This is a genomic window from Anaeromyxobacter sp. Fw109-5 (assembly GCF_000017505.1).
Classification (GTDB): domain Bacteria; phylum Myxococcota; class Myxococcia; order Myxococcales; family Anaeromyxobacteraceae; genus Anaeromyxobacter.
Map to the genome: position 1 here is coordinate 2,824,538 of NC_009675.1, position 55,590 is coordinate 2,880,127.

General features: G+C 74.0%; 54 protein-coding genes (2 of these 54 only partly in view). 17 read left to right on the forward strand and 37 right to left on the reverse strand.

From position 1 onward, the window contains the following. A protein-coding gene (gene glp / locus ANAE109_RS12460; protein ID WP_012097222.1) for a gephyrin-like molybdotransferase Glp crosses the window boundary here: on the reverse strand, window positions 1–708 show its 5' portion. The gene continues 459 nt to the left of window position 1, outside the view; only the first 708 of its 1,167 coding nucleotides appear in the window; the start codon lies at window positions 706–708; the stop codon falls past the left edge of the window. 345 nt (window positions 709–1,053) lie between these two features. Between glp and ANAE109_RS12465 the strand changes: the two genes are divergently transcribed. From ANAE109_RS12465 to ANAE109_RS12500, 8 genes are all read left to right on the forward strand, one after another. Next, complete coding sequence (locus tag ANAE109_RS12465; protein ID WP_012097223.1) at window positions 1,054–1,710, forward strand: Crp/Fnr family transcriptional regulator; 657 nt, start codon at window positions 1,054–1,056, stop codon at window positions 1,708–1,710. 48 nt (window positions 1,711–1,758) lie between these two features. Beyond that, window positions 1,759–1,968 (forward strand): twin-arginine translocase TatA/TatE family subunit, encoded by a 210-nt coding sequence (gene tatA / locus ANAE109_RS12470; protein WP_012097224.1) that lies wholly within the window; start codon window positions 1,759–1,761, stop codon window positions 1,966–1,968. Between the two features lie 284 nt (window positions 1,969–2,252). Next, window positions 2,253–2,675, forward strand: a complete 423-nt coding sequence (locus ANAE109_RS12475) for a universal stress protein (protein WP_012097225.1) — start codon at window positions 2,253–2,255, stop codon at window positions 2,673–2,675. A gap of 153 nt (window positions 2,676–2,828) precedes the next feature. Beyond that, the gene (locus ANAE109_RS12480; RefSeq protein WP_041448315.1) at window positions 2,829–3,269 is read left to right on the forward strand and encodes a CBS domain-containing protein; all 441 of its coding nucleotides are present in this window, start codon (window positions 2,829–2,831) and stop codon (window positions 3,267–3,269) included. A gap of 107 nt (window positions 3,270–3,376) precedes the next feature. Further along, entirely contained in the window at window positions 3,377–4,516 is a 1,140-nt protein-coding gene (locus tag ANAE109_RS12485) for a sensor histidine kinase (protein WP_041449138.1), read from the forward strand. A 19-nt stretch (window positions 4,517–4,535) separates the two neighbouring features. Further along, window positions 4,536–5,252: a response regulator gene (locus tag ANAE109_RS12490; protein ID WP_012097228.1), complete on the forward strand. Its 717-nt coding sequence runs from the start codon at window positions 4,536–4,538 to the stop codon at window positions 5,250–5,252. Continuing rightward, window positions 5,249–6,376, forward strand: a complete 1,128-nt coding sequence (locus ANAE109_RS12495; RefSeq protein WP_012097229.1) for an ATP-binding protein — start codon at window positions 5,249–5,251, stop codon at window positions 6,374–6,376. Before ANAE109_RS12490 ends, ANAE109_RS12495 begins: the two co-directional genes overlap by 4 nt. Window positions 6,377–6,465: 89 nt before the next feature. Further along, on the forward strand, window positions 6,466–6,984 hold the full coding sequence (locus ANAE109_RS12500; RefSeq protein ID WP_012097230.1) for a PH domain-containing protein: 519 nt from the start codon (window positions 6,466–6,468) through the stop codon (window positions 6,982–6,984). Between the two features lie 32 nt (window positions 6,985–7,016). Here ANAE109_RS12500 and ANAE109_RS12505 read toward each other — a convergent pair whose 3' ends face one another. The 4 genes from ANAE109_RS12505 to ANAE109_RS12520 all read right to left on the reverse strand — a co-directional run bounded on the left by ANAE109_RS12505 (window position 7,017) and on the right by ANAE109_RS12520 (window position 10,493). Then, the gene (locus ANAE109_RS12505) at window positions 7,017–8,453 is read right to left on the reverse strand and encodes a sigma-54 dependent transcriptional regulator (protein WP_049768720.1); all 1,437 of its coding nucleotides are present in this window, start codon (window positions 8,451–8,453) and stop codon (window positions 7,017–7,019) included. Between the two features lie 132 nt (window positions 8,454–8,585). Then, entirely contained in the window at window positions 8,586–9,263 is a 678-nt protein-coding gene (locus ANAE109_RS12510) for a TatD family nuclease-associated radical SAM protein (protein WP_012097232.1), read from the reverse strand. 123 nt (window positions 9,264–9,386) lie between these two features. Next, complete coding sequence (locus tag ANAE109_RS12515; RefSeq protein WP_012097233.1) at window positions 9,387–9,695, reverse strand: TraR/DksA C4-type zinc finger protein; 309 nt, start codon at window positions 9,693–9,695, stop codon at window positions 9,387–9,389. 153 nt (window positions 9,696–9,848) lie between these two features. Beyond that, complete coding sequence (locus ANAE109_RS12520) at window positions 9,849–10,493, reverse strand: nicotinamidase (RefSeq protein ID WP_049768721.1); 645 nt, start codon at window positions 10,491–10,493, stop codon at window positions 9,849–9,851. Window positions 10,494–10,658: 165 nt separating this feature from the next. On the opposite strand from ANAE109_RS12520, the gene ANAE109_RS12525 reads away from it, so the two are divergent. Both ANAE109_RS12525 and ANAE109_RS12530 read left to right on the forward strand, forming a co-directional pair. Beyond that, window positions 10,659–12,263 (forward strand): HD domain-containing protein, encoded by a 1,605-nt coding sequence (locus ANAE109_RS12525; RefSeq protein WP_012097235.1) that lies wholly within the window; start codon window positions 10,659–10,661, stop codon window positions 12,261–12,263. 23 nt (window positions 12,264–12,286) lie between these two features. Beyond that, window positions 12,287–13,012, forward strand: coding sequence for an HAD family phosphatase (locus ANAE109_RS12530; RefSeq protein WP_012097236.1), 726 nt, complete (start codon window positions 12,287–12,289; stop codon window positions 13,010–13,012). A 16-nt stretch (window positions 13,013–13,028) separates the two neighbouring features. Here the strand turns inward: ANAE109_RS12530 and ANAE109_RS12535 are convergent, their stop codons facing one another. The 5 genes from ANAE109_RS12535 to ANAE109_RS12555 all read right to left on the reverse strand — a co-directional run bounded on the left by ANAE109_RS12535 (window position 13,029) and on the right by ANAE109_RS12555 (window position 20,135). Further along, complete coding sequence (locus ANAE109_RS12535; protein ID WP_012097237.1) at window positions 13,029–13,808, reverse strand: TatD family hydrolase; 780 nt, start codon at window positions 13,806–13,808, stop codon at window positions 13,029–13,031. Window positions 13,809–14,108: 300 nt separating this feature from the next. Further along, entirely contained in the window at window positions 14,109–16,193 is a 2,085-nt protein-coding gene (gene metG / locus ANAE109_RS12540) for a methionine--tRNA ligase (protein ID WP_012097238.1), read from the reverse strand. Beyond that, entirely contained in the window at window positions 16,190–17,566 is a 1,377-nt protein-coding gene (locus ANAE109_RS12545; RefSeq protein WP_012097239.1) for a DNA polymerase III subunit delta, read from the reverse strand. The genes metG and ANAE109_RS12545 overlap by 4 nt, the downstream gene beginning before the upstream one ends. Next, entirely contained in the window at window positions 17,553–18,596 is a 1,044-nt protein-coding gene (gene holB, locus ANAE109_RS12550) for a DNA polymerase III subunit delta' (RefSeq protein ID WP_012097240.1), read from the reverse strand. Before holB ends, ANAE109_RS12545 begins: the two co-directional genes overlap by 14 nt. A gap of 159 nt (window positions 18,597–18,755) precedes the next feature. Continuing rightward, window positions 18,756–20,135, reverse strand: coding sequence for an ATP-binding protein (locus tag ANAE109_RS12555; protein WP_012097241.1), 1,380 nt, complete (start codon window positions 20,133–20,135; stop codon window positions 18,756–18,758). A 135-nt stretch (window positions 20,136–20,270) separates the two neighbouring features. Here ANAE109_RS12555 and ANAE109_RS12560 point away from each other — a divergent pair, with 135 nt between their 5' ends. Further along, window positions 20,271–20,774: a DivIVA domain-containing protein gene (locus tag ANAE109_RS12560; protein WP_041448316.1), complete on the forward strand. Its 504-nt coding sequence runs from the start codon at window positions 20,271–20,273 to the stop codon at window positions 20,772–20,774. Between the two features lie 26 nt (window positions 20,775–20,800). Here the strand turns inward: ANAE109_RS12560 and ANAE109_RS12565 are convergent, their stop codons facing one another. The 20 genes from ANAE109_RS12565 to ANAE109_RS12660 all read right to left on the reverse strand — a co-directional run bounded on the left by ANAE109_RS12565 (window position 20,801) and on the right by ANAE109_RS12660 (window position 41,049). After that, window positions 20,801–21,478, reverse strand: a complete 678-nt coding sequence (locus ANAE109_RS12565; protein WP_012097243.1) for a carbonic anhydrase — start codon at window positions 21,476–21,478, stop codon at window positions 20,801–20,803. Window positions 21,479–21,605: 127 nt separating this feature from the next. After that, the gene (gene polA / locus ANAE109_RS12570; protein WP_012097244.1) at window positions 21,606–24,305 is read right to left on the reverse strand and encodes a DNA polymerase I; all 2,700 of its coding nucleotides are present in this window, start codon (window positions 24,303–24,305) and stop codon (window positions 21,606–21,608) included. 133 nt (window positions 24,306–24,438) lie between these two features. After that, complete coding sequence (locus ANAE109_RS12575; protein ID WP_012097245.1) at window positions 24,439–25,044, reverse strand: FHA domain-containing protein; 606 nt, start codon at window positions 25,042–25,044, stop codon at window positions 24,439–24,441. 49 nt (window positions 25,045–25,093) lie between these two features. Then, on the reverse strand, window positions 25,094–27,616 hold the full coding sequence (locus ANAE109_RS12580; RefSeq protein ID WP_012097246.1) for a hypothetical protein: 2,523 nt from the start codon (window positions 27,614–27,616) through the stop codon (window positions 25,094–25,096). Next, window positions 27,616–28,923: a YncE family protein gene (locus ANAE109_RS12585; RefSeq protein ID WP_143827961.1), complete on the reverse strand. Its 1,308-nt coding sequence runs from the start codon at window positions 28,921–28,923 to the stop codon at window positions 27,616–27,618. The genes ANAE109_RS12580 and ANAE109_RS12585 overlap by 1 nt, the downstream gene beginning before the upstream one ends. Before the next feature lie 59 nt (window positions 28,924–28,982). Further along, window positions 28,983–31,076 (reverse strand): glycine--tRNA ligase subunit beta, encoded by a 2,094-nt coding sequence (glyS, locus tag ANAE109_RS12590; RefSeq protein ID WP_012097248.1) that lies wholly within the window; start codon window positions 31,074–31,076, stop codon window positions 28,983–28,985. 36 nt (window positions 31,077–31,112) lie between these two features. After that, window positions 31,113–32,093 (reverse strand): glycine--tRNA ligase subunit alpha, encoded by a 981-nt coding sequence (locus tag ANAE109_RS12595; protein WP_012097249.1) that lies wholly within the window; start codon window positions 32,091–32,093, stop codon window positions 31,113–31,115. An 84-nt stretch (window positions 32,094–32,177) separates the two neighbouring features. Further along, window positions 32,178–33,128: a carbohydrate kinase family protein gene (locus ANAE109_RS12600; protein ID WP_012097250.1), complete on the reverse strand. Its 951-nt coding sequence runs from the start codon at window positions 33,126–33,128 to the stop codon at window positions 32,178–32,180. A 4-nt stretch (window positions 33,129–33,132) separates the two neighbouring features. Then, window positions 33,133–33,903 (reverse strand): DNA repair protein RecO, encoded by a 771-nt coding sequence (recO, locus tag ANAE109_RS12605; RefSeq protein ID WP_012097251.1) that lies wholly within the window; start codon window positions 33,901–33,903, stop codon window positions 33,133–33,135. Window positions 33,904–33,958: 55 nt separating this feature from the next. Further along, a complete protein-coding gene (locus tag ANAE109_RS23435; RefSeq protein ID WP_012097252.1) occupies window positions 33,959–34,387 on the reverse strand; it encodes a helix-turn-helix transcriptional regulator in 429 nt (142 codons plus the stop codon). A gap of 3 nt (window positions 34,388–34,390) precedes the next feature. Continuing rightward, window positions 34,391–35,149, reverse strand: coding sequence for a tetratricopeptide repeat protein (locus tag ANAE109_RS12615; protein ID WP_012097253.1), 759 nt, complete (start codon window positions 35,147–35,149; stop codon window positions 34,391–34,393). Next, window positions 35,149–35,631, reverse strand: a complete 483-nt coding sequence (locus ANAE109_RS12620) for a hypothetical protein (RefSeq protein WP_012097254.1) — start codon at window positions 35,629–35,631, stop codon at window positions 35,149–35,151. The genes ANAE109_RS12615 and ANAE109_RS12620 overlap by 1 nt, the downstream gene beginning before the upstream one ends. 12 nt (window positions 35,632–35,643) lie before the next feature. Beyond that, the gene (locus ANAE109_RS12625; RefSeq protein WP_012097255.1) at window positions 35,644–36,252 is read right to left on the reverse strand and encodes a hypothetical protein; all 609 of its coding nucleotides are present in this window, start codon (window positions 36,250–36,252) and stop codon (window positions 35,644–35,646) included. Window positions 36,253–36,350: 98 nt separating this feature from the next. Continuing rightward, the gene (locus tag ANAE109_RS12630; RefSeq protein WP_012097256.1) at window positions 36,351–36,983 is read right to left on the reverse strand and encodes a radical SAM protein; all 633 of its coding nucleotides are present in this window, start codon (window positions 36,981–36,983) and stop codon (window positions 36,351–36,353) included. A 32-nt stretch (window positions 36,984–37,015) separates the two neighbouring features. After that, the gene (locus ANAE109_RS12635; protein ID WP_012097257.1) at window positions 37,016–37,720 is read right to left on the reverse strand and encodes a lytic transglycosylase domain-containing protein; all 705 of its coding nucleotides are present in this window, start codon (window positions 37,718–37,720) and stop codon (window positions 37,016–37,018) included. Then, window positions 37,717–38,034 carry a phasin family protein gene (locus ANAE109_RS12640; RefSeq protein WP_012097258.1) on the reverse strand — a complete coding sequence of 106 codons (318 nt, stop codon included), beginning with the start codon at window positions 38,032–38,034 and terminating at the stop codon, window positions 37,717–37,719. The genes ANAE109_RS12635 and ANAE109_RS12640 overlap by 4 nt, the downstream gene beginning before the upstream one ends. Window positions 38,035–38,036: 2 nt before the next feature. Continuing rightward, window positions 38,037–38,498 carry a hypothetical protein gene (locus tag ANAE109_RS12645; protein WP_012097259.1) on the reverse strand — a complete coding sequence of 154 codons (462 nt, stop codon included), beginning with the start codon at window positions 38,496–38,498 and terminating at the stop codon, window positions 38,037–38,039. Window positions 38,499–38,688: 190 nt separating this feature from the next. Beyond that, entirely contained in the window at window positions 38,689–39,780 is a 1,092-nt protein-coding gene (locus ANAE109_RS12650) for a quinone-dependent dihydroorotate dehydrogenase (protein WP_012097260.1), read from the reverse strand. A 130-nt stretch (window positions 39,781–39,910) separates the two neighbouring features. Then, window positions 39,911–40,390 (reverse strand): ribosomal protein S18-alanine N-acetyltransferase, encoded by a 480-nt coding sequence (gene rimI, locus ANAE109_RS12655; protein WP_012097261.1) that lies wholly within the window; start codon window positions 40,388–40,390, stop codon window positions 39,911–39,913. Between the two features lie 2 nt (window positions 40,391–40,392). Beyond that, the gene (locus tag ANAE109_RS12660) at window positions 40,393–41,049 is read right to left on the reverse strand and encodes a hypothetical protein (RefSeq protein WP_234945140.1); all 657 of its coding nucleotides are present in this window, start codon (window positions 41,047–41,049) and stop codon (window positions 40,393–40,395) included. A 98-nt stretch (window positions 41,050–41,147) separates the two neighbouring features. Between ANAE109_RS12660 and ANAE109_RS12665 the strand changes: the two genes are divergently transcribed. The 5 genes from ANAE109_RS12665 (at window position 41,148) to ANAE109_RS12685 (ending at window position 48,077) form a co-directional block, all read left to right on the forward strand. Next, window positions 41,148–42,110: a DnaJ C-terminal domain-containing protein gene (locus ANAE109_RS12665; protein WP_012097264.1), complete on the forward strand. Its 963-nt coding sequence runs from the start codon at window positions 41,148–41,150 to the stop codon at window positions 42,108–42,110. A gap of 24 nt (window positions 42,111–42,134) precedes the next feature. Continuing rightward, window positions 42,135–42,884 carry a HEAT repeat domain-containing protein gene (locus ANAE109_RS12670; protein ID WP_012097266.1) on the forward strand — a complete coding sequence of 250 codons (750 nt, stop codon included), beginning with the start codon at window positions 42,135–42,137 and terminating at the stop codon, window positions 42,882–42,884. Window positions 42,885–42,913: 29 nt separating this feature from the next. Next, complete coding sequence (locus ANAE109_RS12675; protein ID WP_012097268.1) at window positions 42,914–45,523, forward strand: 1-acyl-sn-glycerol-3-phosphate acyltransferase; 2,610 nt, start codon at window positions 42,914–42,916, stop codon at window positions 45,521–45,523. A 131-nt stretch (window positions 45,524–45,654) separates the two neighbouring features. Beyond that, a complete protein-coding gene (locus ANAE109_RS12680; protein ID WP_012097269.1) occupies window positions 45,655–47,187 on the forward strand; it encodes an acetyl-CoA hydrolase/transferase family protein in 1,533 nt (510 codons plus the stop codon). Between the two features lie 98 nt (window positions 47,188–47,285). After that, window positions 47,286–48,077, forward strand: coding sequence for an inositol monophosphatase family protein (locus tag ANAE109_RS12685; protein ID WP_012097271.1), 792 nt, complete (start codon window positions 47,286–47,288; stop codon window positions 48,075–48,077). Here ANAE109_RS12685 and ANAE109_RS12690 read toward each other — a convergent pair. The 4 genes from ANAE109_RS12690 to ANAE109_RS12705 form a co-directional block, all read right to left on the reverse strand. Next, window positions 47,977–48,666, reverse strand: coding sequence for a GNAT family N-acetyltransferase (locus ANAE109_RS12690; protein WP_012097272.1), 690 nt, complete (start codon window positions 48,664–48,666; stop codon window positions 47,977–47,979). The genes ANAE109_RS12685 and ANAE109_RS12690 overlap by 101 nt on opposite strands. Before the next feature lie 54 nt (window positions 48,667–48,720). Further along, complete coding sequence (locus ANAE109_RS12695; RefSeq protein WP_012097273.1) at window positions 48,721–50,223, reverse strand: AAA family ATPase; 1,503 nt, start codon at window positions 50,221–50,223, stop codon at window positions 48,721–48,723. Beyond that, entirely contained in the window at window positions 50,220–52,055 is a 1,836-nt protein-coding gene (locus ANAE109_RS12700) for a GspE/PulE family protein (protein WP_012097274.1), read from the reverse strand. The genes ANAE109_RS12695 and ANAE109_RS12700 overlap by 4 nt, the downstream gene beginning before the upstream one ends. 103 nt (window positions 52,056–52,158) lie before the next feature. Continuing rightward, window positions 52,159–52,356 carry a zinc ribbon domain-containing protein gene (locus ANAE109_RS12705; RefSeq protein WP_012097275.1) on the reverse strand — a complete coding sequence of 66 codons (198 nt, stop codon included), beginning with the start codon at window positions 52,354–52,356 and terminating at the stop codon, window positions 52,159–52,161. Between the two features lie 414 nt (window positions 52,357–52,770). Between ANAE109_RS12705 and ANAE109_RS12710 the strand changes: the two genes are divergently transcribed. Beyond that, the gene (locus tag ANAE109_RS12710) at window positions 52,771–53,652 is read left to right on the forward strand and encodes a C-GCAxxG-C-C family protein (protein WP_012097276.1); all 882 of its coding nucleotides are present in this window, start codon (window positions 52,771–52,773) and stop codon (window positions 53,650–53,652) included. Between the two features lie 69 nt (window positions 53,653–53,721). Here the strand turns inward: ANAE109_RS12710 and ANAE109_RS12715 are convergent, their stop codons facing one another. The 3 genes from ANAE109_RS12715 to epsC all read right to left on the reverse strand — a co-directional run. Beyond that, a complete protein-coding gene (locus ANAE109_RS12715) occupies window positions 53,722–54,213 on the reverse strand; it encodes a DUF2721 domain-containing protein (RefSeq protein WP_012097277.1) in 492 nt (163 codons plus the stop codon). Between the two features lie 76 nt (window positions 54,214–54,289). Then, window positions 54,290–54,937 (reverse strand): inorganic diphosphatase, encoded by a 648-nt coding sequence (locus ANAE109_RS12720; protein WP_012097278.1) that lies wholly within the window; start codon window positions 54,935–54,937, stop codon window positions 54,290–54,292. A gap of 42 nt (window positions 54,938–54,979) precedes the next feature. Further along, window positions 54,980–55,590: the 3' portion of a serine O-acetyltransferase EpsC gene (gene epsC / locus ANAE109_RS12725; RefSeq protein ID WP_012097279.1), read on the reverse strand. Its footprint extends 331 nt past the window's final position; 611 of the gene's 942 nt are visible here — the last part of the coding sequence; its start codon lies beyond the right edge, outside the window; it ends in the stop codon at window positions 54,980–54,982.

A 55,590-nucleotide genomic window follows, 5' to 3' on the forward strand; every position in this document is an offset into this window, starting at 1 on the left:
GCCGATGGTGAGCACCGCGTCGCAGCGGCGCGCGGCGTCGGAGATCGCGGCCGCGACGGCGTCGAGCCGGTCCTCCACGGCGCGCCGCTCGACCTCCGCCCCGAGCGCGCGCACGAGCCCTGCCACCGCCACGCCGTTCGAGTCCGGCGTGCGCCCGGTGACGACCTCGTCGCCGGTGGAGAGCACCGCCACCCTCGCCCGGCGCCGCACGCGCACGGGGTCCGCGCGGACGGCCGCGAGGAGCGCGGCCTGGCGCGCGCCGAGGCGGGCCCCGGCCTCCAGCGCGAGCCCGCCCGCCACCACGTCCTCGCCCGCGAGCCGCACGTTGTCGCCGCGGCGCGCAGCCTCGAGGAACCGCACGCGCTCGCCGTCCGGCCGCGTCGCCTCCTCGCGCACCACGGTGTCCGCCCCCGGGGGCAGCGGGGCCCCGGTGAAGATGCGGACGGCGGCACCCGGCGCGAGCGCCGCGCCCGCCGCATCGCCGGCGTAGCGCGCGCCGGTCACCGCGAGCGTGCACGCTCCGCGAACGTCCTCGGCGCGGATCGCGTAGCCGTCCATCGCGGAGCAGGTGTCCGGCGGCGCGGGGACCCGCGCGAGGGCGGGACCCGCCAGGTACCGGCCGGCGGCGTCGCGGAGCGCGACCTCCTCGTCGTCGAGCGGCGAGACCGCGGCGATCACCGCGTCCCGGATGCGGAAGAGCTTCTCCATGCGCGCGCATCATGCCACGCACACCCCGGCGCGGCGCCGCGCGCGCGCGCGGGAGGTCCTGCCCGGAGGTCGTTTCGCGGCGAGCTCGCGCGCCGCGCCAAGCAGGCGCCTGGCCGTCCCGTGAAGCGGGGATGGAACGAGCCCCCGATCGAGCGGGCGCAGTCGCCCGCGCCGGACGAGGCGTCGGCCGCGCCTCCGCAATCCTTGCGCACAGTGGAGGGGCCCCGAACCGCAAACGCAACGTCTGCACGAACCGCGGTATAAAACCCCGGGCGTACGCGGGCCTAGCTCGTGCAAACAGACGCCGATCAAGAAGCTGACTTCCAGCGGCGGGAGGAACTCGAGGTGCTTTCGAACGCTCCGATCTCGGACTGCAACGCCTGCTCGCTGGGTCTTGCCTCGCAGGGACGCTGTCGCCTCACCCCCACCACGCGCGAGTCGGGCGCCACCATCTGCGCGCAGGGGGAGCGCCCGCGGACCGTGTACTTCGTCAAGGAGGGCTTCGTCGCCCTCTCCGCGGTGAGCCCCCGCGGCTCGGAGCTGCTCCTCTCGCTCCGCGGCCCGACCTCGCTGCTCTGCACCGAGTCGCTGCACGGCGAGCCGTCGCCGTTCGAGGTCCGGGCGCTGTCGCGCGTGAAGATCTGCGGCATCGGCGGCGACGCGATGTCCCAGTGGATCGGGCCCGAGAAGAGCGCAGCCCGCGTGGTGCTCGACCTCCTCCTCACCGAGTCCCGGGCCCAGCGCGACGAGGTGAACTGGCGGCAGGGCGACTGCCTCTCGCGCGTCGCGCGGTTCGCCCTCGCGCACGCGCGGTTCCTCGCCGATCGCCCCAACGCCGTCCGCAAGCAGGTCGTCGCGCGGCTGCTGGGCATGCGCCCGGAGACCCTCTCGCGCTGCCTCACGAAGCTCGAGAAGGACGGCGTCGTCGACGCCTCGCGCGGCGTCCGCGTGCTCGATCACCGCCGGCTGGCGGCCATCGCGATGGAAGACAACGCCGCCTGATCCCTGTTAAGAGAGGGCCGGGCCACAGAGGCGAGAAAGGACTCCCGCATGTTTCCCAAGCTCGGAATGGGCGAGCTCGTCGTCATCCTGCTGATCGTCGTGATCCTGTTCGGCGCGAGCAAGCTCCCACAGCTCGGCGCTGGCCTCGGCCAGGGCATCCGCAGCTTCAAGAAGTCGTTCAGCGGCGAGGACGAGGAGAAGCCGTCCACCCCCGGCGCGACTTCCTCGGACGAGGCGTCGAAGGCCAAGCAGGCGTAGTCGCGCCAGCTCGCCCCGCTGTAACCAGATCTTGTCCACCCTCTGCGGGGGCGAGCGCGTCGCGTTCGCCCCCGTGCCGTTTCCGTCTCCAGAGACCTGAGGCACGTGGCCGCATCCGCCCCTGAGAGCTCGCCGGCTGCGACTGGCAGCGGGCGACCTGGAGACGCCCCGGGCGTGTCGCGGGCCCGGGCGAGGCGGATCGCGTCCCACCTCGCCCTCACGATCGGGTCGCGCCGCGGGCATCCCCCTTGAATGGATGTAGGGCACGTACACGGGGGACAGCGATGAAGCGAATCCTGGTGGCGGTGGACGGTTCCGACTCCTCCCTCAAGGCGGCGCGCATGGCCGCGGACATCGCGCTCCGCTTCGGCGCCAAGCTGACGCTCGTCCACGTGGTACCGAAGCTGCTCCTCCCTCCCGACGTGTACGGGCTCACGATCGCCGAGGTCGAGAAGGAGCACCGCGCGTACGCCGATCGGCTGCTCGAGAAGGCGGTGGAGTCGATCGAGGAGCCCTCGGTCGAGGTCGACACGGCCGTGCTGTACGGCGCGCCCGCGGAGGCGATCGCCGAGACGGCCGCGGCGACCGACGTCGGGATGATCGTGATCGGCAGCCGGGGTCACGGCGCGGTCGCGCGGATGTTCCTCGGCAGCGTCTCGGACCGGCTCGTCCACATCAGCCCGAAGCCGGTGCTCGTGGTGCATTGAGCTCACGGGGCGGCGCCCCGGCGCGCCCGCTTCGCTCGCGGGAGCGGCGCCCTTCGCCGCACCGCCTCCTCGTCGCTGGCGGAGCTCTCGCTCGTGCTCTCCTCGCCCGACGCGTCTGGAGGTCCCCCGACGGTCGTGCCAGAATCGACCCCCATGATCTCGGTCGCCGACTTCATGTCGAAGGATCTCGTCACCGTGGGCGAGTCCGACGACCTCGCGCTCGCGGAGTCCCTGCTCCGCCTGAGCGGCATCCGCCACCTCCCCGTCGTCAAGGACGGCCGCCTCGTCGGGCTCGTCACCCAGCGTGACGTGCTCCGCTCCGGCCAGTCCGGCCGGTCCGGCGCGAGGACGCTGGCGGTGTCGGAGGTCATGACGCGCGACCTCACCACCGTCCGCCCGGCCACGGCGCTCTCCCAGGCGGCGCGCCTCATGCTGGAGCGCAAGTACGGGTGCCTGCCGGTCTGCGACGAGGAGGGGCGCCTCGTGGGCATCGTCACGGAGGCCGACTTCGTCCGCTTCGCCGCCGACGTGGTGCGCGACCTCGACCTCGTCGCAGACGCGGTGCGGGCTCAGGAGCGCGCCGGCCGCGCTTGAGCCGCCCCCCTCCCCCCCCCGACGACGCGCTGCGTCCAGCGACCTGGGGACCGGCGCCGGGCCGTCCGCCCGTTGACCGGCGGGGGGCGCGCGCTTAGATGACCGGCGTGCCCGAGACTGTGTTCGAGGAGCTGAAGCGGTACGTCGGCTGGGGCGATGGGGACGAGCGGGCGCTCCGCAGCCTCCACGGCGCGGCCGCCCCTCACTTCCCGCGGCTCGCCGAGGAGTTCTACGATCGCATCCTCGGACACGAGGGCGCGCGCACTGCCCTCGTCGGCGGCGAGAGCCAGGTCGGCCACCTGAAGGTCACGATGATCGCGTGGCTGGACGAGCTGCTCGGCGGCCCGTGGGACGAGGCGTACTGGGACCGGCGCTACCGCATCGGGCGCGTCCACGTCCGGATCGGGCTGCCTCAGCACTACATGTTCGGCGCGATGAACGTGCACCGCACCGGGCTCGCGCGCCTCGCCTACGAGCGCTTCCACGGGGATCCCCCGGAGCTCGAGCGGGTGCGCAACGCGCTCGGGAAGGTGCTCGACCTCGAGCTGGCGGTCATGCTGCACACCTACCGGGAGGACCTCCTCGCGCAGCAGGCGCGCGTCGAGCGACTCTCGACCTTCGGGCAGCTCGTCGGATCGATCGGCCACGACCTCCGCAACCCGCTCGGCGTCATCGAGACGTCGCTCTACATCCTCCGCACGCGCACCGGCGAGGACGAGCGCGCCCGCAAGCACCTCGACCGCATCGGCGAGCAGCTCGGCGTGGCGAACGGGATCATCACCAACCTGCTCGACATGATCCGTGACCGGCCGCTCGCGCGCGAGCCCGTCGAGCTCGCGGCCGTGGTGGGCGGGGCGGCGGAGTCGGTGAGGCGCCCCACGGGCGTGTCGCTGGCGCTGGAGGGGCTCGACGCCCTGCCGCCGGTGGAGGGCGATCCGGGCCAGCTGCGCCAGGTGTTCGTCAACCTGCTCGAGAACGCCGTGTTCGCGGCGTCGCCAGAGGGCGTGGTCGCCGTGCGCGCCAGCCGCGCGGACGGGCTCGTCGCGCTCGACGTGGAGGACTCCGGGCCCGGGGTCGACCCCGCCACGCGCCGCCGCCTCTTCGAGCCGCTCATCACCACCAAGGACAAGGGCATCGGCCTCGGGCTCGCGCTCGTGAAGCGGATCGCGGAGCGCCATGGGGGCACGGTCGAGTACTCCGACCGGCCCGGCGGCGGCGCCCGCTTCACCGTCCGCCTGCCCGCCTGAGCCTCCGGAGCCGCCACGAATGCGCCGTTACCTGATCGTCGACGACAACCGCGACTTCGCCGAGAACCTCGCCGAGATCCTGCGCGACGGCGGCGACGAGGTCGCCATCGCGGAGAACGGGCAGGAGGCGCTCGCGCTCGCGCGGAAGACGCGCTTCGACGCGCTGCTCACCGACATGCGCATGCCGCTCATGGGCGGGGCGGAGCTCGTGCACGAGCTCCGGCGCATCGACCCGGGCGCCGCCGCCATGGTCATCACCGCCCACGTGGCCGACGACGCGCTCGAGGCCGCCCGGCGCGAGGGGCTCCTCGCGGTCCTGCCCAAGCCGGTCGCGGTGCCCCGGATCCTCGATCTCCTCGCGGCGGCGCGCCGCGACGGGCTGGTCGCGGTGGTCGAGGACGACTCGCGCATGTCCGACAACCTCTGCGAGGCGCTCCGCGGGCGGGGCTTCGCCGCGGTCACGGCGGCGTCGGTGACCGAGACCGAGCGGCTCGGCCCGGTCGAGCCCTTCTGCGCGCTCGTCGACCTGCGCGTCCCCGGCGGCGCGGACGGCGACGCGCTGCGCCGCCTCCGCGAGCGGTTCCCCGGGCTGCCGGTGATCGTCGTCACCGGCACCCACGAGGTCCCGCCGGTCCCGCACCAGGGGTACTTCACGAAGCCGTTCGACACCGCCGAGCTCCTCTCGGCGGTCGAGCGCCTCCATCGCGAGCGCGGGCAGACGGTGGTCCCCGAATGAAGAGCGCCCCGAAGCCGAAGCCCGCGCGCATCCTCGTCGTCGACGACAACGCGGGGCTCGTCGACAACCTCTGCGAGATCCTGGACGGCGCGGGGTACCGCGCGCGCGGCGCGGGATCCTGCCGGGAGGCGCTGGAGAGCGCACGCGACGGGTTCGACGTCGCCCTCGTGGACCTGCGCCTGCCCGACGGCGACGGCACCGCGCTCGCGCCGCAGCTCAAGGATCTGTCGCCCGACGGCGAGGTCGTGCTCCTCACCGGCTTCGCCACGCTCGAGTCCGCCGTGGCGGCGGTCCGCGCCGGCGCCTGCGCCTACCTCGTGAAGCCCTGCGCCACCCAGGAGCTGCTCGTCACGGTCGAGCAGGCGATGCGGCAGGTGCGCCTCCACGTGGAGAAGCGCGACCTCTCGCGGCGGGCCCAGATGGCCGAGAAGCTCGCCGCGGTCGGCACCATGACGGCAGGGCTCTCGCACGAGATCCGCAACCCCCTGAACGCCGCCGCCCTGCAGCTCTCGGTGCTGGAGCGGCGCGTCCAGCGGCTCGAGAAGTCGGCGCAGGGGGCGCTGCTCGAGCCGCTCACGCTCGTGCGCGACGAGATCCGCCGGCTCGATCACATCCTCGAGGACTTCCTCCAGTTCGCCCGGCCGCGCGAGTTCGTGGCGAAGCCGGTCGAGGTGGGAGTGCTCGTGAACCGCGTGCTCGACCTGCTGGGGGCGCAGGCCGAGCGGCGCGCGGTCCGGCTCGAGCGCGACCTCGAGACCGTGGCGGCGGTCGCCGGCGACGAGGAGCGCCTGCGCCAGGTGCTCGTGAACTTCGGCCTGAACGCGCTGGAGGCGGTGAAGGACGGGGGCCTCGTGCGCGTGTCCTGCCGCGAGGCGCCTCCGGCGAGCGGGCGGCCCGACGGCCCGCGCCAGGTGGCCATCGTGATCGACGACGACGGGCCGGGCGTGCCGGCCGAGTCGCGCGACCGCATCTTCGAGCCCTTCTTCACGACCAAGGCGAAGGGCTCGGGCCTCGGCCTCTCCATCGTGCACGCCATCGTGACCCAGCACGGCGGCACGATCACGGTGTCCGAGTCGCCCGAGGGCGGCGCGCGCTTCACGCTCGAGCTGCCCCAGACGCGCTGAGGGGCGCGCGCTCGCCGGCGCTTCGTCGCCCGCGGCGCGCACCCGGCTTTCGCGGCCCGCGGGCGGGAACCGTGATCTAGAGTCCGCGCATGCACCGCTTCCGCGCTCCCTGGGATCGCGCTCTCCGCTTCACGAGCGCGCTCGCGCTGGCCGTCCTCGCTGCGGCGGCCGGAACGACCCTCCTCACGGCCGCCCGCCAGGGCTGGCGCCCGGCCCTCGTCGCCCTCTCGATCCTCGTCGCGCTCGTCCCGCTCGCCGTGTGGGCCCTCGCGCCGCGGGAGTTCGTGATCGGCGCGGGGTTCCTCCGCGTGGAGCGGAACGCCTGGCCGGCCCGCCTCGTGCCGCTGCGCGCGATCACCGCGGCGGAGCCCCTCGCGCCGGCGGCGATGCGGGGCGCGCTGCGGCTCCTCGGCACGAGCGGTCTCTTCGGGCACTACGGGCTGTTCCGCTCGCGCGCGCTCGGGCGGTTCCGGATGTACGCGACGCGCGGCTCGGGGCTCGTCCTCGTGCGCGCCGGGACCGTGCAGTACGTCCTCTCGCCGGACCGCCCCGAGGCCTTCCTCGCCACCCTCGCGGCGTCCACGGCCGCCGCCCCGCGCGGCGGCTAGCGCCGACGCGCCGCGGGCCCGCGCGGCGGGCCCTACTCCGCTCCGCCCGCCTTCTCTGCCGGCTCGAGGTCCTCGCGCTCGCGCGGCTCCCGCGCGCCGGAGGCGTACTCCTTCAGGCGGTACTGGATCTTGCGCACGCTGATGCCGAGGATCTCGGCCGCGCGCGACGTCGAGCCGCCGACCATCTCCAGGGTCCGCAGGATGGCCTCGCGCTCGATCTCGTAGAGGGTGGCCCCGGGGATGAGCGCGCCCGGCGATCGCTCCCGCGGCCGCGGGCCGCGCAGCGTGGGCGGCAGGTCGTCCGCGGTGAGCTCCGAGCCCTTGCAGAGGACGACGGCGCGCTCGACGACGTTCTCGAGCTCGCGCACGTTGCCCGGCCAGTCGTGCGACAGGAGCGCGTTCAGCGTGCCGGGCGCGAGCCCGCGGATCTCCTTGCCGTAGGCCTTCGCGTACTTGTCGATGAAGTGGCTGACGAGCGCGGGGATGTCGCCCTTGCGCTGGCGGAGCGGCGGGAGCGTGACGGCGACGACGTTCAACCGATAGTAGAGGTCCTCGCGGAACTTCGCGGCCTTCACCTCCGCGGCGAGGTCGCGGTTCGTCGCCGCGACGAGCCGCACGTCCACCTTGATGGTCTGCGTCCCGCCGACCCGCTCGAACTCCTTCTGCTGCAGCACGCGCAGCAGCTTGATCTGCAGCGCGGGCGAGATGTCGCCGATCTCGTCGAGGAACAGCGTCCCGCCGTCGGCGAGCTCGAAGCGCCCCTCCTTGCGGCCGATGGCGCCGGTGAAGGCGCCCTTCTCGTGGCCGAACAGCTCGGACTCGAGCAGCGTCTCCGAGAGCGCCGCGCAGTTCACCTTGATGAACGGCTTGTCGGAGCGCGGGGACTCCTCGTGGAGCGCCTGGGCGATGAGCTCCTTGCCGGTGCCCGACTCCCCGAGGATGAGCACGGTGGCGCGGGTGGGCGCCGCGCGCTTCACGACCTCGTAGACCGCCTGCAGCTCGGGCGCGTCGCCGACGATGTTGTGGAACCGGTACCGCTCGCGGACGCGCTCGCGCAGGTTGGCGGTGTCGCGCTGGAGGCGCAGCTTCTCGAGCGCCTTCTCGAGCACCACGATGACCGCGTTCACGTCGAGCGGCTTGACGAGGTAGTTCTCCGCCCCCGCCCGCATCGCCTCGACGGCGGCCTCCACGCTCGCGAACGCGGTCATCATCACGAAGACCGCGTCGGAGCCCTGCTCCCGCGCGCGCTTGAGCAGCGTGATGCCGTCCATGCGCGGCATGCGCACGTCGGCGAGCACCGCCGCGGGCGCGAACCCCGGGAGGAGCGCCAGGGCCTCCTCGCCGTCCGCCGCCTCGGCGATCTCGTACCCCTCCTCGGTGAGGATCGTTCGGAGCGCGACGCGCGCGTTCTGCTCGTCGTCGACGACGAGGATCCGCTCCTTCCCCGAGCGGGCGGCCGTGTTCGGAATGTTCACCGTTCTCCCTCAGCCAAGCGCAAACCGTGCAGGACGCCGCAGGTTATGCATGATTCCGGGCCCGAGATCCACCGTATCTCTCGCCCCAAGTTCCCGGACCGACGGGGTAAAGGCGCTCGACGCCGCTCACGCGCCGTCCGCCGGCAGCGAACCGGCACCCTCGACCCTCCCGAGCCGATCGTAGGGCCTCCAGCGGAACCGCGCGCCGAGCGACTCGGCCACGCGCCGGCAGGCCTCCTCCGACAGGCCCGGAAGCGCGACGGCGCTCGCCGCCACGTCCGGGATGCAGCGCACCGCGCTGCGCATGAAGTCCTTCACGGCCTCGTACGCCGACTCGCCGTAGCGGCTCGGACAGCTCCGCGCGTACGTGGCCGCGTCCGGCGCGTTCAGCGACACCGACACGGCGGTGATCCCGGCCTCCGCGAGCGCCGGCGGAACGTCCAGGCCCTCGCGGAGGCTCGCGAGCCCGTCGGTGTCCAGCCGGACGCGGGCGACGCCCGCCGCGCGGAGCCGGCGCGTGAGCTCGAGGAGCACCTCGAGCCGGCGCGTGGGCTCGCCGAGGCCGGTGAAGACCACCTCGGAGCGACCCTCGAGACCGGCGCGGATCGCGGCGGTCCAGACCTCGTCGGCGCTGGGGTTCCGGGCGAGCCGCAGATCGAATCCGCCGACGATCCAGTCGTCGTCGCGGATCTTCGGGCAGAAGACGCACGCCAGGGTGCAGCCGCTCGTGAGGTTCAGGTAGAGCGCGTCTCCCAGAGGATAGGCGAGCGTCGGTGCGCGCTGCTGTGAGGTGTCCTCGACCACGCGGGCGTGGAATAGCAGGCCCCAGCCGGGGACGCCACAGGCGCGCGACGTCGGAGGGCCTCTTCACCTCAACCGCTGGCAAGGACCCGAGCATTTCACGCGAGTCGCCCTCGCACGCAGCCGTCAGTCGACGAGGTGCGCGTGTCCGCTGCAGGCGAGGCAGTAGCGGGCCTCGGGGATGGCGCGGAGACGCTGCAGGCCCAGAGGCCCGCCGCAGTTCAGGCAGCAGCCGTAGCAGCCCTCCTGGATGCGGAGCAGCGCGTCATCGATGTCGGCGAGCTCCCGGCGTGCGAGCTCGGAGACCGGCTCGGGCATGGCCTCGTAGTCCGCCCAGTGCGCGGCGGGATCCGCAGCGGCCTGGGCCGTTCCGTGGCTGAGCGCGCGGCGGCGCCTGAGGAGGACCTCACGCGCCTCCGCCTCGATCCGACTCATGGGGGTCGGCCTTTTCACGAGGCGTGCCTCGTGAAAACCCGCGTGATCTCGCGCGGAAACCCGCCAGACTTTGCGTTCGGGCGATCCTCGGACGCACGCCTTGCGCAGCAGCCGGGGGCCGAGCGTGCCCCATGACGCCAGCGTGGAGGCCAGTCACCCGAGCTCGAGCTGCGAGGAGCCCCGCAGCGTGACCCCCGCTCGGGCGAAGGCGTCATCGACCCGCGCCCGGCGGTCCGGGAAGACGGCGCGCGTGAGGTCGTCGAGCACGATCACCTCGAAGCCCTCCGCCGCGCCGTCCTGGGCCGACCACAGGACGCAGAAGTCTCGCGCCAGGCCGCACACGAACACCCGCCGCGCGCCGCGCGCGGCGAGCCAGGCCCCGAGCCCGGTGGTCGGGCGGCGCCGGTCCGGCCCGACGTTCTCACGAAAGGCGCTGTAGGAGTCCACGTCGAGGCGCGTGCCCTTGCGCAGGATGAGCGTCGCGGCGGCGTCGGGGAAGGCGGGGTGGAGGGCCGCGCCGCGCGTGCCCTGGACGCAGTGGTCCGGCCAGAGCTCCTGCGGCCCCTGGCTCAGCGCGATGGTCTCGAACGGCTTCGCGCCGGGGTGGGCGGACGCGAAGGAGACGTGTCCGGGCGGATGCCAGTCCTGCGTGGCGACGACCGTGGTGAACGCCGGCGCGAGCCGGGCGATCGGCGCCACGATCTCGTCGCCGCCTGCGACGGCGAGCGCGCCGCCGGGCAGGAAGTCGTGCTGCAGGTCCACGGCGAGGAGCACGTCGTGCTCGCGATCGATCCGCATGGAGCTCATTTAATCCCGCGCGCGCCCGACTCATGAGCCGACCCGGAGGGCGCCGGTGCCCTGCCCGGGGGGAGGAAGCGTGCCGCGCGCGCGGCGCCGGAGCGCTCGGAACCTGCCGGAATCCGTGTTGTCTCGGGCGCGGGCCTGAGCTAGCTTGCGCGCACCATGGACAAGATCTGGGTCAAGGACGTCAAGGAGGGAGAGCGGCTGAAGAGCGTCTTCCTCGTCGCCCGCAAGGCGGTGCCCACCGCGAAGAGCGGCAAGACGTACCTGTCGGTCACCTTCCAGGACAAGACCGGAGAGCTCGAGGCCCGCGCGTTCGAGCGCGTGGAGGAGCTCGCGGCGGCCTTCGAGGAGAAGGACTACGTCGAGGTCGAAGGTCCCATCGGCGCGTTCCAGGGCAAGCCCCAGCTCAAAATCGAGGCGGCGGGCAAGATCGCGGACGCCGCCGCGCTCGACGCCGCGGAGTTCACCTGGGTCCCGCCGCCCGAGCCGAAGAAGCCCGAGAGGCCGGCCGGGGGCGAGGTCGAGGACGCGCTCTGGAACGAGCTCCTCGGCCTCGTCGACGTGATCGTCGACACCCACGTGAAGAGCCTCGTCAAGGCGTTCGTGGAGGACGAGGACGTCGCGAGCCGCATGCGCCGCGCCGCCGCCGCCAAGTCCGTCCACCACGCCTACGCGGGGGGCCTGCTCGAGCACACCGTCTCGTCGCTCAAGCTCGCCCACCGCATCGCCGACCACTATCCGCAGGTGGATCGCGACCTGCTCGTGGCGGGCGCCTTCTTCCACGACCTCGGCAAGATCCGCGAGCTCCAGGGCGAGCGGAACGTCGAGTACACCGACGAGGGCCGCCTCGTCGGTCATCTCGTCATGACCGCGCAGTGGGTGCACGACAAGGCCCGGCGCGTGGGCGTGCCGCGCGATCTCGAGCACCACGTGGTGCACATGATCCTCGCGCACCACGGCCGGCTGGAGTACGGCTCGCCGAAGCCTCCCATGACGCTCGAGGCGCTGCTCACGCACTACATCGACGAGCTCGACAGCCGCGTGAACTCCTGGCTGAACCTGATGGCGAAGGAGGGCGGCTCGAAGCGCTGGACCTCGGCGGACAACGTGTACGAGCAGCCGATCTGGCGCGGCCAGCTCCCGACCGTCCAGGCCGAGAAGAAGGGGCCGCCTCCCGAGCTCATGACGCCCGTGATCTACGTGCCGCGCGAGGGCGCGGGCGGTCAGGGCGGCGGACAGCAGAAGCGCGGCAAGCCGCAGAAGGAGAAGCGGCGCCCCGAGCCCCGCCCCGCGCAGCACGCGCAGAAGGCCGGGGAGCCCAGCGCGCCCGCCGCGCGCGCCGCGGAGGGGAGCGAGCCGCGGGCGGAGGGCGCCGCGCGCGAGGCGCGCCCCGAGCGTCCTCCTCGCGAGCACCGCGGCGGTCCCGGCGAGCACCGCGGCGGTCCCGGCGAGCACCGCGGCCCCGGGGGGTTCGGCGACAAGAAGCGCGGCTACACCGGCCCCCGCCTCCCCGGCGACAAGGGCCCGCACCGCCCGCCCGAGAAGCGCTCGCTGACCCACAACCCGTTCGCCGCGCTCGCCGCCAAGCTCGAGGACGCCGGCAAGACGGAGGCGCCGCAGGAGGCGAGCGGCGAAGTCGAGACCCCGCCGGTTCCCGGCGAGGCCGCCGCCCCGGTCGAGGCGCCCCGCACCGACATCGCCCCCGAGCCGACCTCCGCCCCGACGGAGACCCCCGCGGAGCCCAAGCCCGGCGAGGGGACGTAGCGCCGCGGGGCGTACAGTGATTCATGGTCCCGTTCGACCGCACGGCTGCGATCTTCGACGTCGACGACTCGCTCCTCGACGGAAACGCCGGGACCATCTTCACCTGGTACCTCTACAACCAGAAGGCGATGCGGCCGGAGATGCGCTCGCGCATCCCGCGGATCATCTACGAGTACGCCCGCCACCGGCTGACCGAGCAGGACATGGTGGAGGTCGGCTCCCGCTGCCAGCAGGGGCTCTACGCGGACGACCTCCGCGCCCACGCGCACGCCTGCTTCGAGCGCCACCTGCGCAAGCGCATCACCTCCGGCGCGATGCGGCACATCCGCCGCCACCTGCTGTCCGGCCACTTCGTCCTCATCGCCTCCGGCTCGCCCCAGTACATCGTGGACGAGGTCGGCCGTCACCTGCGCGTGCACGCGGCGATCGGGACGCGCACGCGGATCGTGGACGGGAAGGCCACGGACCAGATCGTCCCGCCCGTCGTCTTCCGCGAGGGCAAGCGGGCCGCGGTGGAGGCGGTGCTCGAGCGCTGGGACCTCGACCCCGCGCGGAGCTGGCTCTACTCCGACTCCGTGGCCGACGTGCCGCTGTTCGAGGCGGTCGGGAACCCGGTGGTGGTGAACCCCAAGGCCCCGTTCCGCGCGCTCGCCGAGCGCCGGGGCTGGGAGGTCCAGGAGTGGCGCGAGCGGAACCGCCCCGGCGATCAGCCGGACATCGCGGACGAGTGGGGATCGTGGGGAGGCTAGCCTCCCCACTGAGCCGTTACCCGAGCCGGAACAGCCGCTTCACGTTGGCCGTCGTCGCCGCCGCGACGTCGTCCAGGGACGCGCCCCAGAGCTCCGCCACCTTCTCGGCGGTCTTCACCACGTACGCCGGCTCGTTGCGCTTGCCGCGGTAGGGGGCCGGCGCGAGGAACGGGCTGTCGGTCTCGACGAGGAGCCGGTCGCGCGGGACGATCCGCACGGCCTCGCGGATCGCCTCGGCGGTCTTGAACGTCACGATCCCGGCGACCGAGATGTGCAGGCCGAGGTCGAGGTAGGCGCGCGCGGCGGGCGCGTCGCCGGTGAAGCAGTGGATGACGCCGCCGGCCGCGGGGATGCCCTCCTCGCGCAGGATGGCGGCGCAGTCCTCGTCGGCCTCGCGCACGTGCACCACGAGCGGCCTCGCCGCGTCGCGGGCGATCCGGATCGAGCGTCGGAACGCGGCCCGCTGGTCGGCGCGCGGGGAGTGGTCGTAGTGGTAGTCGAGCCCGGTCTCTCCGACCGCGACCACCCGCGGGTCCGCGGCGAGGGCCGCCGCGGTCGCCCAGTCCTCCTCCGGCACCCGCGCAGCCTCGTGCGGGTGGACGCCCACCGTCGCGCTGAAGAAGCCCGGGTCCTGCGTCGCGAGCTCGAGCGCGTTTCCAAAGTCGCCCGGCTTGCGCCACAGCCCGACGCACACGATTCGCTCCAGCCCCGCCGCGCGGGCGCGAGAGACGACGCCGTCGAGGTCGTGGACGTAGTCGGCGCAGTCGAGGTGGGCGTGAGAGTCGATGAGGCCCATGAGATCCGTCCCCTCCCCTGATCCGCCCCGACCTCGACCTCGACCTCGACCTCGACCTCGACCCCGACCCCGACCCCGACCCCGACCCCGACCCCGACCCCGACCCCGACCTCGACCCCGACCTCGACCCCGACCTCGACCCCGACCTCGACCCCGACCCCGACCCCGACCTCGACCCCGACCTCGACCCCGACCTCGACCCCGACCTCGACCCCGACCCCGACCCCGACCTCGACCCCGACCTCGACCTCGACCTCGACCCCGACTCAGAAGCCGTGCGCCGAGCGGCGGGAACGGGATCTACTTCACCCGCGTCCCCGGCGCGATGCCGTCCGGGACCGTCACCACCGCCAGGTTCGGCGCCTCCCCCGCGGCGAGCAGCATGCCCTGGGAGGTGATGCCCCGCAGCGGCCGCGGGGCGAGGTTGGCGACCACCACGATCCGCTTGCCGACCAGCGCGCCGGGCTCCGGGTAGGCCTGGGCGATGCCGGCGACGATGATGCGGGGCTCGGGATCGCCCGCCTCGACGGTGAGCTTCAGGAGCTTGTCCGCGCCCTCCACCTTCTCGGCGCTCCGGACCACCGCCACCCGCAGCTCGACCTTGGCGAAGTCGTCGTACTGGATGACGCCGGGCGGTGCGGCCGCCGCGGGCTTCGCGCTCGCCTTGGTCGCGGTCTCCGCCGGGCTCGCCGCCTTCGCCACCTTCGGCGCGGGCGACCTCGCCTCGGGGGGTACGACGATGAGCTTCTCCACCTGCCTGGGGTCGAGCCGGGCGATCTGCGGGGGCTTCGCCGCGACCACGACGGGCCCGCCGGCGAAGGGATCGAAGTCCTCGTCCCAGCGCTCTGGCCGCTCCTGCCCGAACGCGGCGGCGAGGTCGCCGCAGAAGCGCGGCATCACCGGCCACAGGATCGTCGCGATGGCGCGCAGGGACTTGGCGCACGAGAAGAGCAGCGCCCGGCTCGCGGGCGAGGCCGGGTCTTCCCAGGGCTTCGCCTCCTGCATCCGCTTGTTGCAGCGATCCGCCACCTGGTTCGCGGCGCGGACCACCTCGCGGTACTCGAGCGCGCGGTAGGCGAGGCGGGCCGCCGCGAGGGCGGAGCGCGCCACCTCCACGAGCGCCGGCTCGGGCCTCTCGGCGAGCGGCGCGCCCGCGCGGGGCACGAGCGCCGCGACGCGCGAGGCCAGGTTCGCCACGTTGTTGGCGAGATCGGCGTTGACGCGGTTCCGGAACTCGTCGAGCGCGAGGTCGAGGTCCTGGACCGACGGGCCGAGGTTCGCGGCGTAGAAGTAGCGGAGCAGCTCAGGGTCGAGGCCGGCGTCGAGGTAGGTGCGCGCGGTGATGAAGCTCCCGCGCGTCTTCGACATCTTCTCGCCGTTCACCGTCAGGTGCCCGTGCACCGGCATCCGATCCGGCCGCTTGAGCCCGGCCGCCCAGAGCATCGCCGGCCAGAACACCGCGTGGAAGCGCAGGATGTCCTTGCCGATGAAGTGCTCGAGGCGTGCCCCGGCGCCCTCCGCGAGGTAGCGGCGCTCGAACTCCGCGGGGGAGAGCCGCTCGCCCGCGGGCGCCTCCTCCGCGAAGTAGTGCTCCGCCGAGGAGAGGTAGCCGATCGGCGCGTCGACCCACACGTAGAGGAACTTGCCGGGGAAGTCGGGATCCTTCACCGGGAAGCCGAAGTACGGGGCGTCGCGCGTGATGCACCAGTCCTGCAGGTCCGCGAGCCACCCCTTCACCTGCTCGCGCACCGCCGGCTCGAGGTGCCCCTCCGCCTCCACCCAGCCGCGGATGACCTCCTCGGCCTTCTTGAGATCGACGTAGGCGTGGTCGGACGACCGGACGACCGGCGCCGAGCCGCAGATGGCGCACCGCGGGTCCTTCAGATCCCGCGGATCGTAGGTCGTGCCGCAGACCTCGCACACGTCGCCGTACTGATCCCTCGCGCCGCACTTCGGGCAGGTGCCCTTCACGAAGCGATCCGGCAGGAAGCGCCGGTCGTGCTCGCAGTAGAGCTGCTCGATGGAGCGCTTGTAGATGAGCCCCTTCGCCTTCAGCGCGTCGTAGATGCGGTAGGCCCAGCGCGCGTTCTCGGGCGAGTCGGTGGTGTAGTAGGTGGAGAACTCGACGCCGAAGCGCCGGAAGTCGTCGTGCTGCTCGCCCCGGTACTTCTCGACGAACGCCTTCGGCGTCATGCCCGCCTTCGCGGCGTTCACCTCGATGGGCGTGCCGTGCGAGTCGGCGGCGCAGACGTAGGTGACGTGGTCGCCGCAGGCGCGCCGGTACCGCACGTACACGTCGGTCTGGATGTACTCCACGAGGTGGCCGAGGTGGATCGAACCGTTCGCGTAGGGCAGCGCGCTCGTGACGAGGAGACGCTCGCTCAAGGGTGACTCCTTTCCATGTGTCCGCCGGCGAGCAGGCCGAGGAGGACGCGCTCGAGGCGGATCCGGCCGTCCTGGCCGCTCTTCATGGCGACGTCCGCCTCCGCGAGCGCCGCGAGGCCGTCGAGCAGCTCCGCCCGCGAGAAGCGCGTCGACGCCTGGTACTTCATCCAGAACCCGAAGGGCTTCTTCCCCTTCGCCTCGTCCTCGGGCACGAGCGGGAAGACCTCCGCCTCCCACTCGCGCGCCGAGCCGATGCGCCGGTCGCCCACGGCGCGGCGGGCGCGCTCCCGCTCCACGATCATCCGCCGCACGGCGCTCGCGAGCGAGCCGAGGAGCATGAACGGGCTCGCGCCGTCCGCGATGGACCGGTCGAGGACACCGAGCGCCTGCGGGAGGTCGCGGGCCTCGATCGCGTTGCCGAGCGCGAAGAACGGATCCGACGCCACGCGCGTGACGACCGCGTCCACGTCCTCGGCGCCGATCACCTTGCGGTCGCCCACGTAGGCGGCGAGCTTCGCGACCTCGGAGGCGAGCGTGCGGGCGTCCTCGCCGACGAGCGCCGCGAGGCGCGCCTCGCCCCCGCGGTCCACCCGCTTGCCGGTGCCGGCGAGGAGCGACGCCAGCACGGGGCCGAGGACGAGCCGCTGCGCGTCCCACGTCCCCTCCTTCTCGAGCTGGATCGTGACCCGCCGCCCCGCCGCGGCGAGCTTCTTCACGAGCGGCAGCTTCCCGTCCACCTTGCCCGCGGCGACCACGAGCACGTGGCCGCGCGCGAAGCCCTTCTCGAGGGCGGCGTCGAGCGCGGACGCGTCGTCCTTCGCGACCTTGAGGTCGCGCTCCACGGCGAAGCGCGCGGCCCCCTCCACGAAGGCCGCGTCGTACGTGGCCTCGGGGACGCCGAGATCGGCGGCGAGGGCGGCGTGGTCCACCCGCCCCGCCTCGGGCGCGAGGTCCTTCAGGCTCCAGCCCGCCTTGGCGGCGAGCGCGAGCAGCCTGCGCGCCGCGTCCCGCTGGGCCCCCTTCGCCCACTGCTCCCTCGCCCGCCCGTAGGCGGCCTCCGCGTCCTCCTTCGAGGCGAGGAACGCGGGCTCGTGGACCAGCACGACCTTCCCGCCGCCGAACAGGCCGCCGGTGGAGAGCTCGGCGGCGACCTCGGCAGGCGAGGCGGCGGCGTCGAGCTCGACGAGGTTCAGGGCCCGCCGGTCCTCCGGCACGAGCGCGCCGGCGAGCTCGCGCGCGGCGCGCAGGGCGAGGAAGGCGTCGCCGTCGAGCAGGTACACCGGCCGCGGGCTGCCCGCCCGGACGTCGGCGAGGCACGTCTCGAGGGTCGCGCCCGCCGCGGCGCGCGCCGGAGGTCCCCTACCCGCGGCCATGGAACCACGCGATGAGCATGCGCTCGAGGGCGAGCGTCGGGGACGCGTTCTGGCGGAGCGCCGCCGCGGTCGTCTGCACCTCCTCCCGCCGGCGCAGGACCTCCGCGGGCGCGAGCGCGGCGGCGGCTCGGCGCGTCGCGTCGGCGAGGTCGCCGAGCGCGACGTCGGCGGCGCCCGCCTGGGCCGCCAGGACGTCGCGCAGCCACACGGCGAGGAGCGCGCACAGCTCGGCCGCGGCCTCGCGGTCGTCGCCGTGGTCGCGGGCGAAGGCGAGCCAGGCGGCGGCGTCGCCCGGATCGAGCGTGGCGGCAGCCAGCACGGCGTCGCGCTCCGCCGCGAGCGTCTCGGCGTCGAGCGCGAGCGCGCGCGAGAGCGAGCCGCCGGCGAGGGCGGCCGCGAGGCGGGCCTCCGCCGCAGGCCGCCCGCCCGCCTCGAGCCGCGCGGCCACGGCCGCGGCGGGCAGCGGCGCGAACGGTACGCGCAGGCAGCGCGATCGGATCGTGGGCAGGAGCGCGTCGGGGCTCGCCGCGACGAGGACGAGCGTGGTGGCCTCCGGCGGCTCCTCGAGCGTCTTCAGCAGCGCGTTCTGCGCCTGCGGGTTCATGGCGTCGGCGGGATCGAGGATGACGAACCGCCGCCGTCCCTCGAAGCGCTTCATCGCGAGCCGCCGGTCGACCACGTCCCGCACCTGGTCGACGACGATGTCCTTGGACGGCGTCCGCCCGCCCTTCGGATCCCAGCGCCCCGCCTTCGCCATGACGCGCTCCTCCTGGAGGAGGAGCACGTCGGGGTGGACGCCGCGCGCGATCTTGCGGCAAGGCGCGCAGGCGCCGCACGCGTCGTCGCGGAGGCCGCCCGCGGGCGCCGGCACCTCGCAGTTCGCCGCCTGCGCGAGGAGGCGGGCGGCGGTGGCCTTCCCGACGCCCTCGGGGCCGCCGAACAGGTAGGCGTGGTGGAGCGCGCCGCGCCGCAGGGCGGATCGCAGCGAGGACACGGCGCGATCCTGCGCGATGAGCTCGGAGAACGGCATGACGCGGCGCGGAAGATAGCATAAGGGGCGCGGCCGGCGGCCGCCGCGTGCTCGCTCGCCAGCCGGCCGGCAGCGCGCGCCACGCGAGCGAAGCGAGCGCGCCGGGCGCCGCCGCGGCCGCCGCGAAGCCGCCGCGAAGCCGCCGCGGCGCGTGGATCATCAATTCAGCCGGCCCGCGAGCCGCGCCACCGCCGCCGTCAGCTCGGACGGCTCGACCGGCTTCGCGAGGTAGACCTGGAAGCCCGCGAGCAGCGCCTCCGTCCGGTCCTCCGCCTGGGTGTACGCGGTGAGCGCCGCCGCGGGGACGCGCCCGCCGTGCGACGCCTCGAGGCTGCGGACCTTGCGGATGAGCGTGAGGCCGTCCTCGCCCGGCATGCCGAGGTCCGACAGCAGCACGTCGGGAGGGCGCGACGAAAGGGCGGCGAGCGCCTCGCCCGCGGATGCCACGGAGGTGACGAGGGCGCCGGCGGCCTCGAGCACCTGCCGGACGACCTCGAGCGTGTCGGGATCGTCGTCCACCACCAGCACGCGCACGCGCTCGAGCCCCGCCAGCGGGCGCAGCTCGCCACGGGGCGCCTGGCGCGCGATGTCGCCGCGCCGCGGCCGCGCCAGCGTGACCGGCAGCCGCACGGTGAACGCCGCGCCCCGGCCCGGCCCGTCGCTCGTGGCCGAGACCGCGCCGCCGTGCGCCTCGACGAGGTGACGGACCAGCGCGAGCCCCAGGCCGAGCCCGCCGTGGACACGCGTCGACGACGAGTCCGCCTGCCGGAACCGCTCGAAGAGGTGCGGGAGGAAGTCCTCGGCGATCCCCGCGCCCGTGTCGCGCACCCGGATCGTCACCTCGTCTCCCTCGCGCGCGAGCCGGACCTCGACGCGCCCGCCCGGCGGCGTGAACTTGATGGCGTTGGAGAGCAGGTTCCAGACGACCTGCTGCAGGCGGCCGGGATCGCCCGCGACCGGACCTGCGCGCGGGACGAGCACCGCCGCGACGGAGATGCTGCGCGCGGCGGCCGCGGGGCGGACGGCCTCGAGGGCGGCCTCGACGACCGGGACGAGCTCGACGGGCCGGACGTCGAGCCGGAGCTGGCCGCGCACGATGCGCGAGAAGTCGAGCAGGTCGTCCACGATCTGCGCCTGGGCCTGCGCGCTCCGCTCGATGGTCTCGATGCCGCGGGACGCCGCGGCGGCGTCGAGCTTCCCGAGACGGAGGAGCCGGGCCCAGCCCAGCACCGCGTTGAGCGGCGTGCGCAGCTCGTGGGAGACCGTCGCGACGAACTCGTCCTTGGCGCGATCGGCCCGCTCCGCCTCCGCGCGCGCCGCGCGGGCGGCCGCCTCGAGCCGCTCCCGCTCGGAGGCCGCGCGCGCCCGCTCGGCGCCCGCCTCCCGGCGGGAGTCCTCGGCGGCGACGGCCAGGGCGTCTCGCTCGGCCTCGAGCGCGCGCCGCGCGCGCCTCGCGCGCGCGATCGCGACGGCGGTCACGCTCGCTGCGGCCGCGGCGAGCGTCACGACGAGGACGATGTCATCGGCGAGGGGTTCCATCGTGGGAGCCTCGGCGGGCCGATCATAGCCACGGGATCCGGGGGCGCCCCGCCCAACGTGTGGTCCGAGGTGGGCCGGGGCGAAATGGACAGCCGCGGATGGGTCGGTATCATGACCCACCGGAGCGCGCCCGCCATGAAGATCACGCCCCTCGACATCACCCAGAAGCAGTTCACCAAGGCGTTCCGCGGCTCCTCCCCGGAGGAGGTCGAGGCGTTCCTGGCGCTCGTGGCGGTCGAGTTCGAGGCCCTCGTGAAGGAGAACCTCGCCCTGCGCGAGGACAACCAGCGCAAGGCCGAGGACATCGCCGAGTTCAAGAGTCGCGAGCGCGTGCTCCAGGAGACGCTCGTCACCGCGCAGCGTGCCTCGGAGGAGATCCGCGAGTCGGCCCGCAAGGAGGCGGAGATCACGATCTCCGACGCGGAGCTCCAGGCGGAGAAGATCGTCCAGGGCGCGCACCAGCGCTTCCTGCGGATCGTGGACGACATCAACGAGCTGAAGCGCCAGCGGGTTCAGTTCGAGGCCAACGTCCGGACGCTCGCCGAGAGCCACCTCAAGCTCATCGAGGCGTTCCGCGAGCCCTCCCGCGAGGAGGCGGTGCAGTACATGCCCGCGCGGCGGAGGGCGACCGACGAGTAGTCGCCGTCTCGCCCTCGCCGCTCCTTCTACCGCTGCAGCGTCACCGCCCCCGTCGCCAGGTCGTACACCGCCGTCACGATCTCGAGCTTCCCCTCGGCGACCAGCTTCGCCAGGATCGGGCTCTCCTTCGTCAGCGACGCGGCGACCAGGCGCGCGTTCTCGGGGACCGCGGCGGTGGCGCACGCCTCCGCGGAGGCGGCCTTCACCGCCAGGACCGCGGGGCGGATCTCCTCGACGATCGCCGCCACGTGCCCCTCGGCGTGCCCTCCCGCGCACGTCGCGGCGACGGCGCCGCAGCCGGTGTGGCCGAGCACGACGACGACGGGCGTCCCCAGGTGTCCCGCCGCGTACTCGACGCTGCCGAGCGTGTCGTCCGAGGCCACGTTCCCGGCCACGCGCACCACGAACAGGTCGCCGATGCCCTGATCGAACAGGAGCTCGGGCGGCACGCGCGAGTCGGAGCACCCGAGCACCACGGCCTTGGGGTGCTGACCCCGGACGACCTCGGCGCGGCGCGCGGGCGTCGCGGTCACCAGCGTGAGCTTCCCGGCCACGTAGCGCGCGTTGCCGGCGGCGAGCTCCTTCAGGACCGCCTTCGGCGAGGGAGCGCCGCCGCTGGCGTGGGCCGGGGCGTGCGCGTCTGCGGCGTGGGCGGACGAGACGATCAGGACCGCGGCGAGCGCCGCGGCGATACGGGAGTGCATCGGTAGGTTCCTCGTTGGAGCCGCCGGGATGGCGGCTGCCGCGGACTCTACGCTCACCCGGCGAGCGCGAAATTGATCCCGCGCCGGGCGGCGGTCCCCGGGCGCGTTCAGGGATCGCGCGCCGTGGTCAGTGGGCCTCGGCCCAGCTGTGCCCCACCCCTACCTCGACGTCGAGGGGCACCTTGAGCTGGGCCGCGCCGCCCATCTCGCGGCGCACCAGCGCCTCGACCGGCGCGAGCTCGTCCTCGGGCACCTCCAGCACGAGCTCGTCGTGCACCTGGAGGAGCAGCCGCGCCCGGCGCGCGTCGCCGGCGAGCGCGTCGTGCACGCGGATCATCGCGACCTTCACGATGTCCGCCGCGGTCCCCTGGATCGGGGTGTTGATGGCGGTGCGCTCGGCCGCGTTGCGCAGCGCCGGGTTGCGCGCCGCGATCTCCGGCATCGCCCGCGCGCGCCCGAACAGCGTGCGCGACTCGCCCGTCGCGCGGGCGTCCTCCACCGCCTTCTCGACGTAGCGCCGCACCCCCGCGTAGCGGGCGAAGTAGCGATCGATGATCCCCTGCGCCTCGGCGCCCGGCAGGTCGAGCCGCTGCGACAGGCCGAACGCGGAGAGCCCGTAGGCGATGCCGAAGTTCAGCACCTTCGCGATCCGGCGCATGTCGGACGTCACCTCGCCGGTCGCGACGCCGAAGGTCTCGGCCGCCGTGCGCGTGTGCACGTCCTCGCGCAGGCGGAACGCCTCGAGCAGCGCCGGGTCATCCGAGTAGTGCGCGAGGATGCGGAGCTCGATCTGCGAGTAGTCCGCGGAGAGCAGCCGCCACCCCGGGGGCGCCACGAAGGCGGCTCGGATGCGGCGCGACAGCTCGGTGCGGACGGGGATGTTCTGGAGGTTCGGGTCCGAGGACGAGAGCCGCCCGGTGGCGGCCCCGGCCTGGTGGAACGTCGTGTGGATGCGGCCGTCGCGTGGATCGACGAGCTGCGGGAGCGCGTCCACGTAGGTGCCCTTCAGCTTCGCGAGCGCGCGGTGCTCGAGGACCAGCCGCGGCAGCTCGTGCTGCTCCGCGAGCTTCTCGAGGACGTCCTGATCGGTCGACGGGCCGGTCTTGAGCCGCTTCAGCACCGGCAGGGCCAGCTCGGTGAAGAGGACCTGCGCGAGCTCGCGCGTGGACGCGATGTTGAACGGGTGCCCCGCGGCCGCGTGGATCCTCGCCTCGAGGTCCTGCATGGTGCGCCCGAACTCGGCGCTCATGCCCTCCATCGCGGCGCGATCGACGAGGATCCCGGCCCGCTCCATCTCGCAGAGCACCGGCACGAGCGGCCGCTCCACGTCCCGGTAGAGCGGCAGGAGCCCCTCCGACTCGAGCGCCCGCTCGAGGGCCGGGGCGAGGTCGAGCAGCGACGCCGCGCACTGCGCCGCCCACTCTCCGACGCGCTCCACCTCGAGCCCCTCCACCGGGACGCGCTCGCTCTTCCTCGCGGCGTCGCCGCCGCTGGGGTCGCGCGGCAGCTCGCAGCCGATCCGCTCCCGCGCGACGTCGGCCAGGGCGTGCTCGCGCCTCGTGGGCAGCAGCAGGCGGCTCGCGAGGTCGGTGTCGGCGCCCGGCCCGCCCAGCGCGAGCCCGAGCTGCGCGAGGGCGTGCTGGACGCCCTTTCGGTCGTGGGCGTGCTTGGGCAGCTCGCCCGAGAGCAGCGGGCGGAGCGCGCCGGCCGCCTCCTCCGCGGAGAGCTGCGCCGGAGCGCCGAGGTACTGGTGGCGCAGCGGCAGGTAGAAGGCGCGCCCGCCGCCCGCGAGCGCGAGGCCCACCACCGGGTCGGTGCGCGGGGCCGGTCCACCGAGCACGGGGCGGACGCCGACGGCCGGCGCCGCGGAGAGCGCCGCGACCGCCGCGGCGAGCGCCCCCGCGTCCAGGATCAGCTCGGCGCGCTCCGTGCGCGGCGTGGGCGGCGGCGCGGGGAGGTCCTTCAGCAGGCGGGAGAACTCGAGCTCGGAGAAGAGCGCGCGCACGCGCGCCTCGTCCGGCCGCCGCCGCTCGAACTGGCCGGGCGCGAACGGCAGCACCAGGTCCCTGCGCAGCGACACGAGCTGCCGGTTCTTCCGGATGCGCTCCTCGCTCGCGACGATCTTCTCCTTCACCTTCTCGCCGCCGCGCGAGAGCGCCGCCTTGATCTCCTCCGGCCGGCGCAGCATCTCCTCCACCGTGCCGAAGTGGCGCACCAGCGCCGCCGCGGTCACCTCGCCGATGCCGGGGATCCCGGGGACGTTGTCGATCTTGTCCCCCAGGATGGCCATGTACTCGATCACCTGGTCCGGGCGGACGCCCAGCTTCTTCTCCACCTCCCCCGGCCCGGTCCACCCGCCGCGCCCGCTCGCCTCCGCCATCGGGTCGTAGAGGGACAGCCTCTCGTCCACGAGCTGGCCGAAGTCCTTGTCGCCGGTGACCACGACGACCTCCCAGCCCTGCTCGCGGGCGCGGCTGGCCAGCGTCGCGATGACGTCGTCGGCCTCGACGCCGGGCTCCTCGATGCGCGGCACGGCCAGGGCGTCCGCGACCTCGCGCACCAGCGGGAACTGCACCTGCAGGTCGTCGGGAGCCTCGGGGCGGTTCGCCTTGTAGGCGGGGTCGATCTCGTTCCTGAAGCTCTTGCGCCCGGCGTCCATCACGAGCACGACGTGCGTCGGCGCGTGCTCGCGCAGCGCCTTGAGGAGCATCGTGGTGAACCCGTAGACGGCGTTCGTGGGGGTGCCGCGCGTCGTCGAGAGGTGCGGGATCGCGTGGTAGGCGCGGAAGACGAAACCCGAGCCGTCGATGAGCGTCAGGGTGGGCATGCGGCCGGGAACGATAGCCCCGCGCGGCGGCGGCGGCAGCGGGAAAACGCGGCTCGCGAGCGCGCTCGCGCCGCCCGGCCCCGCGTCGGCAGGGGACCCCGACCGGGCGATCGGCGGGGAACGGCCCGAGGCCTCAACGCAGCGTGCAGCGCAGCCGCTCCGCGCACACGAAGTACTCGTCGCCGTCCTCGACGCGGCGCCGGGTGATGCGCTCGCGCTGGAACCACGTGCCGTTCGACGAGCCGAGGTCCTCGATGAGCCAGCCGGCGCCGTCCCGCACGATGGCGGCGTGCTCGCGCGACACCTTGGCGCTGTCGACGACCAGGTCGCAGTGGCGGCCGCGGCCGATGATGAAGCGACCCTTCGCCACCGGGACCTCGGCGCCGTCGTCGCGCAAGAGGACGAGCGCGGCCTCCGCCGCGACGGCGGGCGCCGCCCCGACGGCCGCCGGGACCGGCGGGGGCGCGCGCATCTCGCGCTCGAGCCGCGCCGCCGCGTCGAGCACCTGCTCGGCGACCGCGGCCCGCTCCGCGAGCGGCGGCACCGCGGCCGGCTCCGTGGTCGCGGGGGCCCGGGCGTGCGATCCGACGCTCCCGGGGACGAGGTAGCCGTTCAGCCGCGCGAAGACGTGGAGCGCCTGGTTCGCGAGCGCCTCGCGATCCGAGCCCATCTCCTCGGCCATCCGCTCGAGCGCCTCCCAGAGGTGGTCGGAGATGGCGAGCTGACGGACGGACTTCATACGCGCACCTCCCCGCTCGGGCGGCGCGGCGTCGCGCGCGCCGCCGCGGTCACCGGATCACCTTCGAGACGTTCACGGCCTCGCTGGGGCTGAAGTCGAGCACGAAGTCGTTCGGGTAGGGAACGAGGAAGCGGTATCCGTCCGCCGCCTTCCCGGGGAGCGCGCTCCGATCGAAGGTCGAGACGCCGAGCGGGAGGATCGCGGCCGTCGAGGTGCTCGAGGTGCTCGGCACGCGCGAGCTGGGGGCCAGCCCGCCGCGCGTCGACACGCTGAGCGCCATCCCACGCAGCTGGCTCCAGAGCGACTGGTTCCCGGCGGGGAGCAGGTCGCCCTCCGCCTCCGAGCCGTCGTAGCCCACCTTGAACGCGATGACGGGACCGTTCGCGCGCGGGAAGGGGTAGAGCTCCTCGGGCCAGTTGTCGCGGCAGTCCTGCTCGATGGCCGTCGCGGCGTCGCTGCACTGATCGGAGACGTGGTAGATGCGGCGCGCCTTGCGCGCGAGCACGAGCCGCTCGCAGGTGAGCCGGCAGGCGTCGTCGCAGGCGCGGAACTCGGCGGGCGCGGTCCGCCAGTCGGCGGGCCAGGGCAACAGCGGACACTGCGCCTCCAGCACGTCCTCGTCCTCGTATTGCAGCGCGAAGTCGGCCGCGGTGGCGACCTCCGCCTCCCGCACCGGCTCCGGGCGGCCCGCGTACCCTGCGGACGAGCCGACCAGCACGAGCGCGGAGGCGCGAACGCCCGCCTGGAACCCGGGGCCTCCCGCGGCGAGCGCCTGGACGCACGCGGGCCAGTCGCGCCACGGTCCGGCGGACCCGTCGTCGTTCACCCTCGGCCGTGGATCGTCGAGCGGCTCGAGGGCGAGCGCGCCTCCGGGGTAGGCCTCCTCCGGCGGCAGCACCGCCGCGATGCGGGCCTCCACGTTGCCGTCGGTGGGGCAGCCCGCGACCTGGGGCGCGTAGAGCTCCACGAGATCGCCGGCGCGCACGCCGAACGTCGGATCGTAGACCCGGACCACCTGCGTGAGCGTCGCGCCCGCGGGCACCTGCAGGGCGACCCAGGTCCGCCCATCTGCCATGCGGCCGCTCTGCGCGCGGCTCGCCTCGAGGCCCGGCAGCGGCGGCTGGAAGGACACCATCCAGCTCTCGGTGACGGTGAAGCCGGGCGTCACGCGGACGCCGTCCGCGATGTCCGCCGACGCGAACCCGAGCTCCCACTCCTCCTCGGCGAGGTGCCAGATGCCCAGGATGCGCGGGAGCGTCTCGCCCTCCACCGCCACGCCGAGCCCGAGCCCGCCGGTGACCGCAGTCCGCGAGCTCGAGCGGATGATCGAGGTGTCGCTGGGGATGGCCCAGCGGCCCAGATCGGCGAAGTAGACCCGCCCGTTTCCCGACGGGATCGCCGCCACGGCCGTCGTCGCCCGTTGACCCGTGCCGGGCGCGATCTTCATGAATCCGGCCGTGTAGATGGTCTCCTCGCCCGGCGGGGGCACCGCCGGCGGCTCCGAGACCGCCAGGCCGAGGGCGAGCTCGGGCAGCGCGATCGGGGCGAGGTACGGCATGAGGCCTGCGTAGTCCGGGACGAGCCCGCCCGTCGCGGGATCCAGGACCGCGATGCCGCAGCCGATGCGGTGGTTGTTGCCGCAGCGCGCCGGGTCGAGCACGGCGTAGACCCGGTTCACGGCGGTCGCCTGGAACTCGGAGCGGTCGTCGTACCCGACCCCGATCGACGGCTGCCAGTCCTCGAGCCGCTCGCGCAGACGAGCCGCCGCGACGAAGCGGGTCGGGGCGCGGGCCGAGATGGCGCTCACCGTCCAGGCGGCGGGCGCCCCCGCGACGGTGATGTCGGCGACGCCCTCGACCCCGTTGATGGGGTCCGGGGACGCGGCGTAGAGGTGCAGCGGGTCGTGGGGATTCACCGCCAGCGAGACGGCCTCGAACGGGAAGCCGTCGCTCCCGACGAGGTCCCGGACCGAGATCTCGCCGCGCACGATGGCGGGGCCAGCGGCGGCGCGAGCGTACTCCACGACGGCGAGCCGCGCGCCGGTGAGCGCGACCACGACGCGGACGCGCCCCGCGGCGACTCCGGACGCCGCCGCCGCGTCGGGCACCGGGACCGCCGCGGCCGCGAGGATGGCGGCGCCGGGCGCGAGGGCGCCGAGATCCGCCTCGTCCACCACCCTGCCGGACTGCGCCCAGGTCTCGACGAGCTGCAGCGCGGCCGTGCCCGCCGAGGCGACGACGAGGAGATCGGGCTTCGCCTCCGCCCCGGAGCCGTCCCAGAGCGGCGACGCCACGAGCAGCGTCGGGCGCGGGTCCGGGACCGGCACCGCGAGGGAGCGCACGATGACCGGCGCGAGGACCGGCTCGTCGTCCTCTGCGTCCACGAGCGTGAGGTCGCCGCGCCGGGCGTTGGCGATGGCGAAGTACGGGCGGAGCTCGTTCGGGCGGTCGTAGGTGAAGCCGCGGAACGCCACCACCGCGCTGGGCTGCGCGAGCCCGACCCCGATGGTGGTGGTGCTGCTGCCGCACGCGACGAGGGTCGCCGCGAGCGCGAGAGTTCCCAGCCGCCGCATCACCGCACCACCCCGAACCGCTCGTCCACGCGCGGCTCCGCAGTGCTCCACGGCGCGTCGAGCGGCACGTCCAGCGGCGTGACGAATCCGTCCTCGAACGAGGACACGAACAGCCGGGCGGTCGCCCCGTCGTCGCGGACGGCGAGGCCGAACGGCTTCCTGCCGAGCACGGGGATCCCCGTGCCCGGGTCGTGCCCGAAGACGCGCACGAGCGTCCCCGCGTCGTCGTCGTAGAGCCACAGGAGGCCGTCGTCCGAGGCGGTCACGGCGACGACGTCGCCCATGCCGGGGCGCACGGGCAGCACCTTCACCTCGTTCGCCCCGAGCCCGACCTCGTGGAGGGCGGCGAGCCGCGGCTCGACGCCCGCGCGACCCTCGACGAGGTCGAGCACCATGAGCACTCCCCCCACGTCGAACCCAGGCCGTCCGCCGATCGCGGCGGCGAGGTCCACGTTGTAGAGGCGAGCCGCGACGAAGGCCCGGCGCGTGCGGCCCGGCTGCGGGTTCGAGAGCGCGATCCCGCGGAGCTCCAGGCCTCGCAGGTACTGGGCGAGATCCACGCCGGACACCGTGCAGCCGTCCTCCGCCACGGGCGCGTCGATGCGGCAGTCGCCGGCGAGCTCCGCCCAGCGGAGCGGGGCCGGGGAGCCGGTGTCGATCGAGGTGAAGTAGAGCCGATCGTTCACCTCGTCGTAGGCGAAGCTCCTCACGGGTCCCAGCCCGACGTCGCGGGTGCGTGACGCGCCGGTCCGGAGGTCGAGCTCGACGATCTGGCCGCGGTTCTGCGGGGTGCGCAGGAAGGCCAGGTAGGCGCGCGCGCGCGACTCGTCGGCCGCCGTCGCCGGGTCGTCGCGGCGGCACACCGTCGTGACGCCGTACGGATCCTGGAAGCCGTCCTCCAGCGGGAGCCGGCAACCGCCGGAGCAGGAGAGCGCGCCGCCCGGGCCCACGGCGATGCGGTAGAGCGAGTTCCCCTCTCGCGCCGGCACGAGCGCGAGGGTCTCGGGGAGGCCGCAGGCGGCCGCGTCCGCCAGGGCCAGCTCACCGGCGAAGCTCGCGATGCGGACGCCCTGGCGCAGCGCGGCGGGAGTCGCCCCGACGTCGACGGCGATCACGCTGCCGCCGTCGTCGAGCCCGTAGGCGAGGTCGTAGTTCGAGGAGACGACGAGCATCTCCTGCCCCACGAACCCGAGCGCGATCGGGAACGTGAAGCGATCGAGCGGGGCCGGCTCGGCGGCGGGCGGTTCGCCGCAGGCCGCCAGCGCGACGGCGAGGGCGAGCATCGTGGATCGGAAGTGGACGGGCACGGGTGGTCGCGAACCGTAGCCGCGGGTCAGGAGGCGGTCAAGGCAGCCGTCGCCCCCGCTCACGCTCGCGGCGCCGCCTCCGCCTGGATCTTGCGGAAGTCCGCGACGCCGGAGAACAGCGCCGCGACTCTCCGCATCAGCCCGAGGCGGTTGGCGCGCACCGCTGGTTCCTCCGCCATGACGAGCACGTCGTCGAAGAACCGCGCCACGGCGGGCTCGAGGGTGGCGACGTTCCGCAGGACGCCCGGGTAGTCGCGCGTGCCGCGCAGCGCCGCGGCCTCGGACTCGACCCGCTCGAGCTCGGAGAGCAGGTGGCGCTCCGCCTCCTCGCGCAGGAGCTGCCGGTCGACGACCGCACCCGCCGTCTCCGACTTCTCCTGGATGTTCGCCACGCGCTTGAACGCCACCGCGAGCGGAACGAAGTCGGCGCGCGCCTTCACCTCCGCGAGCGCCTCGAGCCGGCGCCGAGCGTCCACCACGTCGTCGAACCCGGCGCCGAGCACCGCCTCGACGAGGTCGGCGTCGAACTCCTCGCTCCACTGCGCGCGGAGCCGGCCGCGGAGGAAGTCCAGCACCTGCTCGGCGACGACCGCGCGGTCGCTCGCGAGCCTCACGCCGCCGAGCGTGTCGAGCGTCTGCTCGATCGCGGCGGAGAGCGAGAGGTGGTACCCGCGGGCGAGCAGGAGGCGGAGGATGCCGATGGCGGCCCGGCGCAGGCCGAAGGGATCGGCCGCGCCGGTCGCCTTCTCCCCCACCCCGATGATGCCCACGAGCGAGTGGAGCCGGTCGGCGATCGCGACGAGGGCGCCCACGTCTCCGCGGGGCATCTCCTCCGAGGCGCCCACCGGCTTGTAGTGGTCCTCGATCGCCTCCGCGATCTCGGGCTTCAGCCCCTCGAGCCTGGCGTAGTGGCCGCCCATCACGCCCTGGAGCTCGGGGAACTCGCCGACCATCCCGGTGGTGAGGTCCGTCTTCGCCAGCCGGGCCGCCTCGACCACGTCGGAGACGAGCTCCTCGCGCCCGATCGCGCGCGCGAGCGCGCTGCCGATGGCGACGATGCGGTCGGCGCGCGCGAGCTCGCTGCCCAGCCGCGCCTGGAAGGTGCGCCGCCCGAGATCCTCGATGCGATCGCGGAGCGGCCGCCGCTTGTCCTCGTCGAAGAAGAACCGCGCGTCCGCGAGGCGCGCCCGCAGGACGCGCTCGTAGCCGTGCCGCGCGACCCGGGGATCCTTGACGGGCGTCCCAGAGACCGCGACGAAGCGGTTCTTGAGCCGGCCCTTGCCGTCCACCAGCGCGAAGTAGCGCTGGTGGTTGCGCATCTCGGAGACGACCACCTCGGGAGGCAGGTCGAGGTTCGACTTCTCGAACTCGCCCGCCACGCCGGTGGGGTGCTCGACGAGGTAGAGCACCTGCTCGACGAGCGGCTCGTCGGGCCTCAGCTTCCCTCCCGCCGCCTTCGCCGCCTTCGCCAGCTCCTGCTCGAGGGCCGCGCGGCGCTCGACGGGGTCCACCAGGACCTTCGCGCGCCGGAGCTTCGCCACGTAGTCGTCGGGCGTGCCCTTCAGCGCGATCGACCTGGGCGCGGCGAAGCGATGGCCGAACGTCACCGCGCCGGAGACGAGCTCTCCGTGGCGGACCTTGAGCGGCTTCCCGCCGTAGAGCGCGACCATCCAGCGGATCGGGCGGGCGAAGGTCACCTCGTCCCAGCGCGAGCGCATCGCCTTCTTGAACCGCAGCCCGCCCAGGAGCCGCTCGAGGAGCTCGGGCAGCACCTTCTCCGCCTTGCGGCCCTCCTCGATCCGGGTCACCGCCACGCGCTCGCCCTTCGGCGTCTGGGCGCGCTCGAGCTTCGAGACGTCCACGCCCTGGCTCTTCGCGAACCCGAGCGCCGCCTGGGTGGGGTTCCCGGAGGCGTCGAAGGCCTGCGCGACCGGCGGGCCGAGCGCCTCGGTCTTGGCGTCGGTCTGGCGCCTGGCGACGTCGCGCGCCCACACCGCGAGCCGGCGCGGCGTGCCGACCGCCTTCACCTCGCCGTGGGAGAGCCGCGCGGCGTCGAGCGCCCTCGCGAGGTCCTCCTGGAGCTGCTTCAGCGCCGGGGGCACGAAGCCCGCCGGGATCTCCTCCGCGCCGATCTCGAACAGAAGGTCCGCCATGTGGGGTCTCTCGTGGGGAAGGGAAATGCCGGACCGTCAGGCCTGCCGCGCGCGGTCGTCCTGCGCGCGAGGCCGCTCACCCTGAGCCTGTCGAACGACGCGCGCCTCGCGCGCGACCCGCGCCGCCTCGACCGCCTTCTTCCGCTCCGCGGGCGGCAGCAGCGGGAACCCGAGCGCCTCGCGGGAGTCGAGGTAGCCCTTCGCGCACTCGTGGGCGAGCGCGCGGACCCGGCCGATGTACGCCGCACGCTCCGTCACGCTGATGGCGCCGCGCGCGTCGAGGTTGTTGAAGCTGTGCGAGCACTTCAGGCAGTAGTCGTAGGCCGGCAGCGGGAGCCCGGCCGCGAGGAGCCGCTTGCACTCCGCCTCGTAGGTGTCGAACAGCCCGAAGAGCATCTTCGGATCCGAGGCGCGGAACGAGTACTCGCTCATCTCCACCTCGTTCCGGTGGAAGACCTCGCGGTAGCGCACGCCCTTCACCCACTCCACGTCGAACACGTTCTCGACGTCCTGCAGGTACATGGCGATGCGCTCGAGGCCGTAGGTGAGCTCCGCCGCGACCGGCTTCACCTCGAACCCGCCCGCCTGCTGGAAGTAGGTGTACTGGGTGATCTCCATCCCGTCGCACCACACCTCCCAGCCGAGGCCCCAGGCGCCGAGCGTCGGGCTCTCCCAGTCGTCCTCCACGAAGCGGATGTCGTGCTCGAGGGGATCGATCCCGATCGCCTTCAGCGACCCGAGGTAGATCTCCTGCACGTCCGGGGGGTTGGGCTTCAGGATCACCTGGAACTGGTGGTGCTGGTACAGGCGGTTCGGGTTCTCGCCGAACCGGCCGTCCGCGGGGCGCCGCGAGGGCTCGACGTACGCCACGTTCCAGGGCTCGGGGCCGAGCACGCGCAGGAAGGTGGCCGGGTTCATCGTGCCGGCCCCGACCTCCTGATCGTACCCCTGGGCGAGGATGCAGTTGCGGCCCGCCCAGTAGGTCTGGAGCTTCAAGATGAGGTCCTGGAAGTACACGCGCGCGCCTCCTCGACCGGCGCGCGTCCGCGCGGCGGCCCCGTCTCCGGAGCGGGCGACGGTAGGGCCGTAAGGGTGCGGATGTCAAACCGAAACATCGCCGGCTCGGGGGAGCCCGGCGACCGCGCCGAGGCGGGTGCAGACGCGCCCGGCGACGCGGTTCGCGAAGGCCACCGCCCGGTGGAGCTCGGCGCGCGGGATCCCCTCGACGCCCCCGCGGGCGACGATCGCGGCGAGCAGCCCGGCCACGAACGCGTCCCCCGCCCCCGTGGTGTCCACCACCTCCACCGGATCGGCCGGGACGAGGAAGCGCTCGTCGCCGCGCCGCACGAGCGCGCCTCGCTCCGCGAGCGTCACGCAGGCGAGAGGCACCCCCAGCGACGCGAGCCGCGCCGCCGCCCGCTCCGGATCCGCCTCCCCGGTCACCACCTCGGCCTCGTCCGCCGACACCTTCACCAGGGTGCAGAGGGGGAGCACGTCCGCGCAGAGCCGGCGGAGCGCGCCGAGGTCGTCCCAGAGGTGCGCGCGCACGTTCGGGTCGAACGAGACGCACGTCCCCAGGGCGCGCGCGGCGGCGACCGCCTCGCGCAGCGCGGCCTGGGCCTCGGGGAGCACGTGCGCGGAGGAGCCCACGTGAAGCCACGCGGCGCGCGCGAGGAGCGCGCGGTCCACGTCGCCGGGGTGCAGGAGCTTGTCCGCCGAGAAGCGGGCGTTCGGCGAGAAGAAGCTCCGCTCGCCGCGCTCGTCGAGCGCGACGAACCACATGCCAGTCGGCCGCTCGGCCGTGAGCCGGAACGCGCAGCGGACGCCCTCCGCCTCCAGCTTGCGGATGAGGAGCCGCCCGAACGGATCGTCGCCGAGCACGCCGCGGAAGGCGACGCGCGCGCCGAGCCGCGCGAGCCCCGTCGCGACGTTCGCCGGCGCACCGCCCGGGCAGGCCTCGAAGCGGTCGCAGTCCTCCAGGCGGCCGCGCCGGTCCGGCAGCAGGTCCACGAGGGCCTCGCCCAGGCAGACGACGTCCAGCTCCGCGCGCATGGCGTCAGTCCCCGAGCAGCGGCCCGACCTCGTCCAGGAACCGGCGCGCCGCCAGGCGCCGGCCCAGGTGGTGCTCGAGGAACGCCGCGAGGGCGTCGCGCGCCTCGCGCCCGACCGAGGGAGGGAGCGCGGCGGACGCGCCGGCGAGCCCCTCCGCCTGGAGGCGCGCCAGGGCGGAGGCCGCGGCGATCGACACCCACGGCGCGCCGGGCGCGGCGGCGGGCGCGCACGGCGGGCAGAGCACCCCACCCTGCCCCGGATCGAAGCGCACGCGGCCCTCGGGGCCGAGCGCGCCGCCGCAGGCGACGCACGCGTCGACGCGCGGCATGAGCCCGGCGGCGCGCAGCGCCCCGAGCTCGAAGGCACGGAGCCCCTCCGGCCGCGCCGGCCCGGCGTCGAGCGCGCCGAGGTACTCGAGGAGCAGCGCCAGGAGCTCGGCGTGCGGCTCGTGATCGCGCACGAGCTCGCGCGAGAGCTCGGCCGCGTACCCCGCGCACGCGATGCGCGCGAGCTCGCCGCGGATCCCCCCGTGCGCGCGCAGGACGGAGACCGACTCCAGCCCGAGCATGTCCGAGCCGGGGCGCTCGCGGGCCTCCGCGACGAGCAGCGTGAACGGCTCGAGCGCACCGCCGAAGCGCCGTCGCGAGGCGCGCGCGCCGCGCGCGAAGCCCGACACCTTGCCCCGCTCGCGGGTGAGGAGCGTCACGACCCGGTCCGACTCGCCGTAGTCCACGGCGCGCAGGACGAGGCCGGTGAGCTTCAGGCGTTCGGTCACGCCGGGACGGTAGCCGCTCGCCGGGCCAGGCGCCAGGGCAGGCCGCCGGCGGCTCTCAACGCAGCAGCGCGATCGCCGCCGCGAGGGCCGCCGCCAGCGCGGCCGCGATCGCCACCCACGCCGCCGCCGGCACCCCTCGCGCGGCGGCGCCGGCGCCCGGCTCGGAGGTCGCGGCGACCTCCTCGTAGCGGAGCACCACCTCGTTCGCGTCGAGGCCCACCGCGGTGGCGTAGCTGCGGAGATACCCGACGACGTACGCGCGCGGCGGCATCCGGGCCTCCTCGCCCGACTCGAGCGCCTCCACCACGCCCGGCGCGAGCTTCGTCGCGCGGGTCACCTCGTCGCGCGAGAGGCCGCGCAGCTCGCGCTCGCGCGTCAGCCACCGGGCGAACGCGGCGAGCCGCTCCTCGGGAGTGGCGCCCGGCTCGGGGGGCTCGCCGGCGAGCCCGGGGGGCGGGGCGGAAGGGTCGCGGGGCTCGGTCACGGTTCACTCGACGAGCAGGGAGAGGCTGCGGCGGCACTCGTCGCCCTCCCCGCCTTGCGGGGCGAGCTCGGCGCAGCGCTCGAACGACTCGCGCGCGCCCGGGACGTCGCCGGCCCGCATCCGCGCGAGGCCGAGCTGGAGGTGCGCGTCCGGGACCTTCTCGCAGCTCCGCGCGTAGGCGGCGAGCTCGGTGATGCCCTCGGCCATCTTCCCCTCGTCGAGGAGGATGCGCCCGAGCTCGCGGCGCCCCTTGCAGAAGGACGGCGCGAGGGAGAGGCAGGCGCGGAGCTCCGCGTGGCCCTCCTCCCGGCGCCCCATGCGCCACAGCGCCAGCCCCTTGTTGCAGCGGGCGACGTACGGCTCCCGGTACGTCATGTCGCCGAGGGCGAGGTCGAACTCGCGCAGCGCCTCCTCGTGCCGCCCGGTCCTGGCGAGGAGCTGCCCCAGGTCGTTGTGGGCCTCGGGGTACTCCGGCCGCAGCTCGAGCGCGCGGCGGTAGGCGCGCTCCGCCTCGTCGATCCGGGCGAAGGCGAAGTCGAGGACGAGGCCGCGGCCGCGGTGCGCCTCGGCGAGCCGTCCGTCGATGGCGAGCGCGGCGTCGTACTCGCGCAGCGCGTCGGGGGCGCGTCCGGCGCGGAACGCCTCCACGGCGAGGTCGTGGTGGATCTCGGCCGCGCGCCGCTCCTTCGCGCTCGGGCGGTGGGCGCAGCCGAGGGCGGCCGCGGCCACGAGGAGGAGCGTGCGGGCGATCGAGCGGGTCATCAGAAGGAGGCGAGCAGGCGGGCGAGCCGGGCCGCGTCGGGAGCGGCGGCCGCACCCGGCGCGCCGGCCGCGGGGGCGGGGGCGGCGCCGGACGCGCGCGGCGGGGAGAAGAGCGGGACGCGGCGGAGCACCTGCTCCTGGGCCTCCGGCGCGAGGTTCCGGAAGTTCAGGTTGTCGAGCATGAACCCCATCGACTCGAGGAACTGCAGCCCCTCCACCTCGACCGCGCGGTACTCGTCGACGGTGGTGAGCTGTCGCCGGTCGGGCAGGTAGATCACGTTCTCGCCAGAGCGCGGGAGGTGAAGGACCGCGTAGATCGAGAACGAGCCGTTCGGGTTGCGCAGCCCGCAGAGGTGCCCCGAGACCGCCTGCGCGGGCTTGCCCGGGATGGAGACCTGCGGCTGGTTGATGCTCTCGACGATCGCGACGACCTGGTCGCGCGTCGTGTGCAGCCAGGTGAGGCTCGGCTCGGGGGTGAACACGCGGCCTCCGGTTCAGCGCGCCACGAGGACGTGCTCCTCGGCGCGGTCCTCGACGTCCGCCGCGGTGCGCGTCATCTCCACGAGCGGGTTGTCGATCATCACGTGGTCGCCGCCGACGTTCCCCTCGCCGACGACGACCTTCAGCGCGACCTGGGGGGACGTCGAGAGCCGCTCGCCCTGGACCCGCTTCGTCGGGGCGAGGACGAGCTTGTTCTGCCCGGGGCGGAGGTAGCGCGTGATCTCCATCACCACCTGCGGCTCGCTCGCCTTCACCTCCCGGATCCACTGAGCGTTGATGAAGATGGCGAGGTCGTACTGGGTGCCGGGCGCCGCGTGCTCCGTCGCGAGGAAGTAGCGGCGGGTGAGCGCCGCGGGCGCGGCCGCGCCGGTCACCCCGTCGGCGGGCGGCGCGGCGGATCGCTCGCCGGCCGCGTGCACGGCGTAGCCCCGCGCCTCGATGTGGACGTTCCCCTGCGCGTCGATGACGACGGTCGCGTTCTCGATGCGCTGGCTCGTCGCGCCGTCGATCGCGACGCCGTTCAGCGTGATCGACGGGCCGGCGGCAGCGGGCACCGGCGCCGCGAGCGCGGCCGCGACGAGCGCGAGGGCGAGGGGGCGCATCCGTCGACTTGCTTAGCCCCGGCCCGCCTCGGAGGTCAAGAACACGGCCGATTTCGCGGCGGATGGCGCCACCCGCTCGCACGAGCGGCAGGGCGCCGTCACACGCCGCGCGCGTCGGGGCCCCAGATCACCTTGTGGATCTGCAGCGAGAGCCGCGCGTCGAGGCCGTCCCGGAGGATCCAGCGCGCGAGCTCCCGCGGCTCGACCTCGCCCCAGGCGGGCGAGAAGAGGAGGTGCGCCCGCCCCTCCAGCCGGTGGCGGCGCACGACGTCCACGGACCAGCGGTAGTCCGGCTCCGAGCACACGACGAACTTCACCTCGTCCTGCGGCCGCAGGCCGTCGAGGTAGGCGAGGTCCTTCGCCTCCTCGCGGGAGCCGGGCGTCTTCACGTCCACGATGCGGATCGTCTCCGGCGGGAGCGCGTCGAGGGGTCGCTGCCCATGCGTCTCGACGGTCACCTCGTGCCCGCGGGCCACGAGCTCGCGGGCGAGCTCGGGCAGCTCCCGCTGCAGCATCGGCTCGCCTCCGGTGAGGCACACGAGCTTCGCCGGGTGACGCGCGATCTCGGCCAGGATCTCGGCGCGCGTGAGCTCACGGCCGCCGTGGAAGGCGTAGGCGGAGTCGCAGTAGCCGCAGCGCAGGTCGCAGCCGGTGAACCGCACGAACACGCAGGGGCGCCCCGCGCGCGTCCCCTCCCCCTGGAGGCTGAAGAAGATCTCGGTGACCCGCATCGGCGGGTCTTAACCGTTCGGACGCCCCGCTGTCACGGAGCCGGGCCCGAGGGCGCCGCCACCGGCGCGCGCGCGACCGCCAGCGCGGAGGGAGGCGTGCCCGCGCCGCGGCGGAGCTTGCGGTGCACGGCCTGCACGCGGCGGGGGTACGCGTGGAAGCGCTCCGGGATCGCGCCGTCGCGCAGGTAGCCGAGGATGCGGTTCGGGCCGGCGTTGTAGGCCATGAGCGCGACCTCCTCTCGCCCGAACGCGTCGAGCAGGCGCCGGAGGTAGCGGACGCCCGCCACCACGTTGGCGGCGGGATCGTGGAGATCGAGGTGCAGGAGGCCGGCGCGCTCGAGCTCGCGCCTCAGGGTGGGCTCGCGGAGCTGCATGAGGCCGCGCGCCCCGGCGCCGGAGATCGCCTGCGGGTCGAAGGAGGACTCGACCTGGATGAGCGCGAGGACGAGGAGCGGGTCGATGCGCGCGGCCTGGGCCTCCGCGACGATGGTGCGCGCGAGCGCCTGCCGGCGGGCTTCCGCGAGCGCCGGCATCCGGCGCCCGAGCTGCCTCTCGATGCGGGCGACGGCGGGCAGCGCGCCGCCGGCGGCGTCCACCAGGCTCGCCGCCGGTCCGAGCTCGGCCGGCGCCAGCTGGCGCGCCTCCTCCGAGAGCTCGCCCGGGAACGCGACCGCCGACGCCACGAAGGCGACGGCGACGGCGGCTCCGGCGAGCCCGTGGAGGCGCGGCGGCGTCACTGCGCGTTCTTCTCCCTGGCCAGCGCCTCGACGCGCTCCGAGATGGCCTCGAGCCGCTTCTCGAGGGCCTCGAGGTCCTCGCGGGAGGGCACGCGGAAGCGGCTCGTCGCGCGGCGGACCGCCTCGTCGAGGGTCCGCTCGACCTCGCGCCGCTGCGTGGCGAGCCGCTCGCCGAAGTCCCGCGCGTGCCGCCGGACGTCCTCCGGCGAGAACCCGATGCGCGTGAGGACCTTCTCCGCCTCCTGCTCGGCGGCGTTCACGCCGGCGAGCGCGTGCGACCAGGCGTCCCTGAAGATCTCCTGCAGGTCCGCCATGGCTACGCCCCCTCCCCCGGCTTCGCCCGCTTCGGCCGGCGCGCGCCCTTCTCGAACCGCCGCGCGAGCTTCTCGAGCTCGCGCGAGAGCTCCTGGACCTCCTCGCGCGTCGCGACCCCGAGGAACTGGACCGCGCGCGCCTGCAGCTCGAGCATTCGCTCCAGCGCGTCCGACCGGAACGTCTCGGCCCGGTCGCGCCACCCGGCGGCGCGCTCGGCGCCCTGATCGCGCAGCCGCTCGAGGCGCTGCCTCACCTCCGGCAGCGAGAAGTCCTGACGCGACAGGCGGTGAACGATCTCCTCGATGTCCTTCCGGCTCGCACGCCCGCGGTCCACCAGGTCCTTCAGCACCCGCTGTGCCTCCTCCTCGATGAGCTCGAAGCGCGCCTGCGCAGCGACGAGCGGCTCTCGCAGGAACTCCGGGACCTTGAGCTTTCCGTTGTCAGTCTTCTGTGCCTCGGCCATGTCATCCTCCTGGGGGCGGCGGTGTATTCGAAGGGGATCTCGACCCCCGGCGCCGACCACAGGTAACGCGTCGCGTCAGCACACGTCAAACGACCCAGCGGTGCTTCAGGGCGACGGACCCTACATGTGTGGCACCTCTCCGGCCAGGGGAAATTGCCCCCGGCGGGTCGGCACCTCACCTAGGGATGGGTCAGACGCCTGCCCGCTCGGCCGTCTCGACGTCGGCGCCCACCGCCTCGGCGACGGTGCGGAAGCCGTCGCGGGCGAGCAGCCTCGCGAGGCCGTCGTTCAGGCGCCGCACGAACCCCGGCCCGCCGTAGACGAGGCCGGTGTAGACCTGCACGAGCGTCGCGCCAGCGCGGATCTTGGCGTAGGCGCCCTCCGCGTTCATCACGCCGCCGCACCCGACGATGGGCACCCGACCCGCCGCGCGGATGTAGCAGCGCCGCACCACGCTCGTGGCGAGTGCCTCGAGCGGCGCTCCCGAGAGCCCGCCGGCCTCACGGGCGCGTGGGTGACGCTCGACCCCCGCCCGCGAAAGGGTCGTGTTCGTCGCGACGATGCCGGACACCCCGGCGTCGATCGCCACGTCCACCGCCTCGTCGAGCGCGGTCGGGGAGAGGTCGGGGGCGAGCTTCACGAGGAGCGGCTTGCCCGGCGCCCGCTCGCGGAGCCTCCCCGCGCAGGCGCGCAGCAGCGCGTCGAGCTGGTCGCGCTCCTGGAGCTGGCGCAGCCCCGGGGTGTTCGGCGACGAGATGTTCACGACGAGGTAATCGGCGTACGGGTGGAGCCGGTCGATGCAGGCGAGGTAGTCCGCCGCCGCGTCCTCGTTGGGCGTCGTCTTGTTCTTCCCGACGTTGACGCCCACCGGGCCCATCCGCGCCGTGGCGGGGACGCCGGCGAGGCGGCGCGCGCACACCTCGGCCCCGGCGTTGTTGAAGCCCATCCGGTTGACGAGGGCGCGGTGCTCGACGAGGCGGAACAGCCGCGGCGGCTCGTTGCCGGCCTGCGGCCGCGGGGTGATGGTCCCGATCTCCACGTGCGAGAAGCCGAGGGCGAAGAGCCCCGCGATCGAGGCGTCGCCCTTGTCGAAGCCGGCGGCGAGGCCGATGGGGCCGTCGAAGTCGAGCCCGAGGCAGGAGACGCGGAGCTCCGGCGGCACCGCGGGACGGCGCAGCCGCGCCAGCCCCGGCGGCACGCGGTGCAGCGCGCCGTGCGCGAGGCGGTGGGCGCGCTCGGGGTCGAGGTGGAACAGGGTCCAGCGCAGGGCGGGCCAGATCATCGGGGCCCGAGAGATACCGGATGGCGGGCGAGGATGCGAGGGCGTTCGGGCGTCCCTCGGCTTCGCCTGTCCTGAGCGTAGAGGCCGGAGGCCGCGGAGTCGAAGGCTCGGGATGAGCGGCCGCGCCGGTTCACAGCTCCAGCAGCATGACGATCGCGTCCTCTCCCTCCTCTTGATAGTAGTTCGGCCGGATCCCCACCTGGCGGTAGCCCAGGGAGCGGTACAGCTCGAGCGCGGGCAGGTTGGAGCGCCGCACCTCGAGCGTGGCCACCGTCGCGCCGCGCGCCTTCCCGGCGACGTGCGCCTCGACCATGAGCGCGCGCCCGACGCCCGCGCGCCGCGCCTCCAGCGCCGTCGCGATGTTGAGGATGTGCACCTCGTCGTGGACGAGCCAGAACACGACGTACCCGAGGACGCGCTCCTCGACCTCCGCGTCGCGCTGGACCGCGAGGAGGATGTGGGACCACGCGTGCCCGAGCTCGCGGGCGAGCAGGTCGCGCGACCACGGATGGCGGAAGCCGGCGCGCTCGATGTCCTCGACGCGATCGAGGTCCTCCGGCCGCATGCGGCGGAACTCGAGCTCGGCGAGGGGGGGCGCGGGACGGCGCACCGCTACGGCCCTTCCTTCCGGAGCGAGTCGAGGACGCGGACGTCGGCGCGGCCGCGCAGCTCCGCCACCAGCTCGTGGACCTCGGCCCGCGCGCGCTCCTCCTCGAGCTGGGCACGCGCGGCGGCGCGCGCCGGGGCGGGCGCCTCGGCGGCGCCGTTCGCCGCGAGCCAGCGATCGATCTCCTCGTCCCCCACCCGCGCCCCGCGGCCGACGCGGCTCTGCACGTACCGCTCGACCCGCACCATCCGGGCGAGCGTGGCGAGCAGCTCCTCGTCCGTGAGCTCCGACGCCGCCAGGAAGCGCGCGTAGGCCTCCGCCGAGCCGAGCTGCGCGCGGAACCGCGCGGCGGCGGCCTCCACCGCCTCGCGCTCGATCTGGTCGAGCCCCAGGCGCGCGGCGTCGTCGGAGAGGAGCATCTGATCGAGCAGCCAGTCGAGCGCCGCCCGGAGCGCCTCCGCGTCGAGGGGCTGCGTCGCGGCGGCCGCGGCGCCGCGGGAGACGAGCGCGACGCGCGCCTCCTCCTCGAGCTTGGTCAGGGTGATCAGCCGGGGCGGCGCGCCGGGCGGGTTGCGCACCACGGCCACGACCTCCTCCACGACGCGCGGCGCGGTCGCGGGGGGAGCGGCGGCGAGCAGCGTCGCGGCGAGGAGCGAGACCATGGTCCCCATTGTAGTGCGAGCACGCGGGGCGGCGCGACGCCGCGCCCGGTCCGGGAAGGCGCGTTGACGGACCCTCCCGATGCGTTACGTTTCCCTCCGTGCCCCAGCACGACCTCTACGAGATCCTCGGCGTCCCGAGGAGCGCGACAGGCGAGGAGATCAAGAAGGCGTACCGGCGGCTCGCGAAGAAGTACCACCCGGACGTGAACCCCGGGGACAAGGCGGCGGAGGAGAAGTTCAAGGAGGTCACCGCCGCGTTCGAGGTGCTCTCCGACGCCAAGCGGCGGAAGCTGTACGACGAGTTCGGCGCCGACGCGCTCCGCACCGGCTTCGACGAGAAGCGGGCGGAGGAGTACCGCCGCTGGAAGAGCCACGGCTCCCCCTCGGGCGGGATGCCCTTCGACTTCGGCGACTTCCGCACCGTCAACGTCGGCGACTACGGCGCCTTCGACTTCGGCTCGATCTTCGGCGATCTCTTCGGCGGCGCGCCGGGCCCTCGCGGGCGCGTGCGCCGCGGGCCCATCCCTTCGTCCGGCGTGAGCGCGGAGGCGGAGATCGAGGTCTCTCTTCGCGAGGCCGTGCTCGGCGGCGAGCGCGATCTGCGCGTGGACGGGCGCACGCTGCGGGTGAAGATCCCGCCCGGCGTGGCGGACGGCTCGCAGATCCGGCTCGCCGGACAGGGCGGCGCCGGCGCGCACGGCGGGCCGGCGGGAGACCTGTACCTGAAGGTGAGGCTCCGCGAGCACCCGCGGGTGAGGCGGGACGGCAAGGACCTCTACCTCGACCTGCCCGTCACCGTGCCGGAGGCGGTGCGGGGTGCCGAGGTGACGCTCCCCACGTTCGAGGGCGCGGTGCGGCTCCGCGTCCCGGCGGGCGCGCAGAGCGGGACGCAGCTCCGCCTGCGCGGCAAGGGGCTCCCGGACCTCCGCGGCGGGCCGCGTGGCGACCTCTACGCGGTGGTGCAGCTCGTGCTCCCGAAGGGCTCCGAGGCGCTGGGCAAGGCCGTCGAGTCGCTCGAGGCCCTGTACGAGGAGGATCCGCGGGCGGGCATCTCGTTGTAGAACCTCCGGCCACGGAGGCTAGGGATGGGACTTTTCGATCTGTTCGGCTCGAAGGAGGAGCGTGAGCGCGGCGCGCTGAAGAAGCTCGCGAAGCGCGTGACGGAGCGCTACGGGCCGCCCGAGAACCGGCAGAAGGCCATCCAGCAGCTCGGGGAGATGGCCACGCCCGCCGCGCTCTCGACCCTCTGCCTGCGGTTCACGGTCCGCTCCGAGCCCGGGATCACCGACGACGAGGAGAAGGAGACGACGCGCCGGCTCCTCGTCGAGGCGCGGGAGGCGGCGGCCGGGCCGCTCGAGGCGTTCGTCCGCGAGCAGGAGTCCGGGATCGCCTGGGGGCTGCGGGCGCTCGCCGACATCGTGCCGCCGGCGCGCCTCTTCGAGATCGTCGTGCGTGAGCTCGCCCGGCTCGGGCGCGAGTACAGCCGCGATCCCGAGAAGAAGCTCGTCCTGCTCACCTGGCTCGTCGAGCACCACGCGGGCGCGACGAGCGGCGAGCTCGAAGGGGCGCTCCTGCCGCTCCTCGAGGACTTCTCCGACGACGTCCGCATCAGCGCGACCCGGGCCATCGCGCGCCTCGCCCCCGGCGAGGCCGGCCGGGACGGCCTCATCCAGCTCCTGCTGCGCGATCGCGACAACGCCCGGGTGCGCGGCGAGGTGCTGGAGGCGCTCGCGCAGCTCGGCGCCGACGTGAAGGGCCACCGCCCCAGCGTCGAGGCCCTGCTCGTGGAGCCGTTCTTCCTCGACCGCGAAGGGCGCGTGAAGAAGCGCGGCTGAGCCCTCGTCCGAGGCGTTACACTCCCGCCGTGGACGCACAGGAGTCATCTTCCGGCGGGCAGGCCCCCGGCCCCTCGCCCGCCTCGCCTCCACCCGCCGCGCCCGCGCCCGAGCCCCAGCGCTCGCTGCTGTCGCGCTGGTTCGAGCCGGTGCGCGTCCCTCGCGACGCCGCCGCCGAGCTCCAGGCGCTCGCCGCGCGGGGCAGCCTGGTGTTCGTGATGCGCTCGCCGGGCCTGCTCAACTTCCTGTACCTGCGCTGGTTCCTGCGCCGGCTCGGGCTGCCCACCCTCCGCGCGGCGCAGGGGTTCCACGGGTTCTTCGGCTGGGTCGCGCGCGTGCGCCGGACCCGGCGCGCGTTCGAGGACGCCGTCGCGTCGGGCGACGCGAGCCTGGTCTTCCTCGGACGCCGTCCGGAGAAGGACCCGTTCGCCCCGCTCGTGCGGATGCAGCGCGACCTCTTTCAGCCGGTGTTCCTGATCCCGGTGCTGCTCGTCTGGAGCCGGCGCGCGCAGAAGCTGAAGCCGTCCCTGTGGGACGTGCTGTACGGCTCGCCCGAGGCGCCGAGCGCCTTCGCCAACGCGATCGCCTTCCTCCGCAACTTCCGGCGCGCCATCTTCGACGTGGGCCGGCCGATGGACCTGCAGGCCCGCCTGCGTGAGCGCCCGGGCGACCCGGACGCGCTCGCCGCGCGCAAGATCCGCGGCGTCCTCCACCAGCACCTGGCGCGCGAGTTCCGCACCGCGGTCGGGCCGCCGCTCAAGGCGCCCTCCCGAGTGCGCGAGAAGGTCCTGCGGGACCGCACCCTGCGCGGCGCCATCGCGGCGGTCGCCGCGGAGACCGGCCGCCCCGCGGCCGCGCTCGTCGCCGAGGCGGAGAAGGACCTGAAGGAGATCGCGAGCCGCTTCGACCCCGCGTTCGTCGGCTTCCTGCGCGGGGTGCTGGGGTGGATGTTCGGACGGCTGTACCGCAGCGTGGAGGTGGACGAGGCGGGGCTCGCCCGCCTGAAGCGCGCCGCCGCGGAGGCGCCGGTGGTGCTCTGCCCGAGCCACAAGAGCCACGTCGACTACCTCGTGGTGTCGTGGCTCCTGTACGAGCACGGCATGACGCCGCCGCACGTCGCGGCCGGCATCAACCTGGCCTTCTGGCCGTTCGGGCAGCTCGCCCGGCGAGGGGGCGCGTTCTTCATCCGCCGCAAGGTGAAGGGCGACCGGATCTACACGGCCGTGCTGCGCGCCTACGTGAAGCACCTCCTGCGCGATCGCTTCCCGCAGGAGTTCTACGTGGAGGGCGGGCGCAGCCGCACGGGCAAGCTCCTCCCGCCGAAGAGCGGCCTCGTCTCGATGGAGGTGGACGCCTGGCTCGACGGCGCGGCGGACGACGTGCTGTTCGTCCCGGTCGCCATCGACTACGAGAAGCTCATCGAGGCGTCGAGCTACCTGCGCGAGCTCTCCGGCGCCGAGAAGAGGAAGGAGAGCCTGCGCGGGCTGCTCGGCGCCGCGACCGTGCTCTTCCGGCAGTACGAGCGGCTCTACGTGCAGTTCGAGGAGCCGATCTCCCTCCGCCGGATCGCCTCGGAGCGGCTCGGCGAGGGCGCCGCCTCGCTCGCGGTCGACGAGGCGTGGGGCGGCGAGGCCGAGCACCTCGCGGGACCGGCCGCGCCCGGACGGCACGGGTCCCGCGCGGACGGGAAGCGAGCCCTCGTCCAGGCGGTCACGAACCAGATCGCCTACGGCATCAGCCGGGCGGTCACCGTCACGCCCGTCGGCCTGGTGGCGGCGGCCCTCCTCTCGCACGGCCGGCGCGGCATGACGGCCGCGGAGCTGGCGAGCCGCGTCGAGCTGCTCCGCGGCCTCGCGGTGGAGGGTGGCGCGCGGCTCGGGCGGGACCTCGCGAGCTCACCCGCCGACCCGCGCCAGCCGGGGGCGGTCGCCGACGCGGTGCGCGGGCTCGCGCTCGCGGGCACCGTGCGCATCGAGGTCGCCGCTGGGGACACCATCTACCTCGTCCCCGACGAGAAGCGGCCGGTGCTCGACTACCACCGCAACGCCGTCATCCACCGCTTCGTCGCGCCGGCGATCCTGGCGGCCGCGGTCCAGCGGGCCGACGCCGCCGGGGAACCGCTCCTCGTCGTCCGAAGCCGCGCGCTCTGGCTCTCGCGGCTCTTCAAGCTCGAGTTCATGTACCGGGTCGGCGCGGCTCCGGACGAGGTGTTCCAGCAGAACCTCGCCTTCCTCGTCCGGATCGGCGCGGTGGTGCGCGAGGACGACCGCGTCCGCCCGGGGGTCGCCCCGGACCTGCTCCACTTCCTCGCCGAGCTCCTGAGGGCCTACCTGGAGGCCTATCACCTGGCCGCGACCACCGCGCTCGCGGTCCTGAGGCCCTCCGAGGGCGGTCCCGCCGCGGCGGCCGACCGTCGCGCCCTCGTCCGCGAGGCGCTGGAGCGCGGACGCGCGGCCTTCCTCTCCGGGCAGATCCAGCTGCGCGAATCGCTCTCGAAGGCGACGCTCGAGAATGCGTTCGACTGGCTGATGACGCAGGGTGTCATCCTGGAGACCGAAGGCAAAGTTCGCCTGGCGGAGCCGGACGGCGCCTCGCTGCGCGTGATCGTGGACGGAATAACTCGGCATTCTGCCGGGTGATTTGGGCCAGGGTCTCTTCCCTACCCACATCCTCCGCGGTAACCTTCGCCTCCACCGCGCAGCTTTTGCCGCACCCGGAGTCGTACCGAGCCTCGTCCCCGTGAACGGACGATACCCAGGAGGCTGATCGAATGTCGGACCGCATCCAGCACAAGGGCCTGAAGGCGAAGGTGATGTCCGCCGAGGCCGCAGCAGCCATGATCCCGAACGGCGCCGTCGTCGGGGCGAGCGGCTTCACCGGCGCCGGCTACCCCAAGGCCGTCCCGATCGCGCTCGCGAAGCGCGCCGTCGACGAGCGCCTCAAGGGCAAGCCGTTCAAGGTGAACCTGCTCACCGGCGCCTCCACGGGCCCCGAGCTCGACCAGGTGATGGGGCTCACGGAGTCGGTCGCCTTCCGCTTCCCGTACAACGGCGACGCCGTCATGCGCGAGAAGTTCAACGCGGGCGTCATCGAGTACCAGGACATGCACCTCAGCCACGCGGGGTCGCTCGTCCGGTACGGCTACTACGGCCGCCCGGACAACAAGATCGACTTCGCCCTCATCGAGGTCACCAAGATCCGCGAGGACGGCTCGGTCATCTTCTCGTCCTCCGTCGGCGCGAACACCGCGTACCTCGAGGTGGCGGACAAGATCATCCTCGAGGTGTGCGAGTGGCAGGACGAGCGGCTCGAGGGGATGCACGACGTCTTCTCCGTCCCCGGCCAGCACGGTGAGCGCGGCCCCATCCCGGTCCTCAAGGCGGACGACCGCGTCGGCTCGCCGTACTGCAAGATCGACGTCTCGAAGGTCGCCGCGGTGGTGATGTCGAACTACCCGGACCGCAACGCGCCCTTCAAGGCGCCCGAGGCCGATCACAAGCGCATCGCCCAGCACATCCTCGACTTCCTCGACGGCGAGGTGAAGGGCGGCCGGCTCCCGAAGAGCCTCACGCCGCTGCAGTCCGGCGTGGGCAACATCGCGAACGCCGTGCTCGTCGGCCTGAACGAGGGCCACTTCGAGAACATGACGAGCTACACCGAGGTCATCCAGGACGGCATGCTCGACCTGCTCGACTCCGGCAAGCTCCGCATCGCCTCGGCGACGGCGTTCTCGGTCTCCCCGGCCGGCCAGGAGCGCTTCAACAAGAACATCGAGCGCTACCGCAAGCAGATCATCCTGCGCCCGCAGGACGTCTCGAACCACCCGGAGGTCATCCGCCGGCTGGGCTGCATCGCGATGAACGGGTTCGTCGAGGCCGACATCTACGGCCACGTGAACTCGACGCACATCGTGGGCAAGGGCATCGAGAACGGCATCGGCGGCTCGGGTGACTTCGCCCGCAACTCCGCCTACACGATCTTCATGTCGCCCTCGGTCGCGAAGAACGGCGCCATCTCCGCGATCGTGCCGTTCGCCACGCACATCGACCACACCGAGCACGACGTGAGCGGCATCGTCACCGAGTACGGCTTCGCCGACCTGCGCGGGAAGAGCCCGAAGCAGAAGGCGAAGGAGATCATCGAGAAGTGCGCGCACCCGGACTACCGTCCGCTGCTCAACGACTACCTGAAGCGCTCGCTCGCGAACCCGAGCGCCGGGAAGCACTCGCCGCACATGTTCGAGGAGGCCTTCGGCTTCCACAACCGGTACCTCAAGACCGGCGACATGCGTCCCAAGAAGTAGCGCTCCGCTTCCACGCCTGCTGCCGAGCGGCGGTCCCCCGGGGCCGCCGCTCTTTTTTTTCGCCCGCGGCTCGCCCTCCCCCGGCCTAATCTCCCGCCATGCCCGACCTCGACCTGGACCTCGCCCTGGAGACCGCCCGCCGCGCGGTGGAGGCGGCCACCGCCGCGAGCCTCGCCCACTTCCGGCGCGGCGTGCGCGTCGAGGTGAAGCCCGATCGCACCCCCGTCACGGCGGCGGACCGGGAGTCGGAGGCCGCCATCCTGGCGGTGGTCCGCGCCGCCTTCCCCGATCACGGCTTCCTCGGCGAGGAGACCGGGGCCCACGCCGGGGCCGCCGCCACGCGCTGGATCGTCGATCCGCTCGACGGGACCAAGGGGTTCACGCGCGGGCGCGGGTTCTGGGGCCCGCTCGTGGCGCTCGAGCACGAGGGGGCCGTCGTCGCGGGGGCGATGGCGCTGCCGGCGCTCGGGGAGACCTACTGGGCCGCCCGCGGCCGGGGCGCCTGGCTGCGGAGCGGGGAAGGAGCGCCGCTGCGGCTCGCGGTGTCGAGGATCGCCGCCTGGGAGGACGCGACGCTCTCGCTGGGCGAGCCGCACGTGCTCTTCCGGCCGCCGCTGCTCGAGCGCGTGGCGGCGCTCGCCACGAGCGCGCAGTGCGCGCGCTGCTACGGCGACCTCGCCGGCGCCGCGCTGGTCCTGCAGGGGAAGGCGGAGGCGTGGGTCGAGGCGGGCGTGCAGCTCTGGGATCTCGGGCCGCTGCCGGTGCTCGCGGAGGAGGCGGGCGGCAGGTTCACCGACCTCGAGGGGCGCCCGACCCCCGCCTCCGGGAGCTGCGTCCTCTCGAACGGCCTCGTGCACGATCACGTGCTCCGGGCGCTCGCCGGCCGCTGAGCAGGAGCCGCATCACCGGCCGCGTCGGGCTGCGGCGCGCCACCTCCTCGAACCCGAGCGCCGCGAAGGTGGAGGCCGCGCCGGTGTAGAGGAACGCGTCCCCGAGCCGCGCGCTCGAGTCCACGGGGTACGCCTCCAGGGCCGGCGCGCCGCTCGCGCGCGCGTGCGAGGCGGCCGCCTCGACGAGCGCCCGCGTCACGCCGCGACCGCGGTGACCGCGCGCCACGAAGAAGCAGGTGATCGACCAGACGGGGCGATCGTCCACCGGCGCGAGGCTCCTCGAGCGCGCCAGCCGCGGGTACGCGGCGCGCGGCTCCACCGCCACCCAGCCGACGGGGACCTCGCCCTCGTAGGCGACGAGCCCCGGGACTCCTCCGCCGTGCACGTACGCCCTCAGGGCGGCGCGGTTCCCCTCCCCCTTGCCCGCCACGAACTCGGCCCGCGAGAGGCGCCACCACATGCACCAGCACCCGGCGCACGCGCCGCGCGGGCCGAAGAGCCGCTCGAGCTCGGGGAAGCGCTCGGGCGTGAGCGGACGGACGTCGAGCGCGGGGGGAGGAGGCGTGCGCGGAGCGCGGGTGCGCGGCATCCCCGCTCTCTAGCGGACCGGGCGCCCGCTCGCCGCCGGAACCACGGCCGTCGGTCACTGCGCCCGGCGGAAGAGGTCGACCACGGCGCCGGTGCGCCCCGCCACGCGCGCGCGACCGCGCGCCCACTCGCGCAGCCCCTTGATCTGCTCCTCGTAGGTGCGGAACAGGGGCACCAGGTCCTGCGCCACGCGCCGGAGGTCGCCCGACTCCACGTCGCGCCCGAGCGCGTAGGCCCGGTGCAGCGCGCCCACCACCACCTGCTCGAGCTCGGCGCCGGAGTACTCGGAGCACAGCTCGGCGATGGCGTGGACGTCCACCTTCTCGGGGTCGCGCCCGCGCCGCCGGAGGTGCAGCGCGAGGATCTCCCGGCGGGCCTCGAGGTCGGGGAGGTCCACGAAGAACAGCTCGTCGAAGCGGCCGCGCCGCAAGAGCTCCGGGGGGAGCCGCGTGACGTCGTTGGCGGTCGCGACCACGAACACCGGGCCGCGCCGCTCCTGGAGCCAGGTGGAGAACGCGCCGAGCAGCCGGGCCGCGCGCGGGTCGCCCCCGTCGCCGGGCGCGCTGCCCGCGAACCCCTTCTCGATCTCGTCCACCCAGAGCGCCACCGGCGCGAGCGCCTCGGCGGCCTCCAGGGCGAGGGCGAGCCGCTCCTCCGCGGCGGCGCTCGCCCCCAGGACCCGCGGCAGGTCGAGCCGGAGGATGGGGACGCCGAGGCGCGCCGAGGCGGCCTTCGCCGCGAGCGACTTGCCGCAGCCCTGCACCCCCACGAGCAGCACGCCGCGCGGGGGCGGCAGGCCGAAGCGCGAGGCGTCGGGATCGAAGGCCAGCGCCCGCTCCTCCATCCACGCCTTGAAGCCCGGCAACCCGCCGAGATCGGCGGGCCCCTCCGTGCTGTCCACGAGCTCGAGGCCGAGGTCGCGCGAGAGGAGCCGCTTCTTCTCGCCCGCGATGATCGCCTGGCCGGAAGGGCCGAGCGCCGCGTCGCGCCGGAGCGCCCGGGTGAACGCACGCCGCGCCTGCCCCTCCGAGAGGCCGCGCGCCGCGACCAGGGCCCGGTGCCGGACCTCCGGCGCGAGCGCCGCGGCGGGGGCCGGGTGCGCGAGCCCCGCCTGGACCGCCTCCAGGAGCGCGGCGAGCTCGCCGTCGTCCGGCAGCGGGAGACGGAGCACCGCGACGTCGGCGGCGAGGCCGTCCGGGACCACCAGGCGGGGCGCCACGACGGCGAGGCAGCGCCCCTCGGCGGCGAGCCGCGGGAGGAGGTCGCGGACGCGCCGCACCGTCAGCGGATCGCGGAGCGCCTCGTGAAAGTCGAGCGCGACGACCAGCACGGGCGCGGGGGCCCGCGCGAGGGCGTCGAGCAGCGCGGCCGGGTCCTTCGCGCCGGGCGCCAGCCCGTCGAGGCCGCGCGCGCTCGACCAGACCGCGGCCCGCGCGCCGAAGCCCGCCGCCGCGGCCTCGCAGACCGCCACCGCCCGCTCCTCCTCGGCCGTGACGACGTAGAGGAGCGGCGTCCCGGCCGACCACAGCTCCGCGATCTCCTGGGCGATGGCGCTCACGCGCTGGCCTCCGCGTCGGCGGTGGCGCGGAACGCCTCCTCGAAGGAGGTCACTCCGGAGGCGATCTTGCGCACCGCGTGATCGCGGAGCGAGCGGAGCCCGTCCTGCCGCGCCGTGCGCGCGAGCACCTCGGGCGTGGCGCCCTCGGCGACGAGGTGGCGGAGCCGGGCGTTCACCGGCAGCACCTCGAAGATGCCGGTGCGTCCGTAGAAGCCGGTGAACCGGCACTTCGCGCAGCCCTGCCCCCGGCGCCCGAGGAGCTGGCCCGCGTGGTCCTCCGGGTGCGGCACGGAGAGCGCGTGGATCTCGTCCGCCGTCAGCGGCACGTCGGCTGCGCAGGACGGGCACACCTGGCGGACGAGCCGCTGCGCGACGACGCCGGTCAGGGTCGCCGCGACGAGGAAGCTCGGCACGCCGAGGTCGCGCAGCCGGGCGACCGCGCTCACCGTGTCGTTCGTGTGCAGGGTGGTGAGCACCATGTGTCCGGTCAGCGCCGCCTGGACCGCCTGGGCGGCCGTCTCGCCGTCGCGGATCTCGCCGACCATGATCACGTCCGGGTCCTGCCGCAGCACGTGGCGGAGGGCCTCCGCGAAGCCGGTGCCCGTCCTCGCGTTCGCCGCGATCTGGTTGAACTCCTCGTGCACCATCTCGATGGGGTCCTCGATGGTCACGACGTTCACCTCGGGCGAGGCGAGCGCCTGGAGCGCGGAGTAGAGGGTGGTCGTCTTGCCGCTGCCGGTCGGCCCCGTCACCACCACGAGCCCGTGCGGCCGCACCAGCCAGCGCTCGAGCGCGTCGCGCTCGTCCGGGAGGAAGCCCAGCTCGGAGAGGTCGCGCACGAGGACGGTCGGGTCGAGCACGCGGACCACGACCTTGTCGCCGAAGGTGGTCGGCATCGTGGAGACGCGCAGCTCCATCTCCGCGTCCCCGCGCGCGGTGCGGATGCGCCCGTCCTGCGGGCGCCTCATCGCGATGTCGAGCCGGCTCATGATCTTGAACCGGTTGGCGATCGCGCCGTGGACGGCCTTGGGGATGCGGTGGACCGGGTGGAGGACGCCGTCGATCCGCATGCGGATGATCGACTCCTCCCGCCGGGGCTCGAGGTGGATGTCGCTCGCCCGCTGCTCGAACGCGTAGTGGAGGAGGTACTCCACGGCCGCGATCACCGGCTCGGAGGACGCCTCGAGCGCCTCGATCCCGGAGAGGTTCACGAACTGCTCGAGGTTCGCGACGTCCGGGGCGGCGTCGCTCTGCTCGAGCTGGGTGCGCGCCTCGGAGATCTGCTGGCGGAACCCGTAGACCTCGGCGATGGCGCGGTGGATGTCGGCGGGCGACGAGAGGACCGGCTCGATCTCCGCGCCGGTGAGGCCGCGCAGGTTCTCGAACAGCTCGCGGTCGAAGGGGTTCGCCGCGGCGACGACCAGCGCCCCGTTGCGCCGCTCGAGCGGGAGCACCCCGTGACGCCGCGCGAACGGACGCGACAGCGTGCGCGTGATGAGCTGCGCGTCGAGCTTGAGGGGATCGATCTTGCGGTAGGGGACCCCTACCGCCTGCGCCACCGCCTGCGTCGCCTTGTCCTCGTCGACGACCTCGGACTCCTGGCGGGCGTCGGTGAAGCCGAACGAGGCGAGCACCTCGATGGGCGAGAGCTCCGCCCGGCGTAACCCTCGGCCTCCCGCGCGCGAGGCGTGGTCGCGCAGCAGCCGGGCGCGCTGCACGTTCTCGCGGGCGAAGGCGGTGCGCTTGGCGTCGTCGGTGAGGATCCCCTGGCGCGCGAGGAGATCCGCCACGAATTCGAGGGTGTAGTCGGTCGCGTGATAGGTCCTGGGCACGGCGCGCGCGAGTGTACCGCGGCGTCCCTGCGCTCAGAAGTTCGCGGAATCCGGGACGTATGTAGGTGCGGGTCGCCCGACCGGGCGACGAGGCTCAGATGCCTCAACCCACGGGGCCGCACGCGGGCGGTGCGCCGCCTCCGCTCGCCCCGCCTCGCGTCGCCGCCGGCCGCGACATCCGCCGGGACACCTCGGCGCCTCCGCAGGCCGGGCACTTCACGTCGGCCTCGTCCGAGCGGCGGACGATGAGCTCCTCGAACTGCTTCTCGCACCTCGTGCAGGCGTACTCGTAGATCGGCATCGCGCGGTGGGAGACGCGCCGCGCGAAAAGGATTCGCCCTCGCCGACACCCCGACAGCGACGCGGGGGAGGCCCCTCTTCCAGGGCTACTGCGACCACCCGCCGCGGTATCCCGCTCACCCGCGACGCTTCGCCGCGTCGCGCACGCCTGGCCGGCTGGCGACTGCGACGCCACGCCGCAATCCGTCCGGCATTTCTCACCTCCAATTACAGGCGTCAATTTGTCGCGCCGCACGCATTTCGCGGGGTTAACGCCGAACGCGGCGAAACGCCATATTCGTCTTTGATTTCGGACGGTTCCGAATGTGCGGTTCGCGAAGTTGACTTAACGCCGCACGGCGGAGCTATGGTCGCGTTCGAGCATCGTTCATTGCTCTTCGTGGCCAATTCTTCGGCATACCCAGGGAGCCCAATCGTGAAGAAGGAACTCACCCGCAGAAACCTGCTCGGCCGCGCGGGCCTCGCCCTCGGCGGCGCCGTTGCGATCGGATCGCTCGCGTGCGGCAGCGACGACTCGGATCCTCAGCCCCAGCCGCAGCCGCAGGAAGGGCCGCAGGTCGCGGACTTCCCGTACAAGAAGCATCTCGCCGCGGACTTCCGGCTGGACGTCGCCGCCGTCAAGGAGGCCGCCTACCACGCCTACTACAACGGCGGCTGCTGCCACGCAGCGTACAGCGCGCTGCTCGGAGACCTCCAGCGCGCGGGCGCGCCGTTCACCCTCCTGCCGCTCGGGTTCGGCAAGTTCGGGGCCGGCGGGATCGCGAGCTACGGCTCGATCTGCGGTGCGGCCCTCGGCGGCGCGCTGATCATCAACATGGTCGTCGAGGATCCCGCGGCGCCGGCGCCGGCGGCCCGGAACCCGCTCATCGTCGAGCTCATGCGCTGGTACGAGCGCTATGCGTTTCCCGAGTTCGTCCCGAACGCGATCGACGCCGCCGAGCAGGGCAAGACGACCATCGCCTTCGACGACACGAACCCGACCCTGAAGGTCGTCCCCGGGTCGCACCTCTGCCACGCGTCCGTGACCACCTGGTGCGCCGCGAACGGGGTGGCCGCGACGAGCCCGGACAAGCTCGCCCGCTGCGCCCGCCTGAGCGCCGACGTCGCGGGCAAGACCGCCGAGCTCCTGAACGCGTACCTCGCCGGCGAGACGTTCACCGCGACCCCGCTCGACGACGCGTCGAAGGGGTGCGGGGGCTGCCACTCGAAGGACTCGGCCGCGGTCGGCCCGAGCGTCGCTTCCGGGATGTCCTGCAACAGCTGCCACCCCGGCCACACGACGTACCCGCACCCGTAGCGAGCGAGCACCGGCTCGTCGGCACCAGGAGGGCGGCGCCAGGAGCGCCGCCCTCTTCACGTCCAGGTCTCAGCGCGCGCCGGCCCGCGCCGGATCAGGGGGAGACGCCACCCTCCCCTCCGGACGCCGCCCGAGGATGTCCGCCGCCTCCGCGCGGACCGTCCGGCGCGCCTGGGCGATGGAGGCCATCACGTAGAGCGCCATGCCGGCCATCAGCACCACGCCGAGGCCGAAGGTGGCCATGGGCGCCGCGGGGCCGATCGCCACGTACGCCTGCCCGAGCCAGAGCAACGAGGTGAGCACGAACGAGAACAGCGCGCCGTAGTTCAGCAGGATCGCGCGCGAGTAGAGCCGGTGGCGGAGCTCCAGCACGCGGACCTGCCTGGCGACCACCGACCGGCGCGCCGGCGCGTCGTCGTCTCGGAACTCGCGCGCGAGCTCGCGCAGCCGGCCGGACATGCGGGCGATCTGGTTGTCGAGGCCGAGGGCGATGAGCCCGCACGCGGAGACCATCACCGCGGGGGTGACCGCGGCGGCGAGGTGTTCGAGGGCGTGTTCCATGGGGCGGTACACATAACCGCGGCGGGGCGCGGCTGCCTGTCGCGGCGGCCGGGCCGGCGCCCGCCCAGCCCGTCCATCAGCGGCGGCGCGCCTTGGCGGGCGTGCTCTTGCGCGACCCGCGCTTCGCCCGGCTCGCGCGGGGCGGCGGCTGCTGCGGCGCGGTGGCGGACACGTGCGGCGCCCCGATCAGCCGCACCTTCTCCTGATCGTAGAGCCGGATCGCGTCGCGCAGCACCTGCAGCGCCTCCGAGCGGCCCTGGGGCTCGGAGACGAGCACCTTCTTGTTCTCGAGCGCCTTGTAGTCCTCGAAGAAGCGCTTCAGCTCGCGCAGCTTGTGGCTCGGGATCTCCGACACGTCCGTGTAGTCCGCGTAGGTCGGGTCGTCCGCGTGCACCGCGATGAGCTTGTCGTCCTCGCCCTTGTCGTCGCGCATCTTCATGACGCCGATGATCTTGGCGCGCATGATGGCGAGCGGGACGATCTCCTCCTGGCAGAGCACGAGCACGTCGAGGGGATCGCCGTCGTCGCAGTAGGTGCGCGGCACGAACCCGTAGTTCGCCGGATAGTGAACGGCCGAGAAGAGGATCCGGTCCACGATGAGCAGGCCGGACTTCTTGTCGAGCTCGTACTTCACCTTGGAGCCGGTGGCGATCTCGATGATCGCCGGGATGGGCTCCTCGATGAAGCGGGGGAGCTCGACGTCGTGCCAGGGATGGTAGGCCAAGGGTGCGTCTTCCTTTCGCCGAGACGACCCTCGGCGCCGCGCTCAGATGCCGCCGCCGTGCGAGTACCGCTGCTCCCGGACCTCGGCCTGGGTGATGCGGCTCCCCGGCGGAACGCCCGTGGTGAGCCACACGTTGCCGCCGATGGAGGAGCCCTTGCCGATGACGACGCGGCCGAGGATCGTGGCGCCGGCGTATATCACGACGTCGTCCTCGACGATCGGGTGCCGATCGATCCCCTTGATCGGGTTCCCCTTCTCGTCGAGGGGGAAGCTCTTCGCGCCGAGGGTCACGCCCTGGTACACGCGGACGCGGTCGCCGATCCGCGACGTCTCGCCGATCACCACCCCCGTCCCGTGGTCGATGAAGAAGCGCTCGCCGATGGCCGCGCCGGGGTGGATGTCGATCCCGGTGATCGTGTGCGCGTGCTCGGTGATGATGCGCGGGATGAGCGGGACGCCGAGCACGTGCAGCTCGTGGGCGATGCGCTGGTTCGTGATCGCGAACATCCCCGGGTAGGCGAAGATCGCCTCGTCGCGCGTCTTCAGGGCGGGATCGCCCTCGTACGCCGCCTCCACGTCGGAGGCCACGAGGCGCCGGATCTCCGGGACCCGGCCGAGGAACGCGCGGGTCACCGCGCGCGCCGTGTCGGCGC

Coding starts and splice junctions, on each gene's coding strand:
- tatA (WP_012097224.1), top strand. CDS start 1,759: ATGTTTCCCAAGCTCGGAATGGGCGAGCTCGTCGTCATCCTGCTGATC.
- ANAE109_RS12475 (WP_012097225.1), top strand. CDS start 2,253: ATGAAGCGAATCCTGGTGGCGGTGGACGGTTCCGACTCCTCCCTCAAG.
- ANAE109_RS12480 (WP_041448315.1), top strand. CDS start 2,829: ATGATCTCGGTCGCCGACTTCATGTCGAAGGATCTCGTCACCGTGGGC.
- ANAE109_RS12490 (WP_012097228.1), top strand. CDS start 4,536: ATGCGCCGTTACCTGATCGTCGACGACAACCGCGACTTCGCCGAGAAC.
- ANAE109_RS12495 (WP_012097229.1), top strand. CDS start 5,249: ATGAAGAGCGCCCCGAAGCCGAAGCCCGCGCGCATCCTCGTCGTCGAC.
- ANAE109_RS12500 (WP_012097230.1), top strand. CDS start 6,466: ATGCACCGCTTCCGCGCTCCCTGGGATCGCGCTCTCCGCTTCACGAGC.
- ANAE109_RS12515 (WP_012097233.1), bottom strand. CDS start 9,695: ATGAGTCGGATCGAGGCGGAGGCGCGTGAGGTCCTCCTCAGGCGCCGC.
- ANAE109_RS12520 (WP_049768721.1), bottom strand. CDS start 10,493: ATGCGGATCGATCGCGAGCACGACGTGCTCCTCGCCGTGGACCTGCAG.
- ANAE109_RS12525 (WP_012097235.1), top strand. CDS start 10,659: ATGGACAAGATCTGGGTCAAGGACGTCAAGGAGGGAGAGCGGCTGAAG.
- ANAE109_RS12530 (WP_012097236.1), top strand. CDS start 12,287: ATGGTCCCGTTCGACCGCACGGCTGCGATCTTCGACGTCGACGACTCG.
- ANAE109_RS12535 (WP_012097237.1), bottom strand. CDS start 13,808: ATGGGCCTCATCGACTCTCACGCCCACCTCGACTGCGCCGACTACGTC.
- ANAE109_RS12545 (WP_012097239.1), bottom strand. CDS start 17,566: ATGGCCGCGGGTAGGGGACCTCCGGCGCGCGCCGCGGCGGGCGCGACC.
- holB (WP_012097240.1), bottom strand. CDS start 18,596: ATGCCGTTCTCCGAGCTCATCGCGCAGGATCGCGCCGTGTCCTCGCTG.
- ANAE109_RS12555 (WP_012097241.1), bottom strand. CDS start 20,135: ATGGAACCCCTCGCCGATGACATCGTCCTCGTCGTGACGCTCGCCGCG.
- ANAE109_RS12560 (WP_041448316.1), top strand. CDS start 20,271: ATGAAGATCACGCCCCTCGACATCACCCAGAAGCAGTTCACCAAGGCG.
- ANAE109_RS12565 (WP_012097243.1), bottom strand. CDS start 21,478: ATGCACTCCCGTATCGCCGCGGCGCTCGCCGCGGTCCTGATCGTCTCG.
- polA (WP_012097244.1), bottom strand. CDS start 24,305: ATGCCCACCCTGACGCTCATCGACGGCTCGGGTTTCGTCTTCCGCGCC.
- ANAE109_RS12575 (WP_012097245.1), bottom strand. CDS start 25,044: ATGAAGTCCGTCCGTCAGCTCGCCATCTCCGACCACCTCTGGGAGGCG.
- ANAE109_RS12580 (WP_012097246.1), bottom strand. CDS start 27,616: ATGCGGCGGCTGGGAACTCTCGCGCTCGCGGCGACCCTCGTCGCGTGC.
- glyS (WP_012097248.1), bottom strand. CDS start 31,076: ATGGCGGACCTTCTGTTCGAGATCGGCGCGGAGGAGATCCCGGCGGGC.
- ANAE109_RS12600 (WP_012097250.1), bottom strand. CDS start 33,128: ATGCGCGCGGAGCTGGACGTCGTCTGCCTGGGCGAGGCCCTCGTGGAC.
- ANAE109_RS12615 (WP_012097253.1), bottom strand. CDS start 35,149: ATGACCCGCTCGATCGCCCGCACGCTCCTCCTCGTGGCCGCGGCCGCC.
- ANAE109_RS12625 (WP_012097255.1), bottom strand. CDS start 36,252: ATGCGCCCCCTCGCCCTCGCGCTCGTCGCGGCCGCGCTCGCGGCGCCG.
- ANAE109_RS12630 (WP_012097256.1), bottom strand. CDS start 36,983: ATGCGGGTCACCGAGATCTTCTTCAGCCTCCAGGGGGAGGGGACGCGC.
- ANAE109_RS12640 (WP_012097258.1), bottom strand. CDS start 38,034: ATGGCGGACCTGCAGGAGATCTTCAGGGACGCCTGGTCGCACGCGCTC.
- ANAE109_RS12645 (WP_012097259.1), bottom strand. CDS start 38,498: ATGGCCGAGGCACAGAAGACTGACAACGGAAAGCTCAAGGTCCCGGAG.
- ANAE109_RS12650 (WP_012097260.1), bottom strand. CDS start 39,780: ATGATCTGGCCCGCCCTGCGCTGGACCCTGTTCCACCTCGACCCCGAG.
- ANAE109_RS12660 (WP_234945140.1), bottom strand. CDS start 41,049: ATGGTCTCGCTCCTCGCCGCGACGCTGCTCGCCGCCGCTCCCCCCGCG.
- ANAE109_RS12670 (WP_012097266.1), top strand. CDS start 42,135: ATGGGACTTTTCGATCTGTTCGGCTCGAAGGAGGAGCGTGAGCGCGGC.
- ANAE109_RS12680 (WP_012097269.1), top strand. CDS start 45,655: ATGTCGGACCGCATCCAGCACAAGGGCCTGAAGGCGAAGGTGATGTCC.
- ANAE109_RS12685 (WP_012097271.1), top strand. CDS start 47,286: ATGCCCGACCTCGACCTGGACCTCGCCCTGGAGACCGCCCGCCGCGCG.
- ANAE109_RS12690 (WP_012097272.1), bottom strand. CDS start 48,666: ATGCCGCGCACCCGCGCTCCGCGCACGCCTCCTCCCCCCGCGCTCGAC.
- ANAE109_RS12705 (WP_012097275.1), bottom strand. CDS start 52,356: ATGCCGATCTACGAGTACGCCTGCACGAGGTGCGAGAAGCAGTTCGAG.
- ANAE109_RS12715 (WP_012097277.1), bottom strand. CDS start 54,213: ATGGAACACGCCCTCGAACACCTCGCCGCCGCGGTCACCCCCGCGGTG.